Origin of the sequence: uncultured Porphyromonas sp. (assembly GCF_934359325.1) — a bacterium.
Taxonomy (GTDB): Bacteria; Bacteroidota; Bacteroidia; order Bacteroidales; family Porphyromonadaceae; genus Porphyromonas_A.
Genome location: NZ_CAKRLH010000001.1, coordinates 1 through 42,726 on the forward strand (window position 1 = coordinate 1; position 42,726 = coordinate 42,726).

The following is a 42,726-nucleotide window of genomic DNA, read 5'->3' on the forward strand; positions in this document are numbered from 1 at the left end:
CGGGTGTAGACGCTCTGGAGGTACTGCGACTTGGCTCCGATGAGCTTATTCTTGGACTGCTCCCACTCGTAGGCGGTGATGCGGCCGGCATTGTACTCCTTCTCGGTCATATCGAGGGACTCCTGCGCCACCTCGACATTGTCCTTGGAGAGCCGGTAGGACTCCTCCGCCTTGCGGAGATCAGCCGTGGCGAGGGTAATGTTTCGCTGCTCGCTAAACTGCTGCTGGATGAGCTGTCCGAGGGCGCTCTCCCGCTGCAGCTCTGCCTGACGGACGGAGGCACGGACCTGACCGCGATTGAAGATCGGGATGGAGAGCGAGAGACCGATGGTGTACTGACCATTTGACTTGAGCTGGTCGCCGAAGGACTGATTGGGGATCTCGTCACCGAAGTAGTGGAAGTAGCCATTGGAGTAGCCGCCGGAGAGGCTTAGGCGGGGCATATAGCCAGCCTTGGCGCGCTTGACGTCGTAGGAGGAGAGGTCGTACCGTAGCTGAGCGAGACGGAGGGAGGGGTTGGTCCACTCCGGTGCCACACGATAGGGTGACTCCCGCTCCAGCCGGGCGATAACGCTCTCGGGATCCTCCTGAGGCACGGTAAAGGTCTCACCCTCCTCCGTGATGCCCATATCGAGGCGGAGGACGCGCATGGCACGGTCGAGGTCGGACTTTGCCTCATTCAGAGCCAGTCGATCCTGCCCCACCTGGGTGCGCATCTTGAGCTGCTCCGAGGGGGCGAGCTTGCCGGCCTCCACCTGAGCATCGACCCGCTTCTGCTGCATAAGGGAGAGGGAGAGATTCTCCTCCGCCACTTCGACGATCTGCTGAGCGAGAAGGACGCCGACGTAGCTGGAGGCGACGGTGAGGGCGATCCGGTCCTCCACCTCATCGAGGATGTAGTCCTTGCTCTCGAGCGCCTCTTGGCTGCTCTTAAGCGCCCACCAGCGGGCGCCGCCCTCAAAGAGGGAGAGCGACGTGGAGACATTTAGTCCGGTGGAGGAGCCGTTATTCTTCCTCAGCACCTTGTCGTGTCCCTGGGTGTAGCCAAAGGAGAAGTTTTGCCCCACGCCGGCATTGAGGTCAGGGAGGAAGTTCATCCTTGCGGACTCCTCCTGCACCTCGAGCTGCTCCATCTGCACCTGGGCGGGGATCAGCTCGGGGCTGTGCCTCTGTGCGTAGGTGATGCACTGCGAGAGGGTCATCTCGCCGCTAAGAGTAGGCTCCGCCTCCGGCACCTGCGCCGTAGCCGTGAGGGCGAGGAGCGGAAGGAGAAGGGTGGGGATGAAAGGTCTGTGAGCGATCATGGTGGATTAGTTCTTCTGCTTCATGAGATTACCGCGGAGGGTCTCGTCGCCGGTGAGCCCGGAGAGTACCTCCACCTTGATGCCGTCGGAGAGACCGAGAGTCACCTCCTTCTTCTCATACTCTCCCTTGCTGCCCTTGACGAAGACGAAGCTCTTGTCGCCCTCGTAGGTGACGGTCGCCTCGGGGATCGTGAGGACGCTGGTCTTGTGCGCCATCTCTACCTCGGCATTGCTGGAGAAACCAGCCTTAAGTGCCGAGAGGTCATCGCCCGAGATCGCCGCCTTCACCTCGAAGAGGATCGTCCCGCTGGTGTCCTTGCCCTTGGGGGAGACGTACTCCACGACAGCGTGGTAGGTCTTGTCCTTCAGCGCCCCGACGTGGATCGTGACGGGGGAGCCGACGGTGACGTTATTGACGTCGCTCTCATTGACATTACCGATGAAGAGGAGGTCGGTAAGGTCGGCGATGCTGACGACAGTGGTACCCTCGCTGAAGTTGTTCGCCATCGTGACGCGTGAGCCGACCTTGACCGGCTGCTCGAGAATTGTCCCGGTGACGGTGGCAAAGACGAGGGTATTATTCCGCTTGGAGGTAGAGGCGGAGGAGCCGGTGCGTGTGAGGTCAAGCTGCTCGACGGCGGAGCTGTACTCAATCTTGGCGCGGCGGTAGTTGGCGAGGGAGGTCTCGTAGGCCTCCTTGGCGAGAATCTGCTGGTCGTAGAGGGACTTGTCGCGGTTGTAGACCTCCTCGGTGCGCTTCAGGTCGACGCGGGCGGCATCGACACGAGAGGCGGCACTTTGGACCATAGCGACGTCAGGGACCATCTGGATCTTGGCGATCAGCTCGCCCTCCTGGACGAAGTCGCCGGGGAGGTGATTGAGCTCGGCGATGATGCCGTTCATATTGGGCTTCACGAGGATCTCGTCGCGCGGCTCGATGGAGCCGGTGAGTACGGTCGACTTGACGATCGAGTCATTGGCGGTCGGGGTGACCTCCTCGTAGAGCTCCTTCGTCTTACCCTGCGACTTGACGATCGCGGTGGCGATGACGCCGATAATGGCGAGACCGAGGACGACCCAGAGGAGGATCTTGGGCCACTTCTTCGCACGCTTCTTCTGCACCGGGACGGTGCCGGACTGTGATGGATCTTGGATCATAATGGAGATATGATTGGTAGTTATTGTTTTGTCTATAAGGAAAAGGGGATTACTCGTCACGTATGGCATCGATCGCCTTGATGTCGAGAGCCTTCTGCACCGGTAGTAGTCCGGCAAAGGCGCCTGCAAGGATCATAATGACGAGGGAGAAGAGTAGGATCCCCGGTGTCGGATAGGGGCGAAGGAGATACTCTCCGATCTGACTGGAGCTCTCCGCTAAGGCGCCTATGCCGAGGAGAAGGAGCAGTCCGACGAGCAGCCCGAGGAGCCCGGCGACGAGGATCATCGCCATCGACTCGAGCATAAATTGGATCACAATGTCGATCGGCTTGGCTCCGAGGGCGCGGCGGACACCGATCTCCCGCTGCCGCTCCTTGACGGTCACGAGGAGGATGTTGCTGACCGAGATGACACCGGTGAGGAGGGTGCCGAGACCGATGATCCAGACGAGGGCATTCAGGAGGTTGGCCATCAGGTCAAAGATGCGGAGCTGTGACTCGACGTCCACCATCCCGAGCGCGCCGGTGTCGGTTGGATCCACGTGGTGGACGCGAGCGATGTAGCCACTGAGTTCGCTCCTGAGGTCATCGGTTGTATTACCCTCCTTAAGCAGTCCGGAGATCATCACCTCCCGGTCGAGATCGCCGCCGACGGCGAAGTCTATCGGCACCTCTACGCACCACTTGGGGCTATAGCCTACATTGAAGTTATCGGACATTCCCTCGATCACCCCTACGATGCGGAAGGCGATCCCTCCGACGGAGAGGTACTTCCCCACCGCATCCTCCGGCTTATCGAAGAAGTTCTCTGTCGTCCTCAGTCCCATGACGCAGACCGGGTCACCCCGCTTGATCTCCTCGCGAGTCATATAGCGTCCGTAAGTGACGATCACCGGACGGATGTCGTAGGGATACTCCGGGGTGACACCGGCGACAAAGTCCTTTGCCGACTTGCCGTTGGCGGTGATCTGGGAGTCCATCCACATATTTTCCTTATTGAAGCCGAGGAAGCAGCCTGTCTTCTCAAGGCTCTTGGCATGGTCGCTCATCCAGAGGTAGTCCCGGTAGGTGAGCTCGATGTTGCGGTTGGCCTTATAACCCTGGTAGGGCTTGGTCGTACGACTCCCGAAGACTACGACCAAACGCTTGGAGAGGGTGGAGAAGCCCTCGTTGATGCTGTTACCGATGCCGGTGCCCAGCCCGTCGAGGAGGACGAAGAAAAACATCCCGAAGAAGACTCCCAGTGAGGTGACGAGGGTGCGGCGGCGGTTGCGTCTCAGCGAGTAGAAGACCTCGCTCCAGAGCTCTGTGGAGAATAGCTTACTCATAGTCTTACTTATCTCTCATGGCGATGACGGCAGGGACGTGGAGGGCGTGGCGTGCCGGGCGGATGCCGGCGATGATGCCGACGACCACCAGCACGATCAGCGCTCCGATGGCGATGCTGAGGTTGACACTCGGGTCGCTGACGATGTGGTAGTAGGCCGCCTCGGCACCATTTCCATTACCCACCTCCTGGATCGCCCAGCTGTCGTGCTCGGCGGAGTAGCCGATGAGCCGGACGATACCGGTGCCGAGGAGTAGCCCGACGAGACCGGAGACGACGGAGAGAGCGATACTCTCGCCGAGGATCATCTTGAGTATGTCTCTCGGTCGGGCGCCGAGGGCCTTTCGGATGCCGATCTCGCGCATCCGCTCCCGCACGGTGACGGTCATGATGGTGGAGACGCCGATGGAGCCGACGGCGAGGCTGCCGAGCCCCATGATCCAGAGGAGCATGTCGAGACCATTGAAGGCCTTGTCCATTGAGTTTTTCACATCCGTGGAGCTCTGGAGCCGGAAGACGTAGGGATCGTTGGGGTCAAACTTCAGCATCCTCGACAGCTCACCCTTGAAGCGCTCCTCGAAGCTCTTCATCTCTTCTGCCTTGGACCCTTTTGGGTAAAGCTTGAGGTTGCTCACCTCAATCATCTGATTGGGGTAGAGACCCTGGTAGGTGGTGAGCGGTATCTCGGTTATGGCGAAGAAGGGATTGACATCCTCCGTCACGCCGATGATGCGGTAGCTGATGCCTCCGGCGGTGATCACCTGCCCGATCGGATCGGTGCCGGCCTCGAAGAGCTTCGAGATGGTACTCTTGCAGAGCAGTGCCACCCGCTCACCCGTAGCCAGTTCGCGGGGGGAGAAAGTGCGTCCCTGTATCACGCGGAGGGTGCGGAAGCGCTCACTCAGCGGCGTGGCGGTACCCAGTTGGGTGCTGGCGGAGCCGAAGTCGGTGGTGAAGGTGAGGAAGGCGAAGCCCGGTGCCGGATCGATGCCGTAGAGGTCGTCGGCAAAGGTGCTCCTGAGTCGGTCGATCTGCTCGGCGGTCAGCTTGGGCTTCCGCCCCTTCTGGTACCCCGCATAGGGCAGGTCGGTCTCCTGTAGGCTGACCTGGGTGCCGAAGTGGCTCATTCCCATATCATCGGACATGCGGGTGGCACCATTGCGGATGCCGGTCCCGATGCCCAGCAGCACGACGAGGATGATGATCCCCCAGGCGATGGTGAAGGAGGTGAGGAAGGTGCGGAGCTTGCTCGTCCGCATAGAGGCGAGGATCTCGGCAAATAGCTCTTTCATGGCTCGTCGGTGATGAGGCCGTCCTTGATGTGGATGATCCTGTCGGTCAGCTCTGCCACCTCCTTGGCGTGGGTGACGATGAGCTCGGTCATGTGGTCCTCCTCATTGATCTCCCTGAGGAGCCGCATCACGTCATCCGCCGTGGTGCTGTCGAGTGCGCCGGTCGGCTCATCGGCGAGGAGCAGGCGGGGGCGGGTGATGAGGGCGCGGGCAATGGAGACGCGCTGCTTCTGTCCGCCGGACATCTCGTTAGGCAGGTGATCCTTCCAGGGGAGTAGTCCCACGCGATCGAGATACTCCTCGGCGAGCTTCATCCGCTTGCGGGTGCTGACACCCTGATAGTAAAGGGGCAGGGCGACATTCTCCAGCGCGGTCTTGAAGGAGATGAGGTTGAAGGACTGGAAGACAAATCCGATCTTATGCCCCCGAAGCTCCGCCGCCTCGTTCTCCCCCGGACGGGTGATCAGCTCCCCGTCCAGATAGTAGGATCCCGCGTCGTAGGTGTCGAGGATGCCGAGGACATTAAGTAGGGTACTCTTTCCGGAGCCACTCGCTCCCATCAGCGACACCATCTCTCCCTCCTCGACCCGGAGGGAGACGCCCTTGAGGACGTGGAGCGGCTGAGCTCCCGGATATGTCTTATGCAGCTCCCGGACGTCGACTACCGGGGTGCGCTCTCTGCTGTCTGTCTCCATTGCGTTACTTACTTTGATTGGTTGACGAAGCAAAGATATGTATAAACTCGGTACCTTACAAATTTATAGTAGCTATTCTTAGGAGAAAGACAATATTTCTTTTGCATCGTTCACCAAAGGTCCTGATACAGAGCGGGGACGTACTTCTATCCGAAGTGCGTCCCCGCTTTGCGTTTACGGGAAGGCTACTCGGCCGCGATCAGCGGCTCCACTTCGCCAAAGGCAAGACCCTCCCGATCCTCCTCGGCATAGATCTCCAGCGGGTAGTCCGGCAGCTCTGCGGAGGCTTCGTTGAGCATCTCCTGGAAGGCTGGGATATTCCGCGTGTAGATGCACCAGAGACAGCGGTCCTCGCCCACCACCTCGTAGGCGAGCAGGGCAAGCTTATCCCGCTCGAGTGCTCCGTCGATCACCCGCTCGCGGAAGCCCTTCATCGCATCGGCAGTCTCAGGGTCGGGGAGCCCCTTCTCGTCCCCATCGTAGGGCCAGGTGATATCGACCCGATAGGGATACTTGCCGGTGGACAGCTCCTCACGCAGGTGGGTGCGTATGTGGAGGAAGCGCATCACCGAGGGATCATACTCGCCGTCCACGGGGACGGTACACATTTCCGGTCTTAGCTTAGACATAAGAGATTACTGATGAGGAGCCTTAGGGATCGGTAGTGGATCCTCGCCGGCATCCATGGTGGAGATAAAGGCCTTGGGGTCCAGGGCTCTGACTTCGCTACGTATGCGGCGGAGTGTCTTCCGCTCGGCGACGATGAAGAGCACCTCGCGCTCCACACCCTCGTACATGCCCCGTCCATGGAGGATCGAGCCCCGCACGCCGAGGGCGGAGAGGCACTGACGGATCGGCTCCACCTGAGAGGAGACGATGAAGACCGCCTTCTTGGGGTTCTCAGGAGAGAGAAACTCGACCACCCGACCATATATAAAAATGGTGAGCCACGAGTAGAGCGGCACCTTGATGTCTCGGAAGACCAGCAGTCCGAAGACGACCACGATCGAGTCGATGATGATGATGCAGGTGCCGAGCTTGATATTCCGCCCCTTTGCAATGATCCGCCCCAGCACATCCGTCCCGGCGCTCGTGCTCTCGGCACGGAAGACGAAGTAGACCCCCACGCCGAGGATCGCCCCGCCGTAGCAGGAGGCGAGGATCATGTCGTCGATGATCGGCTTGTGGTCGAGGAAGAGTGTGATCCCGTCCGTGAAGAGCGAGATGAGGATGAAGGTGAGCACCGTCTTGGGTCCCGACTTCAGCCCCAGCTTATGCATCGCTAGGAGGAGAAGGGGGACGTTGAAGAAGAGCGCCGTCGTCCCGATCGGCAGACCGTCGGGAGCAAAGGCAAACACCCCCCTCGTCAGCTCATGGAGGGCGATGGTGATACCATAGACCCCACCGGGGATGATGTCGTTGGGGGCGATGAAGCCACCATACGCCAGCGCCTCGAGGAAGGAGCCGACGATGATCAGGAGGATCTCCTTTGCGAGGGTGCCGGCTCGACGAGTCGTCTCTGCAGCGGGGACAGCGGGGTCAGTCATTTTCGGGATGGTGTCTATTAACCGTGGTTGATTCTGATGCGAAGTTAGCCATTTTTTCGCTTCCCCTACACTCCGAGACCTTGGGGTACTGGGTGGTATTGTAGAGTTGTCGGACAAGTCGGACAGGTCGGACAGGTCGGAAAACGAACAATTCCGAGCGGGTTCTCCCGATGATCCTTCCCATATCATTCCCTTCCCCCAAAATCTAATACCGGTATTAGTTTGATCTAAACCCGGTCTTAGTGATCACTAATACCGGGTTTAGAGAAATGCCTGATCACGGCAAGTTTCACCTCAGACCGATATTTGTCAGTCTCAGCGTGTCCCTTTGGGTCCATAGGGTGTAGAGAGCTTCATCGACCCGGGTGAGATCCTATACCTTATTATAATAGGACGATGCGGCAGTTCGATTGCACTTCAAAGGGCATTTTTGGTACCTTTACCTGCCGATATTTAAGGCATTAGATCGTGACTGCATTGTACAAGAAGATATTACCCACCCTACTCCTGACGGCAGTGCTGGCGCTCTGCTCACCGCTTAGGGCTCAGACCCCCAGGGACGACAGTCCGGAGCTGCTCTACAGCGACTTCTACAGTCGGGCGCTCTGTCTGGTCCCCACGGATGAGGAGAGCAATCTCTCGCCCTACATAACCCACCTCTGGATGGCCAACCTTGCCGATTCGCTTCGCCCGTCGGCGCTCTCGGACATCGGTTTCGTCCTCAGCCAGCTAGGTCAGCCGGAGCAGGCTCAGACCTATCTTATGCGCGCCTATCGTGCTTCGCACGGAGACCATCTGATCGGCGAGCCAGTCGCCCGGATGGCGCTCGCCAATCAGGACTTCGCCACTGCCGAGGAGGTGATCACGGAGCTACTCGAGAGGGTGCCGGATGACCACTTCCTCCTCATCCTCCTGCAGCAGGCCTACCGATCGGAGGAGAAGTGGGATAAGGCGATCGAGGTGGGGAAGAAGATCGTCGAGCTGAGCCGCGACGACCCGCGGCAGGTATCGGGACTCGCAGGTCTCTACATGCAGGCGGGACAGCAGGATAAGGCGGTGGAGCTACTGGAGGAGTACGGCAAGACCCACTCGGGAGAGCCGACGACGCAGACGGTACTCTTCTACCTCTACCTCTCGGCGGGAGACTACGACCGTGCCGGTAAGGCTCTAGAGCAGCTGCGGAAGCAGGACAAGGGGAGCGATGTGGTGCGTGTGGCGGAGGTGACTTACCTGGCTCGGCGGGAGCGGTACCGTGAGGGTGCGAAGTATATCCTCCGTCAGTCACGGAGCGAGGGGATCGACCCGGAGCAGGTGGAGTCGCTGATCCAGACCTTATATAAGGAGTCACCGAGTGCCACGGAGGCGCGGCGAGAGGTGGTGAAGGTGCGGTCTGAGATTGCCAAGCTCTTCCCCCAGACCCCGCAGCTTCGGCTCGGACTCTCGCAGGACTATCTGCTGCTGGGCGATACGGTCGCAGCGGAGGGGATACTGGATAGGCTGGTGGATGATCGCGTGGAGCTGGTATCGCCGTACGTCTACTTCACCGACCGCTATGCGGCTGCCGAGGACACGACAAATCTTCGCCACTATGCCGAGGCGGGTCACGAGGCACTGCCGGAGGAGGGAGTCTTCCGCCTTTACCTTGCCCTCCTGGCGGTGAATGCGGGTGACACGACCGGCTATCGCAGACAGCTGGACGAGGCGCTGACTTTGGTCTCGACGGAGGATCGCTTCTACCCTCAGCTGGCACTCCTACGGGCGGACGACCTGAGCGGAGGAGGAGACTTCGAGGCGGCGAGACCCTACTACGAGGCGGCAGTGAGTCAGCCCCTGCCCCCGGCGTACAATAACTACGCCTACTTCCTCACCGAGAAGTCCGGAACCCCGGCCGACCTCGATAAGGCGGAGAAGCTTGCCCGACAGGCGATCAAGCTGGAGCCCGACAACGGGACCTACCTCGACACCTATGCCTGGGTACTCTACCGCAAGGGCTCGTCGATGCTCGCCCTGATCTATATCAAGAAGGCGATCGAGGCAACGGAGACACCCGACCCGACGCTCTACGAGCACCTCGCCGAGATCCTCACCGCAGAGGGTCGGTACGATGAGGCTGTCGAGGCGTGGCGCCACTGTCTGGAGAGCGGAGGCGACGCCAAGCTGGTGGAGGAGAGGGTGGAGGCGATCACGGAGATGAAGAAGTCCGAGCCGGTGACAGACTGACTCGGAGAGTATACTTTCACATTAATCAAGGAAAAGCACCATGAGACAGACCATACAGAGACCTGCGCCCCTCCTCCTGCTGGGGTTGCTCCTTCTCGTAGCCACCTCGTGCGGCTCCCGGAGAGCTGCCGTCCGTGGCTCGGGAGCGATGGGCACCCTCTCCAAGAGCGAGGTGATCCGAGGCTACGCTGCACTTCCCACCTACCCGCTCGCCGATGTGCGCGGGACGCTCTCCGTCTCAGCGGGCGACAAAGGCGATCTCTCGAGTGGCTATCGCATGTCGATCTACCCGGGGGAGGCGATGGTGATCGCTGCGAGACCGATGGGTCTCTTCGAGGCGGGTCGGGTGACACTGCTCCCGGATCGGGTGGTGCTGCTGGATAAGATGGATCGCTACGGCGTGGACGAGGCGCTGGACATCACGCCGCCGCTGCCGGTCAGCATCCTTGACCTCTTCGGATCCGTCAGCACATCGCGCTTAGAGGAGATGCAGATGAGCCGGGAGCCGGGAGGGTACCGCTTCACCGACCGGGATAGCGGGAGCGAGCTCTTTATTGACCTGGATCTCAATCTCACCGGCATGACGATCGATCTGCCTCGGAGAGCGGGCGGCGTGACCGTCTCCTTCTCCCACTTTGCCACCATAAGCGGCTACCGTCCCCTGCCGAAGCAGATGAAGGTAGAGCTCCGGATGCCCTCGATGGGAGAGCCTGCCACGCTGGCACTCACGATCTCCGATTACGACACCAAGCCGTCGATGAGGCCGGATAAGGCGCTTCCCGACGACTATACCCGACTCAGTCTCATCCGACTGCTCTCTGTAATCCTCGGCAAATGAAGTACATCAAGAAGTTCCCTCTCTCACTCCTCCTTCTCCTCACGCTCTCCCTGACCCCGCTCACGGAGGGTGCTGCACAGACGACGAAGAAGTCGGATGTGGTTCGGCAGTTGGAGAATCAGCGGAAGAAGATCCAGGAGGAGATCAAGCGGATCTCCTCGCTCCTGACCCAGACCACTTCTTCGTCCAAGAATACCCTGCAGCGCATCTCGCTCCTCGACCAGCAGATCCGAGCTCGTAAGGAGGCGATAGCGACGATGCAGAGCGAGGTGACTGCGCTCAATGGTCAGATCGACGAGCTGGAGGTGAAGCTGGACTCGCTGCAGGTGCAATTTGACCGCAAGCAGGTGAGCTACATTAAGTCGATCCGCGCCCTCCAGACCCACCACTCGACGGAGGACATGCTGATGTTTGTCCTCAGCGCGAAGGACTTCGCCGAGGGGATGCGCCGGGCGGAGTACTTAGGGCAGTATGCCAAGTGGCAGCGCAATCAGGCGGAGAAGCTGAAGGCTCTCCGTGCAGAGATAGAGACTCAGCGAGCTGAACTGGAGCGGGCGCGCGATAAGCAGCAGCAGCTCCTCAATGACAAGACCGCCGAGCAGGCGAAGCTGCAGGCGGATCAGGACGCTGCTCGCCAGGAGGCGAGCCGACTGAAGGGGAAGGAGAAGGAGCTGCGACAGCAGATCAAAAAGCAACAGAAGCAGGCCGCCGCCCTCGACCGGAAGATCCAGGAGCAGATCCGAAAGGAGGTAGAGGAGGCACGGCGAAAGGCTGCTGAGGAGGCACGGCGGGCCAAGCAGGGAAGCAAGACCGGTCAACGTCGCGCCGCCACCAAGGGGGGCTATGCGATGACGGAGAAGGAGGTGAAGCTCTCCAAGAACTTTGCCGACAACCGAGGGAAGCTCCCCAGCCCGATCTCCGGGCCGAGCCGAGTGGTCTCACGCTTCGGACGGCAGAAGATCGCCGGCATGCAGTATGTCGAGCTGAATAATAACGGCATCGACCTGCAGGGTGTCGCCGGAGCACGCGCACTCTCCGTCTTCGACGGCGTAGTGACCCGCATCTTCACCCTCGAGGGCTTCAATAACAGCATCATCATCCGTCACGGTAACTACCTCACCGTCTACAGCAACCTGACGGAGGTCTTCGTCAAGACGGGAGACAAAGTCACTACAGGGCAGGCGCTCGGCAAGGTCTACTCAGACCCCGATGTGGGCGGTGCGACGAAGCTCCACTTCCAGCTCTGGAAGGAGACCACCAAGCTTGACCCCTCGCAATGGATCAGACGCTGACCCCTACCCTCCTCTCGCTTCGTGAGCTGCGCGTTGCCCTGGAGGGGAGACCCTTTGTCGCCACGGTAGGCTCCTTCGATGGGGTCCATCTGGGACATAGAGCGGTTATCGAGCGAACCGTCCGCCAGGCAGCAGAGGAGGGACTAGCCTCCGTGGTGATCACCTTCGACGGACATCCCTCCGAAGTACTCCGTAGGAGCGCTCCACCGCTAATCACCGGCACGACGGAGAAGATCCGCTACCTCGCTCCCCTCGGGGCGGATGCGATCCTGCTCCTGCCCTTTACCCAAGAGCTGGCCGCCCTCACGATGGGCGACTTCATCGGATCGCTCCGGGAGATCGGGCTACGACGGATGGTGCTGGGGTACGACAGTCGATTTGGGAGTGATACAGCGGGGATCCCCTTTGACCTCTTTGACAAAAAGATGGCATCGCTCGGCGTGCCGGTGGAGCGCGTGGCACCGGTGAGTCCGGGTGGCATGGAGATAAGCAGTAGCCGCATACGGACACTCCTCGCTGAGGGGCGTATCCCTGAGGCGGAGACACTATTGGGTCACCCTTACAGCCTCTGCGGCTACGTCGCCGAGGGACGGCAGATCGGACAACAGATGGGCTTCCCCACAGCGAATATCGTCCCCGAGGGGGCGGCACCGCTGATCCCGAGGGATGCAGTGCTGGCGGCGGAGGTACTGCTGGACGGGGTCACCTACCCGGCGATGGCTTACTACGGCACCGCGCCGACGATCAGCGCCGATGACAGGGACTACAGGATCGAGGCTTTCCTCCTCGACTTCAGCGGCGACCTCTACGGGGATCGCGTGGAGATCTCCTTCCTCCTCTACCTTAGGGGCGACAAGCGCTTCGATAGCCTCGAGGAGCTAAGGGCGCAGCTACTCGAGGACGAGGAGGTGACCCGGGACTTCTTCCGTCGGAGAGGTCAGGGCGTATAGTGTCAAAGAATTACTACCTTTGTATCCACTATGAGACTACGATCGTATCATATCATCGGGCTGACGATCATCACCCTCCTGATGACCGTCTCTACCCTCCGTGCGCAAGAGTCGGTGACCGACTCGCTCACGGTTCGCAATATCTTCGATGAGCTCGCGCTCATCAAGGAGGGCGAGGGAACGGTCTTCATTACCCAGTCGCCCGACATCGCGGCGCTGGTACACAATCGCCCCTCTCTGATCACCAAGGACGACCTCCAGGCAGGGTACACCTACCGGAGCGGCTACCGGATCCAGGTATTCAGCAGCAACGACACTAATGCCCGCAGCACCGCCACCTACCGTGCGCGGCAGCTCAAGGACGCCTACCCGGAGATCGAGACCGATGTGCTTTACAAAGCCCCCTTCTGGAGCGTCCGCACCGGCAGCTTCGTCACTCGCGAGGAGGCGAGAGACTTCATCGCTCGGCTCAAGGGGCGCTTCCCCGCCTTTGCCCGAGAGATGTATGTGGTGCCGTCCAAGATCAAAGTACCTCTCTAACGACTGACCCATCCCATCACTATGACCTCACGTCACGACAACCCCTACTTCACCGAGGAGGTCGATCCGCAGGAGATACAGGAGCGGACCGACCGACTGGCAGCCCTCTCCCGACAGATCCTCACCGAGCTGGGCGAGGACGCCGACCGCGATGGACTCCAGGAGACACCGGTACGCGTCGCCAAGGCGCTCCAGGCACTCACCCGAGGCTACCATCAGGATCCCAAGGCGGTGCTCCGTGCTGCCACCTTCGAGGACGACTACAGCCAGATGGTGATCGTGAAGGACATCGAGTTTTACTCCCTCTGCGAGCATCACATGCTCCCCTTCTTCGGCAAGGTACACATCGCCTACATTCCCAATGGGCATATCACCGGACTGAGCAAGCTGGCCCGGATTGTGGACATCTTCTCTCGCCGCCTGCAGGTACAGGAGCGGCTCACGAGGCAGATCAAGGACTGCATCGAGGAGGCGCTCCATCCACTCGGCGTGATGGTGGTGATCGAGGCACGGCACCTCTGCATGCAGATGCGGGGGGTGCAGAAGCAGAATGCGATCACGACGACGAGCGACTTCTGCGGCGCCTTTGAGCGGCAGAGCACCCGATCCGAGTTCCTCGAGCTGATCCACCACGAGGGCAAGGGATACGTTTAATTATTGTATAAGAATAAGGAAATCATCATGAGCAATATCAAGCACACGCTGATCCTCTGCCTGGGAGTCCTCCTCGGCATGACCGCTTTCGGTAGCGCCGAGGCACAGTTCCACTGGGGAGTCCGCGCCGGAGCCGACTTCTCCAAGTTCCCCACCACGGCGGAGCAATTCAAGTCCGACTACTACACCGGCTTCCATGTCGGTCCGACGGTCGAGATGAAGCTGCCCCTCCGCTTCTCCGTCGATGCCTCCCTCCTCTTCTCTCAGAAGAATGTCGGCATCACCTCGATGGAGAAGACTGAGGTAAAGGACATCCTGAAGACCAATTACTTCGTCGTACCGGTGAATGCCAAGTTTGACCTGGTCAGCCTCCCCGGTGCGGACGTGATGGTGATCGCAGGACCGCAATTCAATTTTATGCTCAATAATAACCTCGGGGACCTTAAGGACCTGAATAACCTGCGGGAGACTGAGGCCAAGAAAGCGTCCGTCGGAGTCAATGTCGGCCTCGGCGTGCGGGTGCTGAAGATGCTGCAGATCGCTGCGCTCTACAACGCCACACTGTCAGACGACTACAAGTTTACGAGCCTCAATCAGACGACGAAGGATGTCTTCAATGCGAAGACGAATAGCTTCGTCATCCAGGCTGCTGTACTCTTCTGATCAGACCAGAGACCACTATATAAAGAGAGACGCACCATCCGGCGAGGGTGGTGCGTCTCTCCTTTTATTATTTGATCACTCCTCGACCGGCGTATACCGCAGCGATGCCGAGAGCGACGCTGAGGAGGATGTAGAGCGTCATCAGGCTATACGCGCCGCTCTCCTTGAGCATCAGGCACTCCTTAGAGAAGGTGGAGAAAGTGGTGAAGCCGCCACAGAGCCCCACCGTGAGCCCCCGGGCGATCGCCGCATCAAGCGAAGTGGTCTCAGCATAGGCAGTCAGGAGACCGATGAGGAAGCAGCCGAGGAGGTTGATCACAAGCGTCCAGAGCGGGAAGCCTTGTAAGACTGTAGGCAGAGGGAGTAGCCCGATGCCGTAGCGGAGGATACCGCCAAGCATGCTGCCCAGACCGACGAAGAGAATGGTTTTCATGACTGTACTAAGCTGTGAGTCCGGAGAGCCGCTCGAGGATCGTCGTCGCCTGGCGCAGTGTCTCCACGCCACGGACGGAGATACTGCGGTCGCCCTTCTCCTCCTTAAATCGAAGAACCTCTCCCCACTGAGCCGCCGCCTGGAGGATGTGGGAGAAGATCGGGCTCCTGTAGTAGGGGCTGTGGAGGTCGCGGACGAGGGTCAGCTTGAGCAGTCCGCGCTTCAGCAGCACCCGCTCCACACCACACCGCTGGGCTAGGAGACGGAGCTCCACCACATGGAGCAGCTCCTCCCCCTCACGCGGCATCGGACCGAAGCGGTCCACCATCCGATCGTAGAAGTCGAGGAGATCCCTCTTCCGCTGGATGCCGTCCAGCTCGCGATAGAGCCGCATCCGCTCCTCGTCTCCGGGGACATAAGTCTGAGGGAAGTAGGCTGCCACATCGGTGTCGATGGAGGTATCGGTGACATAGGACCGGCGGTGACCCTTCTTGTCGGAGGGAGAAGGGCTCTCTGCCTGCTCCACGGGCTCCTCCTCAGCCGGGAATAGATCGGCAAACTCCTCATCCTTAAGCTCCCTGACCGCCTCCTCCAGCACCTGCTTGTAGGTCTCGTAGCCGAGGTCGGCGATGAAGCCGGACTGCTCCGAGCCGAGGAGGTTTCCTGCTCCCCGTATGTCGAGGTCCTGCATGGCGATCTGGATACCGCTCCCCAGCTCGGCAAAGGAGACGATGCTCTCGAGCCGACGCTTCGCCGTATCGGTCAGCGCATCCGCCGGTGGCGTCAGGAGGATGCAGTACGCCTGCCGATCCCCGCGCCCCACCCTACCGCGGAGCTGGTGGAGGTCGCTGAGGCCGAAGCGCTGCGCCTCATTGACGATGATGGTATTGGCATTGGGCACGTCGATCCCATTCTCCACCACGGAGGTGGCGAGGAGCACGTCGTACTCCTGACTGACAAATCCGGTCAGCACCTTCTCCAGCTCCTTAGCCGGCATCTGCCCGTGACCGACACCTATGCGGACGCCCGGCACCGCCTTCCGGATATCCTCCGCCACACTCTCTATGGTGCGTATCCTATTATTGATCACAAAGACCTGCCCATCGCGCGCCAGCTCAGCATTGATCGCATCGGCGAGCACCTCGGGGCTGTAGGTGGTGTGGTCGGTCCGCACGGGGTGACGATTGGGCGGCGGGGTGAGGATATTGGAGAGGTCGCGGGCGCCCATGAGAGAGAATTGGAGCGTCCTCGGGATCGGCGTGGCGGTCATCGTCAGCGTGTCCACCTCGGCGCGCATCTTCCGGATCTTCTCCTTCACAGCGACGCCAAACTTCTGCTCCTCATCGATGATCAGCAGTCCCAGGTCCTTAAATTTCACCCCCTTTCCCGCAAGCGAGTGGGTGCCGATCAGTATGTCGATCTTCCCCTCCGCGAGATCCTTCAGCAGCTGCGTCCGCTCCTTTCCCTGCCGTGCCGCATTGAGGTAGTCGACCCGCACGGGGAAGTCCTTGAGCCTTTTCTTAAAGGTGTGGTAGTGCTGGTAGGCAAGCACGGTCGTCGGCACCATCACCGCCACCTGCTTGCTGTCGGCGCACGCCTTAAATGCCGCCCTCACGGCGATCTCCGTCTTGCCGAATCCGACATCCCCGCATACCAGGCGGTCCATCGGCACGGGCGACTCCATATCCGCCTTCACCTCCTCCGTAGCCCGCTCCTGATCGGGCGTATCCTCGTACATGAAGGAGGCCTCCAGCTCCTGCTGCAGGTAGGTGTCGGGGCTAAAGGCGAAGCCCTTCATCTTCAGTCGCTGGGCGTAGAGCTTGATCAGGTCGCGAGCGATCTCCTTGACCTTCTTCTTCGTCTTATCCTTCAGCCGATCCCAGGCGCCGCTGCCCAGCTTATTGAGCTGCGGAGCCTCCTCCACGTCCTTGCTCTTGTACTTGGAGATGCGGCTGAGGGCGTTGATGCTGACGTAGAGGCTGTCGCCGCCCTTAAAGTTGAGCCGCACCGCCTCCCTTTCCTCCCCATTTTGCTCGATCTGGCAGAGCCCGCCAAACTGTGCCACCCCGTAGTCGGAGTGGACGACGTAGTCCCCGTACTCAAATCCCCGGATGTCCTGCAGCGTCAGCGCCGAGCTCCGCTTGCGGATGCGGTCACTCTTGAGCCTATAGCCGTGGTACCGCTCGAAGATCGAGTGGTCCGTCAGCAGGCAGAGCTTGATCTCGTGGTCGATGAAGCCCCCGTGCAGCGTCGGCCGCAGTGGGACGAAGTGGACCGGCTGCTCCCGCTCGGCGAGGAGCCTGTGGAGTCGCCCCAGCTGGCTCTCCTGGTCGCTCATGATCATCGTCGCAAAGGACTGATGCTGGTAGTCGGAGAGCGTCTCGGCGAGGAGGTCCATTTTCTTATGAAAGAGGGGCTCCGGCTGCTCGCGGAAGGCGATCTCCCGCCACTGCGACTGCTCCCTTAGGTCGACGCCCCCGGTGAGGAGCGAGAAGTGCTCCAGCTGCTCCATCACCATCTCCGGCTCGATCAGCCGCGCCTGCATCTCCTCGAGGGTGTGGAAGATATTGTCCTCCGGGTGGACCGGGGGCATCTCATAGACCGTGCGGAGGGTGGAGGGGAAGAAGGAGTGGCTCGGCAGGTAGACCACCGCCTCCGCCGGCAGCAGTTCGAGGAGCGAGGTACCCTTGCTCTTACTCTTGCTATCGATCGGCGCCAGGATCCGCACCCGCTCCATCGTCTCGCCGGAGAGCTGGCTCTCGGGGTCAAAGAAGCTGATCGTCTCCACCTCATCGCCGATGAAGTCGATCCGCACCGGAAGGTCCTGTGCGTAGGAGTAGATGTCAATCAGACTACCGCGGACGGCGAATTGTCCCGGCATGTAGACGTAGTCCGTCTCCTCGAAGCCGAGCGACCAGAGCCGCTCACGGAGAGACTTCCGCTCATACTCCTCCCCGAGCGCGATGTCGATATGCCCCGCCTCATACTCCGCCTGGTCGGCAAAGCCCTCCGGCAGCGCCGCCGCATAGGTGACGATGATCCGGGGCGGCTCCCCGCCACCCCTCAGCCGATCAGCGAGCTCGCTCCGGAGCACCTCATTGGCCGCATCGGGCTGTCCGTAGCGGATGCCACGACGATAGAGCGAGGGGAGGAAAAAGACCTGCTCCTCGCCCCCCATCAGGGCGACCAGGTCACTCTGCAGGTAGCCCGCACTCTCCTCATCGTCACAGACGAGGAGGAAGGTCGGCACCTGTGCGAGCCGATCCGCCAGCTCGGCAAAGAGGAGCGCCGGAGCGGAGCCGGCAAGACCGGAGAGGAAGAGCCGGGCGGGACTCTTCCGCTCTTGGGCGAGGGAGCGGACGATCGTCTGCAGGGCGGGATGCTTCCCGTAGAGGCCCCGCAGCGTACTTAGTTCGACAGTCTTGGCTGTCGTTTCTTCAGGATCTTTGTTCTTCATGTACGGGGGCAAAGGTACCGCTTTTCCCTCACCCCGAGTGGACTAAAAGCCGTGCACCCCCAAAACTAAACCCGGTATTAGTGCACTAATACCGGGTTTAGAGTTCACCGAGATCTGCACTCCGGATCCGAGACAAAAAAGAGGGGCGCCTGCGACCGATGTCGGTCACAGGCGCCCAGTCAAATACTTGCCCGAGTGAGGGCAGCTAAGTCAGGCTCCGTGGAACTCGTACGTCTCGCCGATGTGGAGGGCGATGAGCGTGAAGAGGTGCTCCGTCAGTTCATCCGTCACCTCGAGGGCGCGGGTCAGCATGCAGTCGGAGAACTTCTGCAGCAGGTCCTGTGCAGCCAGCGGGCGATCCTTGTAGATGGCGAGGTACTCCTGCTCCATCTCCTTCTGACGCTGTGCGATCTCTTCCTCGAGCTTGGCGTAGGTCTCCTGGATCACCGGGGCGTAGCGATTGTAGTCGGTCATGCCGAGGATCTGGACGTGGCGGAACTTCCAGTACGCCGACTTATTGCACGACTCGCCGCCACCGATGCGGTAGGTCTCGGGGTAGGACTTGATCCCCTCGTAGAGCGGGAGGAAGATGCCGAGCGCTGCCATACCCTCACACATGTAGTCGATCTGACCGATCTCCTTAGGGAGGCCGGGGCGACGCTGCAGGATGTGAGTCTGTGTGGTGCGGAAGATCGAGATCGGGCGCCACGGCTCCTTGGGGTTGCAGTGGAGGTAGGGGTCGTGCTCCGTGTCGTTGTAGTGGGAGCGGAAGCCCTTCTTAATGTCGCAGAGGGTGAGCTTCTTGTCCGACTTGAGGAAGACGGGGAAGTCGTTCTTCGTCACGTCCTGCTTCTTAGAGGGGGTGTACATCTGCTGCAGGTACCAGACGCGCGGGTAGCTGTAGGTGGTGTCGAGCTTCTCGTCGCGGGCATAGGCCTCGTGGAAGTCGAAGTCGCCCTCGAAGAGGTGGTGCTCCTTGGCAAAGTCGATCAGGTCCTCGGAGGCGAGGTAATTGGTCTTATCCTTGGGATCGTAGTCACGGAAGCGGCTCTGGTTGCCGGAGACGAAGTACTTGTCCTCGGGGATGCGGGTGGCGAGCCAGCGGTGGCCGGAGGCGGTCTCGAGGTACCACATCTCGTGCTCGTCGATGAAGCTGATGCCGAAGCCCTCAGCGATGCCGTGCTTCTCGATCAGTGAGCCGAGACGCTCCACGCCCTCACGAGCGGTGGTGATGTAGGGGAGGACGATATTGAAGACAGAGTTCTCCGCCAGACCATCCTCCACGAGCGGATCGTACTGCAGCACCTTCTCGCTGCTGAAGATACTCTCCGTGGCACTCATACCGACGCCCTCGCGATTGAAGCCGGCACTTCCCCACTCGCCGTGCAGGTGGTAGGGAGAGAGGGCGGAGTAGCCGATGCGACGCTTGGGGAGCTTGCAGCGGAAGGGGGTCTCCTTGGCGATAAACTCCTCCGGACCATTCTCCGTGGTCTCAAAGATCTCTAAGTTCTTCGCCACCATGGCGTCCCAGTCCTCGGAGCGGGCGGCGATCATCGATCCGTCCTCCATCAGCTCCTTGCCGACGATGATGGTAGTGCACTCGGAGGGGTAGCGGTTGGTTTGTTTTTTCATGAGATAAGTATATGGTTTTTGTGTAAAAATGATTGGTGTCACTTCGAGCGGAGACCGCCCTGCGATCCCGCTGTCTGACAAATGTAGGGAAAAAGGCGTGGCTCACCCACCTTTTTTTCTTAATCTTTCGGAACTGGCTCAGAAGGGCATATAGGGGGCGAGGCGAAGGGAGTCGTCGCGAGTGAAGTCGCCGGTGGCCATCAGATGTGACCAGTCGAGGGTCTGCTCCTCCTCGAGGAGCCGTCGGAGGGCGCGCTTGTGGCGCCACGAGAGGTAGGGGTGGTAGCTGATGCTGTCGATGGTGAGGGTGAGGGGCCTAACCGCCGTCCTTACCGTAAAGTAGGGGTAGATCGCATCGTATCGCTCCCGATCCATGCCGTAGACCTCCTGGAGCTGCTCCACTACGTAGTATCCGCCGAGGAGCTCTCGGTACTTGACGATGCGGCGGGCAAAGGAGCTGCCGATGCCGGGGACGCGCTTGAGGAGCGTCGTGTCGGCGGTATTGAGGTCGATGGTGGCACCGGGCTTGAGCTTGGGGAGGTACGCCTCTACCCGCTTGGTATTCGGCGGAGGACCGGGATAGCGGTCGGTTCGGATGGGTGCCGGGGTACTCTTGCTCTTCTCCTTCTCTACAGGAGTCGGAGGTGCGGAGTCAAGCCTCGCTACGACCGGTGGGATGGTGTCTTGCACCTCGGTCGGGATGGGAAGTCCCTTCGCCGTGATGCCGGAGTAGAGCACGTAGGAGAGGATCAGGACAACGAGGAGGATGAGGACCACCCGGTCGCTCTTATTAAATCGGAGCCTCATCTCCACGCTGCTCGCTTACGATCCGACCATCACTCAGGAGCAGCGATCGGTCGGCGATCTCCGCCGTCTCCCGGTCGTGCGTCACGACGATGAAGGAGAGTCCCTCCTCCTCGCGTAGCCGGAGGAAGAGCCCGAGGAGCTCACGCTTCCGGACGCTGTCGAGGGCGCCTGTGGGCTCATCCGCCAGCACGATCTCGGGATGGTTGATGATCGCACGCGCCACGGCGACCCGCTGCTTCTCCCCTCCCGACAGCTCTGCCGGGCGGTGGTCCAGCCGATCACCGAGGGAGAGGCGGCGAAGGAGCTCGCCTGCCTCAGCCATCGCCTCGCGGCGGCTCTTACCACTGATCATCGCCGGGATGGCGACATTCTCCTCGGCGGTAAACTCGGGCATCAGCTGGTGCGACTGGAAGACGAAGCCGATGTGACGATTGCGGAAGGCGGCACGCCGGTCGCCCGATAGGGCTGACAGCCGCTCACCTCCGATGATCACTTCCCCTCGATCCGGGGCATCGAGTGTGCCGATCACTTGCAGGAGTGTCGTCTTACCCGCCCCACTGGCGCCGACGATGGCGAGGATCTCTCCCCGCCGGAGCTCGAGGCTGATCCCCCGTAGGATCTCCAGCCGACCGAAGCTCTTGTAAATGTCCCGCACCTCCATCAGAGGCGTATCGGTGGGTATACTCATGACTTAGGATGTAATAGGTGATCAAGTGCCACGTAGGCGCAGTAGCCCCCCACCATCGGTGGCATGTAAGAGATGGTGCCGGGGGTGGACTTCTTATTCTGCTCCCCCTCCGTCAAGACGATCGCTTCCTCCACCGGCAGTTCGGTCGAGAAGACGACTGGGAAGTTAAGCTTGACCCCGAGGTGGCGCAGCCGCTTGCGGATCATCTTGGCTAGCGGGTCATTGAAGCTCTTATCCATACGTGCCACCCGGATCTTCGTCGGGTCGGTCTTGGCACCCGCCCCCATGGCACTGACGAAGGGGATCCCGTGCTGCTGTATGTAGGCGATGGCGAAGACCTTGGGCGCCAGCGTGTCGATGGCATCGATGACGAAGTCGTACGGGGCGGCAGAGAGTACCTCCTCCATCCGCTCATCCCGCAGATACTCAGCGATCACCTCCAGTCGTAGGGCGGGATTGATCGAGAGAAGGCGGTCGTGCCAGAGGGCGGCCTTGGACTGACCGATCACCGGCTGCGTGGCGATGATCTGGCGATTGATATTAGACTGGTTCACCACGTCGGCATCGACGATCGTCATCTGCCCGACCCCGCTTCGGGCGATCATCTCGGCGGCAAAGCCCCCGACGCCCCCGAGTCCGAGCACCAGCACATGCGCCCTCGAGAGCCTATCGCAGCCCTCCGCCCCGACGAGCAGTCTCAGCCGATCCAGTGTATGATCCTCTTCCATCTCCTTCATAGATCTCAAAGGTACCGAATTTCCTCCGCTTCACTACAGACTTGGTCTCGCTTATCAGGGGTGACGCATTTGAGAGACACCGTAGCCATTCATCTAATAGTGAAGAGTGGGGAGCGGGCAATGCAAGCAATCCCGCGACACCCTGGCGGGGTCGCTGAAGGCCCTGCTCGGCGACCCACAAGGGGTCGAGGGGGTAGGGAAGGGTCTTTGTACATCGGTCACCGCTTCGCGGATGACCGATGCCTATGGAGCGAGCACCCTTCGGGTGCCTCACGGATAAGCCCTCTAGGTATATGATTACTCCTGTGCTCAAAGGCGTCACCCCGACCTCGCATCCAACGAAATGCCGACCCTCGCTCCGTTTTCCTGAGTTCGTCTGTTTTACATACATTTGTGTCAGAGATAGTATGCGAGATATGGAGCACAGTGAAGGGACGTACATATCGACGAGAGAGGCTCTGGGACACCTGCTGGACTGGATCCTGATCGGTCTTGGACTGTGTGTGCTTAAGGTTATCTCTTGGGGATCGACTCTGAGTATCATTATTTCCCTCTCTTACGGGGTCATACTGCTTGTCTGTATCTACCTGCTGGTACGATCGCTTGTGCGTGACCTCCGCAAATAGATACTAACAAGAAGAAAAAGGATCCGAGCCGGTCCCGCAGTGGGGCTGACTCGGATCCTTTCTTGTTGAGACCTTTGCATAATACCCCATCTGCGGCGTCACTTTCGAGATTCGGGCTTGGTCATGTGCGTTAGCACACTCCCTTCGCCCTCACTCTCAGTTCCTTGCATCTGGGGCATTCTGCAAAGTCCCTGCCGAAAAAGCGGTGCTTTTTCGGCGAAAGACCATTTTGCAAAGGTCTTTTGTTAGGAAACGGTGTTACTTATTGTGGAAGGCGAAGTCGCCATGCTCGGCATCCAGCTCGATCACGCTGTCGCGCCGGAGGGCGCCGCTGATGATGTCCGTGGAGAGGGTATTGAGTACCCGGTTCTGGATCACCCGCTTGACGGGGCGCGCACCAAACTGCGGGTCGTATCCCTCGTGGGCTATCTGCTCCACGGCGGCATCGGTGTAGGTCAGCGTGATGCCATTGGAGGCAAGGGTCTTGACCACCCGATCCAGCTGCAGGCGTACCACCTCTGCGATCTGCTGCTCGGTGAGGGGACGGAAGACGGTGATCTCATCGATACGATTGAGGAACTCGGGGCGGATCCGCTCCTTGAGCATATCCATCACCTCAGCCCTTACCTTGCCGACGACCTCGTCGGCATTCGCCTTCGTCATGCTCTCGAGGCTCTTACGGATCAGGTCACTACCCATATTGGAGGTCATGATGATGATCGTATTCTTGAAGTCCGCCGTGCGCCCCTTATTGTCCGTCAGGCGACCGTCGTCCAGCACCTGGAGTAGGACATTGAAGACATCGGGATGCGCCTTCTCGATCTCATCGAAGAGGATCACCGAGTAGGGTTTCCGCCGGACCGCCTCCGTGAGCTGTCCGCCCTCCTCGTAGCCGACGTATCCCGGAGGGGCACCGACGAGGCGGGAGGCGGAGAACTTCTCCTGATACTCGCTCATATCGATGCGCGTCATCATATCCTCGTCGTCAAAGAGGATCTCCGCCAGCGCCTTCGCCACCTCCGTCTTACCGACACCGGTGGTGCCGAGGAAGAGGAAAGAGCCGATCGGGCGCTTGCTGTCCTGCAGGCCGGCACGACTGCGGCGGACCGCATTCGCGATCGCGGTGATCGCCTCGTCCTGACCGATGACCCGCTTGTGGAGCTCCTCCTCGAGGTGAAGGAGCTTCTCCCGCTCGCTCTCCATCATCTTGGTGACCGGGATGTGGGTCCAGCGGGATACCACCTCTGCGATATCCTCCTCATCGACCACCTCCTTGATCATCGCCTTGCCACTCTGAGCCTCGTGGAGCTTCTTCTCCGCCTCATCGATGCTCTCCTGCAGCTGCTGGAGCTTGCCGTACCGGATCTCCGCCACCTTGGCGTAGTCGCCCTCACGCTCGGCGCGCTCGGCAAGGAGCTTGAGCTGCTCCTGCTCGGTCTTCGCCTTCTGGATCAGGTCGATCTGATCCTTCTCTCGCTGCCACTGGCTCTTGAGCGCAGTCTGCCGCTCGGAGAGATTGGCCAGCTCCTCATCGATCGCGCGAACCTTATCCTCATAGCCGTCACGCTTGATGGCGACCCGCTCGATCTGGAGTTGCTTGATCCTCCGCTCCACCTCATCCAGCTCCTCCGGCATGGAGTCGATCTGCATACGGAGTCGGGCTGCCGCCTCATCCATCAGGTCAATCGCCTTATCGGGGAGGAAGCGGTCGCTGATGTAGCGCCGAGAGAGACGGACGGCGGCGACGATCGCCTCGTCGAGGATGCGCACATGGTGGTGCGTCTCGTACCGCTCCTTCAGTCCGCGGAGGATACTGATCGCATCCTCCTCGCTCGGCTCATCGACCATCACGATCTGGAATCGCCGCTCGAGCGCCCGGTCGGTCTCGAAGTACTTCTGATACTCACCGAGTGTCGTGGCACCGATGACCCGGAGCTCGCCCCGGGAGAGAGCCGGCTTGAGGAGATTGGCAGCATCCATGGCGCCCTCGCTCTTGCCCGCACCGACGAGGGTATGGATCTCGTCGATGAAGAGGATCACCTGACCATCGGAGCCCTTCACCTCGTTGATGACGCTCTTGAGTCGCTCCTCAAACTCGCCCTTATACTTCGCGCCGGCAATCAGCGCCCCCATATCGAGAGAGTAAAGCTGCTTGTCCCGAAGGTTCTCCGGCACATCGCCCCGCACGATACGGCGGGCAAGCCCCTCGGCGATGGCGGTCTTGCCGACGCCCGGCTCACCGATCAGGATCGGGTTATTCTTCGTCCTACGGCTGAGTATCTCCAGCACGCGTCGTATCTCATCGTCCCGACCGATCACCGGGTCGAGCTTGCCCTCACGAGCCGCTGCCACGAGATTGGTCGCATACTTACTGAGGGCGTTGTAGGTCTCCTCCGAGGAGGGGGAGTCCGCCTTAGCCCCCTTGCGAAGCGACTGCACCGCCTCAAGCATCGTCTGATAGGTGATGCCCTGATCCTTTAGTCGGCGACCGGCGGCGGTGTCGGTCTTGAGGAGCGCCAGGAAGAGGTGCTCCACTGCTACATACTGATCGCTCATCTCGGTAGCGATACGCTCCGCTGCATCGAGCACCGAGGCGAGGTCCCTACTGACGTAAGGCTCCCCGCCCTGCACCTTCGGAAGGCCACTGAGGTCCTCCTCGATCCTCGACCTAAGCGTGTCGAGGTTTCCCCCACACTTGGGGATCAGGTACTCTGCCACCTGATCCCCCTCTGCGGTGAGGGCTGCAAGGAGATGCTCCGGCTCGATCGCCTGGTGGCCACGCTTGCGCGCCTCCTCCATGGCCTGCCGGATCATCTCCTGCGACTTGATCGTGTACTTATCCCAATTCATATTCACTTTATTCTTTTCGTTTTATTCTGAGACCATAAGTACAAAAACGAAGCCCCGACCTAACTGTCAGTCCATTATGTCTTTTCGTAGAAACAAAAGTCAGTCGTGGCAGTCCATGCTGTCACTTGGGGAGACAAGTAGGGCAGAAATCTATTACCGATAATAGTGAAATCTAAACCCGGTAATAGACTTCACTAAACCCGATATTAGATGAATCTATTACCGGGTTTAGTTAGGGGAGGCAGGGGTGACGGTGATGCACCCCGGCTGGCTAGCCCTTAGGTAATCCACTCCCTATTGATCCGAGATCACCTCCCCCAGCCTCTCGGGAATAGAGGGGCATCGGATGGCACCCACAAGGGGTGCTTCGTTCCACACTCTTCACAATGAGTTGAGTGGCTTCTGCATCGATCAAATGCGCCACCCCGTGACCGTCTTAGTGAAAAATCGGTTCCAAAGGTTGCTTCCTCTGAAACCGATATAGACATAATAGGGCAGTACTGCTGATGTTAATCCTTTGTGGACTTGGACAGCTTTTTCGTCTTAGCTGGCTTAAGGTAATAGAGAAAGCGACTTGCTCCCACTGTGATTACCATGAGTAACAGCCCAATATCTTTTCGCAGTATTGCAAAGGGCTCTCCCATATCTATCAGGAGGAGGGTAATGGAAACTACCAGGAGTGCACCCCAAAAGGCAATGTCGAGAGCCTTGACCCATGGGGAAACAGCTCCAGATTGACTTTTCTCTTCGGGGACGAGTGTCATCAACTGTACAAACAGAGCCTCAAGGACGATGACCGGTATAACAAACCGGAATATCGACTCCTTAAGAGCCATAAAGGACTCAACCCTTGAAAGAACAAGGGTGGCCCAGACGGTAGCACCTATGATGCAGAGCTCTAAAACAAAGAACTTGATACGCATAAGAATATTATGGGAAAAGTGCGGTGTAGTGGCGTCTAACAGTTCTCAAGAGCGCCGACAACCGCCAAGCCAATCGCACCTGAAATAGCTGCATGCGGACCTCCAGAGGCCCCTCCTATAGCACCGCAGATTATCCCCCTTGCATAGACAAGTGAGGCTGGTAACGATTCCCGGTACGATAAGAGTTTTTTCATGGTGACAGCTTGGAGCTTAAGGGTTTAACGATAATCCTGTCTTCAAAGCTACAAAACATACTTGATCCCACAAAAACAAAGGTGAACCGACCCAGGGGTGACGCATTTGAGCACAGGGGTAATCATATACCTAGAGGGCTTATCCGTGAGGCACCCGAAGGGTGCTCGCTCCATAGGCATCGGTCATCCGCGAAGCGGTGACCGATGTACAAAGACCCTTTCCTATCCCCTCGACCCCTTGTGGGTCGCCGAGCAGATACCCCCCTTTCGGCGACCCCGCCAGGGTGTCGCACTCACCTGTCAGGCAATGAGTGCGACACCCTGGCGGGGTCGCGGGATTGCTTGCGTTGCCTGGTCCACGGGTCTTCGGGGCTACGCCCCTCGACCACGTGGCTAAAAAACGGGCACCCACAAGGGGTGCTTCGTTCCCCACTCTTCACAGTAAGTTGAGGGGCTTCTGTACCACTCAAATGCGTCACCCCTGACCGCTCCGTCTTCACTACAAGGAAGCACCTATTACATCCCGAAGATGTAGTGGAGGTAGGGACCGGCGTCCGTGGTGAGGGTGCAGGGGAGGGTGGTGGCAGCCAGCGGGTACACCTTCACGCAGGGGAAGCGCACGGCAGCCTCCCTATATCCCAGAGTGTCTCGGCGCAAGGAGAGGGAGATCACACGCCCCTCCACAGCCCGGGTCGGATCGGATAAGACTATACGCTCGATATTACCCTTACCACCAAGCTCACCATCAAGGAGCAGTCGCACCCTCAGGGTCACAGAGTCCTCGTCACAAGGCGGCACCTCATAGACAATGGCTTCTCCGCGATAGACCTGACGATAGGGGATCAGTCTTGCAGCCAAGAGCAGGGCAGCGACTGCCACCGCCAGCATCGTTATGCCGTAGCGGGTCAGCAGGGGCGGCACCTGACCAATGATGCTTCGGACCTTCTCGCTCCGGAGCTGATAGCGCTCATCCGCTTTTTCTTCATTCCGTTGATCCATGATTAGCTACCCAGCTCCAGCTGATTTCTCACCAAGTTATAGTACTTCCCTCTCATTGCCGTCAGTTCCTCATGCGTGCCCTCCTCGGCGATCCGTCCTCCGTCCAGCACGACAATGTGGTCGGCATCACGGACCGTGGAGAGCCGGTGAGCCACGACGACGACCGTCTTCCCGGCGTAGAACGTCCGGAGTCGATCCGTGATCAGTCGCTCATTCTTCGCATCCAGCGCATTGGTTGCCTCATCGAGGAATACGATCCTCGGATCCTTATAGACCACCCGGGCGATCAGAAGCCTCTGACGCTGACCCTGACTGATGCCCTGACCATCCTGACCGATCATCGTATTGTAAGCGAGAGGAAGCGCCTCTATGTAGTCTGCAATATTTGCCACTCGCGCCGCTGCCCTCACCCGATCGATGTCCGGCTCCTCATCCGAGATGGCGATATTACGCGCAATGGTGTCGGAGAAGAGGTACCCCTCCTGCATCACGGCACCACACTGCCGTCGCCACCACTCGAGACTGTACCCACTCAGATCCTCGCCGCCCACCCGGATCGAGCCCCGAAGCGGCTCATAGTACCCGAGCATCAGCTTGATGAGGGTCGTCTTGCCGCTGCCGCTGGCGCCGACGATGGCGGTCACCTTACCATTAGGGATCGAGAGGTTGATGCCCGATAGGATATCCTGCGGACTGTAGGGATCGTACTTAAAGGCTAAGTCCCTCAGCTCGATGGAGTACCCCTCCCTGTCCTCCGAGGGGAATGCGCGACGGATCCTATGCGCATCCTCCTCATCCTGTTCCTCGTGGATCTCGCTCATACGCTCCAGGCTGATGCTGACATCCTGCCAGGAGTAGATAAAGTTGATCAGCTGCTCCACAGGGCTATTTAGCTGACCGATGATATACTGCACCGCCAGCATCATACCTAGTGTCATGTCCCCCCTGATGACGGCGGTGGCAGCGAGTATGGTGATGAGGATGTTCTTCAGCTCATTGATCGTCACGCTGCCGATCTGCTGGAGCTGGCGGAGGTTGAGCGCCCTGAGATTGACCCCAAAAAGATCCGCCTGCACGTCCTCCCACTCCCACCGCTTCCTCTGCTCACATCCCTGGAGCTTGATCTCCTGCATACCATTGATCAGCTGGTAGGTGACACTCTGATTGCGCCCCGCCTGCTCGAAGTAGGCATAGTCCAGCTCACGTCTCTTGCGGAGGAAGAGGAGGATCCAGCCGGCGTAGATCAGCGTCGCCACGAGGAAGACTGTGAATATCAGCCGATCATAGACGGCTAAGACGATACCGAAGACCACAAACGTGACGAAAGAGAAGAGGAGGCTCAGGCTGCTTGAGGTGAGGAACTGCTCCACCCTCCGATGGTCCTCGATCCGCTGCAGGAGATCTCCCATCAGCTTTGTGTCGAAGAAGCGCATCGGCAGACGCATCAGCTTGATGAAGAAGTCACTGATGAGGGAGATATTGATCCTTGTCGATATATGAAGAAGGATCTTGGATCGGACGAAGTCGATCCCTGTCCGACTCAGGAGCAGCATCAGCTCCGCTAAGAGGATCGTCCATATAAACCCTATGTCCCGACTCCCTATCCCCACATCCACGATCGCTTGTGTGAGGAAGGGGAAGATGAGTTGCAGCAGAGCTCCCACGACGAGTCCGAGGATCAGCTGGACGAAGTAGCGACGATAGCGTCTCAGGTAGCTCATAAGGAAGCGAAGGTTCCCCCTCTTACTTCGTCTCTCTCCATCCTCCTCTGGGGCATAGAAGGCTTCGGTAGGCTCGAGGAGCAGGACCACCCCCCGCTCCTCACCTCCGGTAACGGTGCTGACCCAGTGGTCACAGAAGGTCTTTCGATCAAGGCTTCTGAGCCCCTTGCCCGGATCAGCGAGGTGGATGGTGTAGTCTCCACTCCGATGATGAGTCACCCGATCGATGACGACAAAGTGGTTCTGATCCCAGTGAGCGATACAGGGCAGAGGAGCCTCCTCGACCAAGGTCTTGAAGGAGATCCGCCCACCGATCGTCTTAAGTCCGATCTCCTCTGCCGCCTTGCTGATACCGAGGAGAGAGACACCGGTCTTACCGAGGGCGCAGAGGTCTCGCAGTCGGTCGATGTCCGGCTCCCGACCATAGTAGCTGACGATCATCGCCAGCGAGGCCGGTCCGCAGTCCATCGCATCCCGCTGTCGCCTAAGCTTTATCCCTTTCCGTCCCATAGTATATGGCTCTTCCTCCTTTTCTCGAAGCTATATCTAAGACAGAATAGGAGACTACGTCATCCCTTTGATCGGCTCATCGGAGAGCGTGACAGGCAGCGTGCGGGACTCGTAGCCGATCGCTGAGCAATGGAGACTGAGAGGGACATCCTCCCGGTAGTCTCCACTTGGTGTCAGCACAAAGCGCCCCTCCTCATCGCTATAGGTGCCGGCTATGAGGGTAGAGTCGGCAGTCGTGCGGAGGACGACACCCACGTAGGGGACAGGGTTACCATCCTCGCGCAGGGTAACGCCCCGGATCTCCTGTGCGCTTATGGTAGAGATAGTGATCCATGCAGCCAGCAGGACGATCACCCATCGGATCTGATCAATGGTTTTCATATTAGCTCATCACACTTGAAAGCCGTCTTGATAATATTTCCTCTTTCAATTCATCAGAGCATTCATTGAAATGTCCAGACTTACGTATCATCCTAAGCTTGCGCTCTGTACAATAATCACAAATCGGGAACAACTTGCACTTGTGACAGTCGTATACATCCGGGAGATGGTGAGCCGTGAGAGGAAGGGTTGCTGATCGGCATACTGAGATGGGGGGGGGACGGTGCGAGCTTGCGAAGTCACTTGACACGGAGGGTGAGGAGGAGGGAGCGGCCGCGGAGCTGTCGACTTACGGTCTGACGAGTCAGGAGTCCATATGTGGTGTAGTCCCAGCGGTCGTTATTCAGTAGATTGTGCAGCCCGGCCTCCAGCTCAATCCGTCGACTGACGCTCCAGGTGAGATCGAGATCCATCATCACCATCTGTTTCGTCAGGTCGGAGGTGATCCGAGATCGGTAGTACTCCCCACGGAGGGTCATAGTGAGTGGGTCGGCGGGAGTATAGGTTGCCTCGAGTGCATGAGTCATGCCATAGAGCCGAGTGGGCTTTCGGTCCCCCACGGGAAGGGAGAGTCGACTACCGCTGTAGCTCATCTCGTAGAGGAGGAAGAGTCGAGAGGTGATGTTTGAGTTGAGCATCCCCTTGACGGTCAGGAGGTTGGTTCCGAAGCGTATAGGCACCTCCTCAGCAATAGCCTCTCTGGTCGTGTGCGAGTAGACCGTCATGAGGGAGCCACCACCGTGGATGGCACCGATGGCGAGATTGACTCGACCACTCACCATGGTCGACCGCATCCGACTGTGCTCCTTGTCGTTATAGAGACGTATCAGCCCGCCGTCCTCCAGCACTCGGCGAGTCTTATAGGGCGACTCTCCCCCATGATGCAGGATCATCAGGTGCGAGAAGAGCCCTCTCGAGAGGTCACGGTAGGAGGCGGAGGCGGAGATCCTGTAGGAGGGCTTGAGGACCATCTCCTCATACCCCGTAGAGACGGTCCGGTAGTCGGTCATCCACTGGCCCTCGAAGAGATCCCCCGGCACGATCGGACTTCTTCCCCCTCCGGCTCGGAGAGAGAGCGAGAGACCATAGAGAGGTCTCGTCGTCAGGGAGAGGGAGGGGGACAGGAGGACGTACCGGATCGAGGGACGAGCCGGTCCGAAGGCATAGTGGCTGTACTCCAGAGGTAGTCCGAGTGTCACCTCGGTGGTCTGCCGATGCCACTTCAGCTTAGGCGATAGGGAGACCGCCATCAGGTCCAATCGCTGCGCAGCGGTGATATCTACGGGGAGGGCACCCGCCTCCTCACTCTCAAGTCGACGGAAGAGCCCTCTCACGCCCGCCTCCACGCCTATATAGACCTGTCCGAGGAGGTAGTCGTAGGAGAGACTCTCCTTCGTCGCCAGGGCGCGATCTCTTATAAGCTCGGTGCCCTCCTCTCCTCCACTCATCAGATGGAGCTGAGAGGGCAGAGACTCCCACTCGTTTTGACTTTGGAGGAAGAGAAGGTGATCCCCCGAGATCCGTCGGATGCACCGGAGGTCATTGGAGAGGTAGAGGTCAGAGACTTCGCCGACCTGTCTATTGGTAAAGGTCCCCGAGGTATGCAGGTCTGGGCGCTCCTTATCCAGCTGCACCCTGGCAGTGTTGCTGAGATAATAGGAGGGCTGATTGGCCTCCAGCACGAGACGACCGCGCAGCATCCTGTGCGTGGAGCGGTCGTCCCGCCTCTCTACGAGCTCCCGATCCCCCGTCGGGCTGAGGTAGGTAGTCCTCACCTCACCCGAGGCGGTGCGATGATCCTCGAGGTAGTCTCCCATCACGCGCGCCTGGAGAGTAGGGGTGACGCTCCACATATGATTGACGGAAGTGATGCCCCCCTGATTGAGCAGGGTACGCTTAGGGAGGAGTGAGACCGCCGGGAGGAGACTCAGCTCCAGGGGCGTGTGGAGGGCGGTGGCACGAGGAGAGAGGCCAAACTCCATCTGCTCCTCGGAGAAGTCGAGTCCGGTGTTATTCCCCTTGAGCGAGAGGAGTGTCTGGGTCGCTGCGGAGGCACGGAGTGCAAAGACATCCCCCTGCCACAGCCCCTGTCGGGGAGATCTCATATACCCGCCGCCGGCAGAGCCGTGGATCAGCCAGGCAGACTTGCGCCCCTCCTTGAGCTTCAGATTTAGCGCCGCCTGATCCGAGAGAGAGATCCCCTGCAGCACCTGCATCGGCTGATGATTCTCCATCACCTCCACGGCACCGATGTCGTCCGGAGAGACCCCCTTCGTGGCGACACCGTACTTGCTCCCGAGGAGATCCTGCCCCTCGATATAGAAGCGATTGATCTCCTTGCCCTGATAGAGTACCTTCCCGGAGGACTCCACCTGGAGTCCCGGCATCCGCTTAAGCACATCACCGATGTTCCGATCACTCTTCTGGGAAAAAGAGGAGACTAGGTAGGTCACCGTGTCCCCGTCGGCGATGATACTCTTCGCCTGGACCGCCACCTCCTTCAGCTGAAACGCCTCCTCCCTCAGGCGAATGGTGAGGGGGAAGGAGGCCCCCTCCAGCGGGATCCGCTCAGTGGCATAGCTCATCAGGGAGACGGAGATCTGCGCCGCACCATCGGGCATGGACTTGAACGAAAACTGCCCATCGCTCCCCGCGATGCAGTAGGCGAGGTGCTTCCTCGAGGCACTCTCCAGGAGGATGGTTGCCCCGGGGAGGGGCTCCCCGTCCGAGGCGCTGATGACCCGTCCGCGCACCTGCGCAGCCGCCGTCATCGGCAGCACCAAGAGGAGAAGCGAATGGAGGATAATATCAGTCAGTAGTGATCTCATGCTATGTTATAATAATCTTTATCCCATACAATAAGAGCAGCACTGAGGAGGTCTGTACCCTCAGGTAGGATCCACTCATCCACTGCCATAAGGGGGACTCTCTCCACCTTGATCCCCTCACTCTTACTTAGTGTTTTTGTGTCCATCGAGACGTATTCTGAGCTCACTTTTAGTTCATTGAGCATGCAGCGAAATGCTCTCTCCCCATCATCACTGCCCTGGATCAGTCGTATACTCATCCGTATCCGTCCCGACGTAAGCCGCGAGACATCCCTAAGGTCTCGTATGACTCCCCGACATGCTCTGCATCGCGGAGACAGATAGAGCCGCAGAGTACCCCTTTCTGCTTTATATGGGAAGTGTGCGAAGTGAGACACGGAAGTTGCGGCTCTCAGCCTGCGATAGGATTGAGTCTTATGGAGTAAGACTTCTCCGCGAGAGGTCATCAGAGCACTAACCAGATACACAAGAGCTAACGACAGCAAATACGCTACGATCTCTGAAATCAGCAGTCCAACACCTACCCGGGAGCAGACAGGCTGAGATAACCCCATCGCAATAATGACACAAAGGATACCGAAACAGTATAGACAGACCTTACCGACCCTACACTGGGCGAAGAGGGAGTACCCCACCACAAAGGGCGAGACCAAAAGCAAGATGTTGCCGATAAGGTGATAATGGACTGCGGGATCTACGTCACCAAGAAAGAGGAACAAGCGCGTCACCAAAACATATGCGAAGAAAGCTGTAGCATACACACTTAGTGGCACCCCAAGTATCTTGGAGTACCGAGAGTCACCTACTTCGCGACAATCGACTTGGGAGCCGACCTTACAGAATGGAGGAGGACTACCATTCTGGGCATAGAGAAGACTAAGCCCAAGCCACAAGCCAACAACCGACAGCCCAAGAAACAGACCTTCTTCAATAACACAGACTGTAAGTGCTGAGAGAAATACAAGAATGAGTACCGTCATCTTGAGTGGTCTCTCACCGATCCGGCGAATGGATCCGGAGGGCTCATCGGTAATGTAGAGCACGTAGCCCCTCCACACCCTCTTAAGCTCGTCGTAAGGCAGATCCCTAAAGGTGCGATCGGCAGAGTGATACAGCTCCAATGCACCCGAGACCTTTCGGTGGATCAGGATCGTCTCGGCACTTCCATTCACGTCCACAAAGGCAAGAAAATAAGGAGGCATGCGGTCAAGATCATTCATACTTGCCTTCCCGACCATAACATTAAGGCCGAAGAACGAGAATGTTCGCTCAAGAGACAGTGCGGAGGGGTAAAACGGCGAGGTCTCCAGAGCTAGGCGAAACACTCGGCTCGGTACTTCCGAGCGATAGACCTTCAGTAGGTAAAGGGCTTCCTCGATCATACGTATATATGACTTAAAAACGTATTAAGACCACTGGTCATTGTCACTCGCCGTAAAACCACCTACAATCCCTATCAGGACTTACTTCTTCTGCAGATCCATCGTATGCGGGTAGTCAGTCTCCTCAAAGTCATAGTGTGAGTAGACCGTCTCGACTGACTCCTCCTGCTTCTTCTTAGACTCGATGATGCCGGCAGCACGGAGCTTCTCAGAGGGATCTTGATGTTCATTCATACGCTTCCACCGAAAGTGAAGATATTTCTCTCGCGAGATTTCACTCAGATCACTCTTGGAGAAGATGTGAATTCCCACCTTGCCAGGCACCTCTGTAGTCATCCCGAGGGCAGTGAAGACATAGTGACGCCTCGAGTCGTACGCCTCCAGTATCAGACCCGGCAGCCCACCCAGCTTCCACGGACCCTCCGACACCGCAATCTCAGGAGCATACCAGGCAATCCAGTGACGACCGCGGTAGTCACATTCCGCCAGTCGGCACTCGTACCCGAGGATCGAACGGACGCTGTCACCGAGGAGCCACTCCTGCGGCTCGATATCCTCCGCGTATACATAGTTGTCAAAGCCAAAATTATGGTATACCGTATTCTTCCCCTCCGGCATATTCTTGAAGAGATACTCTCCCTCCGCACTACCCAAGGGTCTCCACGGCTGATTGCCACCTATAGGATTGAGCTTGTAGTAAAGTGTCTCGTGTAGCGCAAAGTTGTACGTCCTCAGTGAGTCAGCCCACATTCGTTTAGTCGAGGCGAAGAGGGCATGACCACCCCCGATACGAAGCGACATTTTGGTGTCCTGCGCCTGGGCACCCATCTGCGTGGTGTCTATCTCTAAGTGCTTATTGTAGTACACCTCCAGCTCCGCATCGCTGTAGTCCTTGATGATCTGAGCTACCGAACGTGGAGAAAAACAGAAAAATACGACAGTCAGGATTATCAATCTTTTATTCATAAGCCAATAGAAATAAAGTAGAAGAGGTGCAATCTCAGGAATGTCGATCAAACCACGAGATGCACACCTTCTACAATTCTCAGATTTTGTTAAGAATGCTCACAGTAATCATTGAAGACTCTCTGCGCATTCCTCAAAACGCCGACCCCAGTCATCCCAATACTCATCTTCCCACTTTTCGTTAGAAGACTTTTTGTGAGTAGCTGCCTCATACTGAAGGAGCTGCGCGCAATTCCACGAGGCAGAAGCGGAGCCTCCTCTAAGGTGGAGGAGCTCATGTGGATTGAGTTGTAACATGATGTTAAGTGTTATAAGGTTAAGCATTGTCGCCTAAGAGCGGGCATCGCAAGAGACAGTCTTCGTCTGCTCACGTCACAGAGATCCATTGGACCAGAAAGCCTATCCCGTCTGGCTTAAGCGAGCATACAATAGTAACTATTATAATTGACAACACAAAAAAATACGGCAAGTTAGTTGCGAATATATTTTGACAACCGTCAAAAACCTACCTATCACAAGTTCATCACATGCGGATAGTCGGTTTCCTCAAAGTCGTAGTACTGGCAGATCGTCTCCTCCGGCTTCTCTTGTCTTCTCTTCGACTTGATGATGCCGGCAGTACGTAGCTTCTCAGAGGGATCTTGATGTTCATTCATACGCTTCCACCGAAAGTGAAGATATTTCTCTCGCGAGAATTCACTCAGATCATTTTTGGTGAAGATATGAATCCCCACCTTGCCAGGCACTTCTGTAGTCATCCCGAGAGCAGTGAAGACATAGTGACGTTGCGTATCGTACGCCTCTAAGATCAGACCCGGCAGGCCATCCGGTCCACGCAGGACGAACCTCTTCGAGGTGCCTCTCCGCCTGCCACGCTGTTATATCGCCTGATGCTCCCGCCTGCTGATCCCGCAGGGGGGAAGCCACGGAGGGATCTTCGCTGTTTAGTCCGCGTGTCGAGGCACGAAGTGCCGAAGACCGCGGGAAAGAGGACCCCGATAAAGATATACGACCCCGCCAGGGTGTCGCACTCACCAGTCTGGCAATGAGTGCGACACCCTGGCGGGGTCGCGGGATTGCTTGTGTTGCCTGGTCCACGGGTCTTCGGGGCTAGGCCCCTCGACCACGTGGCTAAAAAAACGGGCACCCACAAGGGGTGCTTCGTTCCCCACTCTTCACAATGAGTTGAGGGGCTTCTGTACCACTCTAATGCGTCCCTTGGTCGGAGGGGGTATAAAGTGCTTCGAGAGGGCGCAAAAAAAAAACGAGCCGAGGGCGAAGGGTTCGCACTCGGCTCGCTGCATAAAAGGGACAGAACTGCCCGAGGAGGTCAGTCGGACTATCGGTATCCGGGTTTCACTCCTGAGACTTATGCTGACCTCTTGTGGATCCAATAGAGCGAGAGTCGCTCCACGAGGACGACCACAAGGGGGACAATCACCAATAGTAGGTTGTAAAGAGGTCCGGGTAGAAAGTACGGGGTCAGGCAGATGAAGGCCCCGCTTTTTACAGCCGTACAAAAACGGTAGAGCCAAGGATAGCTCCTCCTAAGAAGCTGCCCTGTCGGTAGTAGTCCCTTATCACCCACGAACCAGCGAAGGAGGAAGATCGCTACCAGTGCCACAAGTAGTGCCCCGAGCGTCAAAGCCACCGAGACACCTCCCAATGGTGCTATGTAGACAGCGGTGAGGAGTAAGAAGAGCTCATGAAACGAGCAGTAGTAGGTCCTGTCGTGAGCTGTACGCCCATAGAGTCTTCCGAGGAAGTAGACGAGCGACAGAGCGAGTGGGATCAGAGCGTAGTAATTCATACCAAGAGTAGTCTGTGGTGTTGTCTCAGTCGTGAGACAAAGGAAGACCGAGAGGTACTTTGCATCACGATCACGACATTATGCATATAGAGCAGGCGAGCCGAGGACGAAAGGATCGCACTCGGCTCGCTGCATATTAAGTAGGGGTTACTGATCAGAACTGACCAAACTGCTTGAAGAAGTCAGCCGGGCTCCCGGGCTTGTCATCAGAGGACTTTGGCTCACGCTTCGGCTCCTCCTCACGCTCCTCGCGACGGGGCTCCTCTTCGCGCTCCTCACGGCGGGGATTGCGACGGCGCTCCTGGTGGCGCGGACGCTCCTCATCAGAGGGACGTTGCTCCTCGCTGTCATTGTCATCAGAGTTGCGCTCCTCACGACGAGGGTTGCGGCGACGCTCGCCACGGCGACCCTCTCCGTCACGCTCCTCACGGCCACGACGGCGCTCACGGGGACGCTCGGACTGCTCCTCGTAGCCCTCAGGCTTCTCGATCAGAGCACGGCGAGAGAGGCGGAACTTGCCGGTCTTGGGATCGACCTCGAGGAGCTTCACCTGCAGCTTCTGTCCCTCTGCGGCACCGGTCTCCTCGATGTTGCCGAAGTACTTCCAGTCCCACTCGGAGATATGGAGTAGACCCTCCTTGCCGGGCATAAACTCGACGAAGACACCATAGGGCATCACGCTCTTGATGGTACCCTCGTAGGTCTCACCCACCTCGGGGATGACGACGATGCGATTGATCATCTCAAGGGCGCGAGTGATCGCCTCCTTATTGGACGCAGCGATCTGGATCACGCCGACACCGCGCTCGGTGTCCTCCTCGATATTGATCTGAGCACCGGACTCCTCCTGCATGCCCTGGATGATCTTACCGCCGGGGCCGATGATCGGGCCGATGAACTCCTTCGGCACCTCCATCTGCTCCATGCGGGGCGTCTGAGGCTTCAGCTCGGGACGAGGTCCGGGGATGGTGCTCTCGATGATGTCGAGGATGTGGAAGCGGGCGCGACGTGCCTGCTCGAGGGCCTGTGCCAGCACCTCGTAGCTCAGTCCGTCGATCTTGATATCCATCTGGGTGGCGGTGATGCCCTCGCGGGTACCGGTCACCTTGAAGTCCATATCTCCCATGTGGTCCTCATCACCGAGGATGTCGGTGAGGACCGCCTTCTTGTCTCCCTCGCTCATCATACCCATGGCGACACCGGAGACGGGACGGATCATCGGCACACCGGCATCCTCCAGCGCCAGCGTACCGGCGCAGACCGTAGCCATGGAGGAGGATCCGTTGCTCTCCAGGATGTCGCTCATCACGCGGATGGTGTAGGGGTAGTCCTCGGGGATCATACCGTGGAGGGCACGCATGGCGAGATTGCCGTGACCGATCTCTCGGCGGCTGACACCCTTGGGACGAGAGGCCTCTCCGGTGCTGAAGGGCGGGAAATTGTAGTGAAGGAGGAAGCGCTCCTTGCCCTGGAAGAGGGCGTCATCGACCAGCTTCTCATCGTCCTTGGTACCGAGGGTGACCGTGGCGAGTGCCTGGGTCTCTCCGCGGGTGAAGATGGCGGATCCGTGAGGTGCGGGGAGGCAGTCCACCTCCGTCCAGATAGGACGCACATCCTCGAGACCGCGACCGTCGAGACGCTGATGATGGTCGAGCACAGCGGTACGTACCGCCAGCTTGACGTACTTATCGTAGTAGCGATTGATCAGCGGCTCCAGCTCCTCGAGCTCCTCCTCGCTGTACTGAGCCTTAAACTCCTTACCCACCTCAGTGAAGCGACGAGAGCGGGAGTGCTTGTCGTTATCCGCTGACATGGCGATCTCGAAGAGCTTGTCGTAGCAGCTGTCGTAGATCTTCTTGTCCAGCTCGGGATCCTGCGCGTCACCCTCGTAGGTGCGCTTGACGTCGGAGCCTACCTCGCGGGCCAGCTCGTTCTGCACGCGGCACTGTACCTTGATCGCCTCGTGAGCCTGCTTGATCGCCTCGATCATGTCGCTCTCGGGCACCTCCTTCATCTCACCCTCGACCATCATGATGTTCTTCTCCGTCGCGCCGACCATCAGATCGATATCGGCACGATTGAGCTGGTCGAGTGTCGGATTGATCACCCACTCGCCGTCGAGACGGATCACCCGCACCTCAGAGAGTACCTCATCGAAGGGGACGGTGCTGACTGCCATGGCGGCAGAGGCTGCCAGTCCGGCCAGCTGGTCGGGGAGCTCATTGGGGTCCCCACTGAAGAGGATGATCTGCACGTAGACCTCGCAGTGATAGTCCTCGGGGAAGAGGGGGCGCAAGGCGCGGTCGATCAGTCGTGCGATCAGGATCTCATGATCCGACATACGTCCCTCACGACGGGTAAAGCCACCGGGGAAGCGGCCATCGGCGGAGAACTTCTCCTTATACTCTACCTGGAGGGGCATAAAGTCTACGCCCGGACGTGCCTCCTCGGCAGCGACTACCGTCGCCAGGAGCACGGTCTTGCCCATGCGTACAACCACGGAGCCATCAGCCTGCTTGGCAAGCTTGCCTGTCTCGATCGTGATCTCACGACCATCGGGCAGAGTGATGGTCTTTGTGATTACGTTCATACTTTTACGTCTTGTCGGCTGGCGGGATTGCCGGCCGGGTTATCTAAAATCTCAGCGTTCCCTCCCTAAAATCGTACAAAGGTAAAGATTCTCAGCGAAAAAGCCCTCTTTTTACGGCGCCGACCTTGGGACGCTTCCCCTAATTTAGGAAAAAGGATCGCCCCATTCGTCATACAGCGGACCGCTTCAGAGGATCCGATGAGGTCTCTCAGCCTATCGTGGCGAGCGGATCGCCGCCCTGGACGGAGTCTCCATTGGCGACAAGGAGAGAGGTGATCGTGCCATCGCTGTCGGCATTGATCTCATTCTCCATCTTCATAGCCTCGAGGATCATGATCTTCTGACCCTTTTTTACCTTATCCCCCTCCTTGACCAGCACCTCACGGATCAGTCCGGGAAGCGGGGCGATCACCTCACGACCGCCGGAGGCACGCTTGGGCTGACTCTCCGGTGCAGCAGCAGCGGGCTTCTCCTTAGGTACCTCTGCGGCAGGTGTCGCACTCACAGTCGGCTCTGGCTGAGGCTTAGGGGTCTGCCGAGCGGGTGCGGGGGCAGACTCATCACCGAGCCTGACGGTGTAGTGGTGTCCATTCACCTCCACCTCAGCCGTCTCCTCGTCGGCAGAGTGGATCGTCACCTCGTAGGGGTGGCCATTGATGGTGTATCGGTATTGCTTCATAGGTCTCTTGTGTGATAGTAAGTCCTTACCAGGGGCGACGGCGCATCGTGAGCGACTTGTCGGACCAGCCCGATCGCCGCTCACCACTCTCCTCATCGCAGAGAGCGGAGGTCTCGACGCTCCGACCGTAGTCAGCCAGCGCCAGTGCGATCGCCGTCACCACCTCACCTCGCGCCGCGTCGATCGCCTGACCGAGAGAGAGCAGCGCCTCGATGGAGGGGTCATAGTGCTGAGTATCCATAATCAGAGGGGAATGTTATCGTGCTTCTTCGCCGGCAGCTCCTGGCGCTTATTGCGGAGGTCACGCAGAGCTCGGGCAATGCGCTTCCGGGTCTCATCGGGGACGATCACATCGTCGATAAATCCGTATGAGGCGGCGTAGTAGGGGTTGGCAAATTTCTCCCTATACTCCCGGATGTGCTCTTCCTTGAGCGCCGCCGGATCCTCCGCCTCCCTGAGAGCCTTACCGTAGAGTATCTCCACTGCTCCATCGGGACCCATGACGGCAATCTCGGCGGAGGGCCAGGCGAGATTGATGTCGGCACGGAGGTGCTTCGACCCCATCACGATGTAGGCACCACCGTACGCCTTGCGGGTGATGACGGTGATCTTGGGGACTGTCGCTTCGCCATAGGCATAGAGGAGCTTGGCGCCGTTGGTGATCACGGCATTGTACTCCTGACCGGTGCCGGGGAGGAATCCGGGTACATCGACGAGGCTGACGATCGGGATATTGAACGCATCGCAGAAGCGGACGAAGCGGGCGCCCTTACGGGACGAATTGACGTCTAGCACACCGGCGGCGGCTGCGGGCTGATTGGCGACAATGCCGACACTCCGCCCGTCGATGCGGGCAAAGCCGATGATGATGCTGCGGGCAAAGTCCCGCTGTACTTCGAGGAACTCACCTCCATCGACGATCTGACCGATCACCTCATACATGTCGTATGCCGTATTGGGGTTGTCAGGGATCAGCTCATTCAGCACCGACAGGTCACGATCGACCGGGTCGGACGAAGCGATGCGAGGCGCCTCTTCCATATTATTGGACGGAAGGAAGCTCAGCAGGTGACGCATCAGCTCCAGACCCTCCTCGTCGCTCTCCACCGCGAAGTGCGCCACGCCGCTCTTGCGGGTGTGGACGGAGGCTCCACCGAGCTCCTCAGCAGTCACCTCCTCATTGGTCACCGTTTTTACCACCTTCGGTCCGGTGAGGAACATGTAGCTCGTGCCGGAGACCATGATATTGAAGTCGGTCAGTGCTGGGGAGTAGACTGCTCCTCCGGCACAGGGACCGAAGATCCCGGAGATCTGCGGCACCACGCCCGAGGCGAGGATGTTATTCTCAAAGAGTTCGCCATAGCCGGCAAGCGAATTGACTCCCTCTTGGATGCGCGCTCCGCCGGAGTCGTTGATACCGATGATGGGTGCTCCGACCTTCATAGCCAGCTGCTGTACCTCGCAGATCTTACGAGCGTGCATGTATCCGCAGGTGCCGGCAAAGGCGGTGAAGTCCTGCGCATAGACATAGACCAAACGACCATCCACGAGACCACTCCCGGTGACGACCGAGTCGCCGTCGTAGACCTTCTTATCAGCCCCAAAGTTGGTATTGTGATGACGAACGTAGGTCCCCAGCTCTTCAAATGTGCCGGGATCCAGGAGCCTCTCGATCCGCTCACGAGCGGTAAGCTTGTGGCGGCTGTGCTGCTTCTCCACCGCAGCCTCGCCCCCTCCAAGGAGCATCTGCTCCCTTCGCTCGATGAGTGCCCTGATCTTCTCTGTCTGTATACTCATTATATATATGTGCGATTACATTATCTTCCTATACCTGACAAAGGTACAGGTATTCACGCATACCCACAAAAGCGGAGTAAGATGCACTTTCCCCAAAATGTGTCGGGACAGATTTAACCTTTTGCCCATAGGTGCGTCTGAGTTCCGTATCCACTCCCTTCACCAGGTATTGTCGGTGGGGAAGATGTGGTTAGAGATGTAATGAAAGTATGAGAAATCTGAAACGTGTCCTGGAGA

Annotated in this window: 34 protein-coding genes; 7 read left to right on the forward strand and 27 right to left on the reverse strand. The window is 58.8% G+C overall.

Features of this window, described 5'->3' with window-relative positions; genetic code table 11:
• The 7 genes from Q0F21_RS00005 to Q0F21_RS00035 all read right to left on the reverse strand — a co-directional run.
• A partial coding sequence (locus Q0F21_RS00005; RefSeq protein ID WP_297236293.1) for a TolC family protein occupies positions 1-1,304 on the reverse strand: 1,304 nt, incomplete at its 3' end.
• A gap of 6 nt (positions 1,305-1,310) precedes the next feature.
• The gene (locus Q0F21_RS00010) at positions 1,311-2,462 is read right to left on the reverse strand and encodes an efflux RND transporter periplasmic adaptor subunit (protein WP_297236294.1); all 1,152 of its coding nucleotides are present in this window, start codon (positions 2,460-2,462) and stop codon (positions 1,311-1,313) included.
• Positions 2,463-2,511: 49 nt separating this feature from the next.
• The gene (locus tag Q0F21_RS00015; protein ID WP_297236295.1) at positions 2,512-3,789 is read right to left on the reverse strand and encodes an ABC transporter permease; all 1,278 of its coding nucleotides are present in this window, start codon (positions 3,787-3,789) and stop codon (positions 2,512-2,514) included.
• A 4-nt stretch (positions 3,790-3,793) separates the two neighbouring features.
• Positions 3,794-5,080 carry an ABC transporter permease gene (locus Q0F21_RS00020; protein WP_297236296.1) on the reverse strand — a complete coding sequence of 429 codons (1,287 nt, stop codon included), beginning with the start codon at positions 5,078-5,080 and terminating at the stop codon, positions 3,794-3,796.
• The gene (locus Q0F21_RS00025; RefSeq protein WP_297236297.1) at positions 5,077-5,775 is read right to left on the reverse strand and encodes an ABC transporter ATP-binding protein; all 699 of its coding nucleotides are present in this window, start codon (positions 5,773-5,775) and stop codon (positions 5,077-5,079) included. Before Q0F21_RS00025 ends, Q0F21_RS00020 begins: the two co-directional genes overlap by 4 nt.
• A gap of 185 nt (positions 5,776-5,960) precedes the next feature.
• On the reverse strand, positions 5,961-6,404 hold the full coding sequence (locus Q0F21_RS00030; protein WP_297236298.1) for a DUF695 domain-containing protein: 444 nt from the start codon (positions 6,402-6,404) through the stop codon (positions 5,961-5,963).
• Positions 6,405-6,410: 6 nt separating this feature from the next.
• A complete protein-coding gene (locus tag Q0F21_RS00035) occupies positions 6,411-7,322 on the reverse strand; it encodes a YitT family protein (RefSeq protein ID WP_297236299.1) in 912 nt (303 codons plus the stop codon).
• A 468-nt stretch (positions 7,323-7,790) separates the two neighbouring features.
• Here Q0F21_RS00035 and Q0F21_RS00040 point away from each other — a divergent pair, with 468 nt between their 5' ends.
• The 7 genes from Q0F21_RS00040 to Q0F21_RS00070 are packed head-to-tail and all read left to right on the forward strand — an operon-like array spanning position 7,791 to position 14,479.
• The gene (locus Q0F21_RS00040) at positions 7,791-9,542 is read left to right on the forward strand and encodes a tetratricopeptide repeat protein (protein ID WP_297236300.1); all 1,752 of its coding nucleotides are present in this window, start codon (positions 7,791-7,793) and stop codon (positions 9,540-9,542) included.
• A gap of 40 nt (positions 9,543-9,582) precedes the next feature.
• Positions 9,583-10,380 carry a hypothetical protein gene (locus tag Q0F21_RS00045; protein ID WP_297236301.1) on the forward strand — a complete coding sequence of 266 codons (798 nt, stop codon included), beginning with the start codon at positions 9,583-9,585 and terminating at the stop codon, positions 10,378-10,380.
• Positions 10,377-11,672 (forward strand): peptidoglycan DD-metalloendopeptidase family protein, encoded by a 1,296-nt coding sequence (locus Q0F21_RS00050; protein ID WP_297236302.1) that lies wholly within the window; start codon positions 10,377-10,379, stop codon positions 11,670-11,672. Before Q0F21_RS00045 ends, Q0F21_RS00050 begins: the two co-directional genes overlap by 4 nt.
• On the forward strand, positions 11,657-12,622 hold the full coding sequence (gene ribF / locus Q0F21_RS00055) for a riboflavin biosynthesis protein RibF (protein ID WP_297236303.1): 966 nt from the start codon (positions 11,657-11,659) through the stop codon (positions 12,620-12,622). Before Q0F21_RS00050 ends, ribF begins: the two co-directional genes overlap by 16 nt.
• Before the next feature lie 30 nt (positions 12,623-12,652).
• A complete protein-coding gene (locus Q0F21_RS00060; RefSeq protein WP_297236304.1) occupies positions 12,653-13,162 on the forward strand; it encodes an SPOR domain-containing protein in 510 nt (169 codons plus the stop codon).
• Between the two features lie 21 nt (positions 13,163-13,183).
• A complete protein-coding gene (gene folE / locus Q0F21_RS00065; RefSeq protein WP_297236305.1) occupies positions 13,184-13,816 on the forward strand; it encodes a GTP cyclohydrolase I FolE in 633 nt (210 codons plus the stop codon).
• Between the two features lie 27 nt (positions 13,817-13,843).
• Entirely contained in the window at positions 13,844-14,479 is a 636-nt protein-coding gene (locus Q0F21_RS00070; RefSeq protein WP_297236306.1) for an outer membrane beta-barrel protein, read from the forward strand.
• Positions 14,480-14,546: 67 nt separating this feature from the next.
• Here Q0F21_RS00070 and Q0F21_RS00075 read toward each other — a convergent pair whose 3' ends face one another.
• The 20 genes from Q0F21_RS00075 to Q0F21_RS00170 form a co-directional block, all read right to left on the reverse strand.
• Positions 14,547-14,912: a CrcB family protein gene (locus Q0F21_RS00075; protein ID WP_297236307.1), complete on the reverse strand. Its 366-nt coding sequence runs from the start codon at positions 14,910-14,912 to the stop codon at positions 14,547-14,549.
• Positions 14,913-14,919: 7 nt separating this feature from the next.
• Positions 14,920-18,369 carry a transcription-repair coupling factor gene (gene mfd / locus Q0F21_RS00080; RefSeq protein ID WP_297236308.1) on the reverse strand — a complete coding sequence of 1,150 codons (3,450 nt, stop codon included), beginning with the start codon at positions 18,367-18,369 and terminating at the stop codon, positions 14,920-14,922.
• A 210-nt stretch (positions 18,370-18,579) separates the two neighbouring features.
• The gene (locus tag Q0F21_RS00085) at positions 18,580-20,001 is read right to left on the reverse strand and encodes a C69 family dipeptidase (protein ID WP_297236309.1); all 1,422 of its coding nucleotides are present in this window, start codon (positions 19,999-20,001) and stop codon (positions 18,580-18,582) included.
• 138 nt (positions 20,002-20,139) lie between these two features.
• On the reverse strand, positions 20,140-20,808 hold the full coding sequence (locus tag Q0F21_RS00090) for a helix-hairpin-helix domain-containing protein (protein ID WP_297236310.1): 669 nt from the start codon (positions 20,806-20,808) through the stop codon (positions 20,140-20,142).
• Positions 20,792-21,496 carry an ABC transporter ATP-binding protein gene (locus Q0F21_RS00095; protein WP_297236311.1) on the reverse strand — a complete coding sequence of 235 codons (705 nt, stop codon included), beginning with the start codon at positions 21,494-21,496 and terminating at the stop codon, positions 20,792-20,794. Before Q0F21_RS00095 ends, Q0F21_RS00090 begins: the two co-directional genes overlap by 17 nt.
• Positions 21,493-22,233 carry a tRNA threonylcarbamoyladenosine dehydratase gene (locus Q0F21_RS00100; RefSeq protein ID WP_297236312.1) on the reverse strand — a complete coding sequence of 247 codons (741 nt, stop codon included), beginning with the start codon at positions 22,231-22,233 and terminating at the stop codon, positions 21,493-21,495. The genes Q0F21_RS00095 and Q0F21_RS00100 overlap by 4 nt, the downstream gene beginning before the upstream one ends.
• 884 nt (positions 22,234-23,117) lie before the next feature.
• Positions 23,118-25,709 (reverse strand): ATP-dependent chaperone ClpB, encoded by a 2,592-nt coding sequence (gene clpB, locus Q0F21_RS00105; protein WP_297236313.1) that lies wholly within the window; start codon positions 25,707-25,709, stop codon positions 23,118-23,120.
• A gap of 509 nt (positions 25,710-26,218) precedes the next feature.
• The gene (locus tag Q0F21_RS00110; protein WP_297236314.1) at positions 26,219-26,632 is read right to left on the reverse strand and encodes a hypothetical protein; all 414 of its coding nucleotides are present in this window, start codon (positions 26,630-26,632) and stop codon (positions 26,219-26,221) included.
• Positions 26,633-27,342: 710 nt separating this feature from the next.
• Positions 27,343-27,825 carry a hypothetical protein gene (locus tag Q0F21_RS00115; RefSeq protein WP_297236315.1) on the reverse strand — a complete coding sequence of 161 codons (483 nt, stop codon included), beginning with the start codon at positions 27,823-27,825 and terminating at the stop codon, positions 27,343-27,345.
• Between the two features lie 2 nt (positions 27,826-27,827).
• Entirely contained in the window at positions 27,828-30,056 is a 2,229-nt protein-coding gene (locus Q0F21_RS00120) for a peptidase domain-containing ABC transporter (RefSeq protein ID WP_297236316.1), read from the reverse strand.
• A 54-nt stretch (positions 30,057-30,110) separates the two neighbouring features.
• Positions 30,111-30,437 carry a carboxypeptidase regulatory-like domain-containing protein gene (locus Q0F21_RS00125; RefSeq protein WP_297236317.1) on the reverse strand — a complete coding sequence of 109 codons (327 nt, stop codon included), beginning with the start codon at positions 30,435-30,437 and terminating at the stop codon, positions 30,111-30,113.
• Positions 30,438-30,676: 239 nt separating this feature from the next.
• Complete coding sequence (locus Q0F21_RS00130; protein WP_297236318.1) at positions 30,677-33,265, reverse strand: carboxypeptidase-like regulatory domain-containing protein; 2,589 nt, start codon at positions 33,263-33,265, stop codon at positions 30,677-30,679.
• A complete protein-coding gene (locus tag Q0F21_RS00135) occupies positions 33,262-34,647 on the reverse strand; it encodes a vitamin K epoxide reductase family protein (protein ID WP_297236319.1) in 1,386 nt (461 codons plus the stop codon). The genes Q0F21_RS00130 and Q0F21_RS00135 overlap by 4 nt, the downstream gene beginning before the upstream one ends.
• Before the next feature lie 81 nt (positions 34,648-34,728).
• The gene (locus Q0F21_RS00140; protein ID WP_297236320.1) at positions 34,729-35,613 is read right to left on the reverse strand and encodes a GLPGLI family protein; all 885 of its coding nucleotides are present in this window, start codon (positions 35,611-35,613) and stop codon (positions 34,729-34,731) included.
• A gap of 512 nt (positions 35,614-36,125) precedes the next feature.
• A complete protein-coding gene (locus tag Q0F21_RS00145) occupies positions 36,126-36,269 on the reverse strand; it encodes a hypothetical protein (RefSeq protein ID WP_297236321.1) in 144 nt (47 codons plus the stop codon).
• Positions 36,270-36,982: 713 nt separating this feature from the next.
• Complete coding sequence (locus tag Q0F21_RS00150; protein WP_297236322.1) at positions 36,983-37,423, reverse strand: hypothetical protein; 441 nt, start codon at positions 37,421-37,423, stop codon at positions 36,983-36,985.
• 154 nt (positions 37,424-37,577) lie between these two features.
• Positions 37,578-40,013: a polyribonucleotide nucleotidyltransferase gene (locus Q0F21_RS00155; RefSeq protein ID WP_297132435.1), complete on the reverse strand. Its 2,436-nt coding sequence runs from the start codon at positions 40,011-40,013 to the stop codon at positions 37,578-37,580.
• Positions 40,014-40,221: 208 nt separating this feature from the next.
• Positions 40,222-40,692 carry a biotin/lipoyl-containing protein gene (locus tag Q0F21_RS00160; protein WP_297236323.1) on the reverse strand — a complete coding sequence of 157 codons (471 nt, stop codon included), beginning with the start codon at positions 40,690-40,692 and terminating at the stop codon, positions 40,222-40,224.
• Between the two features lie 25 nt (positions 40,693-40,717).
• Positions 40,718-40,933 (reverse strand): hypothetical protein, encoded by a 216-nt coding sequence (locus tag Q0F21_RS00165; RefSeq protein ID WP_297236324.1) that lies wholly within the window; start codon positions 40,931-40,933, stop codon positions 40,718-40,720.
• A 2-nt stretch (positions 40,934-40,935) separates the two neighbouring features.
• A complete protein-coding gene (locus Q0F21_RS00170) occupies positions 40,936-42,489 on the reverse strand; it encodes an acyl-CoA carboxylase subunit beta (protein WP_297236325.1) in 1,554 nt (517 codons plus the stop codon).
• Positions 42,490-42,726 lie beyond the last annotated feature (237 nt).

Bases quoted from the DNA above. Each gene is read 5' to 3' on its own strand.
- Q0F21_RS00010 (WP_297236294.1), bottom strand. From the start codon at position 2,462: ATGATCCAAGATCCATCACAGTCCGGCACCGTCCCGGTGCAGAAGAAG.
- Q0F21_RS00015 (WP_297236295.1), bottom strand. From the start codon at position 3,789: ATGAGTAAGCTATTCTCCACAGAGCTCTGGAGCGAGGTCTTCTACTCG.
- Q0F21_RS00020 (WP_297236296.1), bottom strand. From the start codon at position 5,080: ATGAAAGAGCTATTTGCCGAGATCCTCGCCTCTATGCGGACGAGCAAG.
- Q0F21_RS00025 (WP_297236297.1), bottom strand. From the start codon at position 5,775: ATGGAGACAGACAGCAGAGAGCGCACCCCGGTAGTCGACGTCCGGGAG.
- Q0F21_RS00030 (WP_297236298.1), bottom strand. From the start codon at position 6,404: ATGTCTAAGCTAAGACCGGAAATGTGTACCGTCCCCGTGGACGGCGAG.
- Q0F21_RS00035 (WP_297236299.1), bottom strand. From the start codon at position 7,322: ATGACTGACCCCGCTGTCCCCGCTGCAGAGACGACTCGTCGAGCCGGC.
- Q0F21_RS00045 (WP_297236301.1), top strand. From the start codon at position 9,583: ATGAGACAGACCATACAGAGACCTGCGCCCCTCCTCCTGCTGGGGTTG.
- Q0F21_RS00050 (WP_297236302.1), top strand. From the start codon at position 10,377: ATGAAGTACATCAAGAAGTTCCCTCTCTCACTCCTCCTTCTCCTCACG.
- ribF (WP_297236303.1), top strand. From the start codon at position 11,657: ATGGATCAGACGCTGACCCCTACCCTCCTCTCGCTTCGTGAGCTGCGC.
- Q0F21_RS00060 (WP_297236304.1), top strand. From the start codon at position 12,653: ATGAGACTACGATCGTATCATATCATCGGGCTGACGATCATCACCCTC.
- folE (WP_297236305.1), top strand. From the start codon at position 13,184: ATGACCTCACGTCACGACAACCCCTACTTCACCGAGGAGGTCGATCCG.
- Q0F21_RS00070 (WP_297236306.1), top strand. From the start codon at position 13,844: ATGAGCAATATCAAGCACACGCTGATCCTCTGCCTGGGAGTCCTCCTC.
- Q0F21_RS00075 (WP_297236307.1), bottom strand. From the start codon at position 14,912: ATGAAAACCATTCTCTTCGTCGGTCTGGGCAGCATGCTTGGCGGTATC.
- mfd (WP_297236308.1), bottom strand. From the start codon at position 18,369: ATGAAGAACAAAGATCCTGAAGAAACGACAGCCAAGACTGTCGAACTA.
- Q0F21_RS00085 (WP_297236309.1), bottom strand. From the start codon at position 20,001: ATGAAAAAACAAACCAACCGCTACCCCTCCGAGTGCACTACCATCATC.
- Q0F21_RS00090 (WP_297236310.1), bottom strand. From the start codon at position 20,808: ATGAGGCTCCGATTTAATAAGAGCGACCGGGTGGTCCTCATCCTCCTC.
- Q0F21_RS00095 (WP_297236311.1), bottom strand. From the start codon at position 21,496: ATGAGTATACCCACCGATACGCCTCTGATGGAGGTGCGGGACATTTAC.
- Q0F21_RS00100 (WP_297236312.1), bottom strand. From the start codon at position 22,233: ATGAAGGAGATGGAAGAGGATCATACACTGGATCGGCTGAGACTGCTC.
- clpB (WP_297236313.1), bottom strand. From the start codon at position 25,709: ATGAATTGGGATAAGTACACGATCAAGTCGCAGGAGATGATCCGGCAG.
- Q0F21_RS00110 (WP_297236314.1), bottom strand. From the start codon at position 26,632: ATGCGTATCAAGTTCTTTGTTTTAGAGCTCTGCATCATAGGTGCTACC.
- Q0F21_RS00115 (WP_297236315.1), bottom strand. From the start codon at position 27,825: ATGGATCAACGGAATGAAGAAAAAGCGGATGAGCGCTATCAGCTCCGG.
- Q0F21_RS00120 (WP_297236316.1), bottom strand. From the start codon at position 30,056: ATGGGACGGAAAGGGATAAAGCTTAGGCGACAGCGGGATGCGATGGAC.
- Q0F21_RS00125 (WP_297236317.1), bottom strand. From the start codon at position 30,437: ATGAAAACCATTGATCAGATCCGATGGGTGATCGTCCTGCTGGCTGCA.
- Q0F21_RS00130 (WP_297236318.1), bottom strand. From the start codon at position 33,265: ATGAGATCACTACTGACTGATATTATCCTCCATTCGCTTCTCCTCTTG.
- Q0F21_RS00135 (WP_297236319.1), bottom strand. From the start codon at position 34,647: ATGATCGAGGAAGCCCTTTACCTACTGAAGGTCTATCGCTCGGAAGTA.
- Q0F21_RS00140 (WP_297236320.1), bottom strand. From the start codon at position 35,613: ATGAATAAAAGATTGATAATCCTGACTGTCGTATTTTTCTGTTTTTCT.
- Q0F21_RS00145 (WP_297236321.1), bottom strand. From the start codon at position 36,269: ATGAATGAACATCAAGATCCCTCTGAGAAGCTACGTACTGCCGGCATC.
- Q0F21_RS00150 (WP_297236322.1), bottom strand. From the start codon at position 37,423: ATGAATTACTACGCTCTGATCCCACTCGCTCTGTCGCTCGTCTACTTC.
- Q0F21_RS00155 (WP_297132435.1), bottom strand. From the start codon at position 40,013: ATGAACGTAATCACAAAGACCATCACTCTGCCCGATGGTCGTGAGATC.
- Q0F21_RS00160 (WP_297236323.1), bottom strand. From the start codon at position 40,692: ATGAAGCAATACCGATACACCATCAATGGCCACCCCTACGAGGTGACG.
- Q0F21_RS00165 (WP_297236324.1), bottom strand. From the start codon at position 40,933: ATGGATACTCAGCACTATGACCCCTCCATCGAGGCGCTGCTCTCTCTC.
- Q0F21_RS00170 (WP_297236325.1), bottom strand. From the start codon at position 42,489: ATGAGTATACAGACAGAGAAGATCAGGGCACTCATCGAGCGAAGGGAG.